The organism is Methylotenera versatilis 79 (assembly GCF_000384375.1).
GTDB classification, from domain to species: domain Bacteria; phylum Pseudomonadota; class Gammaproteobacteria; order Burkholderiales; family Methylophilaceae; genus Methylotenera_A; species Methylotenera_A versatilis_B.
This window is the reverse complement of the sequence record NZ_ARVX01000001.1, coordinates 747,567-805,237: the sequence shown is the minus strand read 5'-3', so window position 1 is coordinate 805,237 and position 57,671 is coordinate 747,567. Positions and strand designations below refer to the sequence as shown.

At 42.1% G+C, this 57,671-nt stretch carries 52 protein-coding genes (2 of these 52 cut by a window edge); 31 read left to right on the top strand and 21 right to left on the bottom strand.

The annotated features are described in order from the left end of the window. The 4 genes in view from METVE_RS0104105 to METVE_RS0104090 are tightly spaced (at most 29 nt apart) and all read right to left on the bottom strand, a layout consistent with a single transcriptional unit that may run on beyond the window. Nucleotides 1–150, bottom strand: partial view of a vWA domain-containing protein gene (locus METVE_RS0104105; RefSeq protein ID WP_020167179.1) — the 5' portion only. The gene continues 816 nt to the left of window position 1, outside the view; 150 of the gene's 966 nt are visible here — the first part of the coding sequence; the start codon lies at nucleotides 148–150; its stop codon lies beyond the left edge, outside the window. Then, the gene (locus METVE_RS0104100; RefSeq protein ID WP_020167178.1) at nucleotides 151–1,122 is read right to left on the bottom strand and encodes a hypothetical protein; all 972 of its coding nucleotides are present in this window, start codon (nucleotides 1,120–1,122) and stop codon (nucleotides 151–153) included. Then, nucleotides 1,119–1,982 (bottom strand): DUF58 domain-containing protein, encoded by an 864-nt coding sequence (locus METVE_RS0104095; RefSeq protein ID WP_020167177.1) that lies wholly within the window; start codon nucleotides 1,980–1,982, stop codon nucleotides 1,119–1,121. Before METVE_RS0104095 ends, METVE_RS0104100 begins: the two co-directional genes overlap by 4 nt. Before the next feature lie 29 nt (nucleotides 1,983–2,011). After that, a complete protein-coding gene (locus tag METVE_RS0104090; RefSeq protein ID WP_020167176.1) occupies nucleotides 2,012–3,061 on the bottom strand; it encodes an AAA family ATPase in 1,050 nt (349 codons plus the stop codon). 178 nt (nucleotides 3,062–3,239) lie between these two features. On the opposite strand from METVE_RS0104090, the gene pdxR reads away from it, so the two are divergent. From pdxR to METVE_RS0104075, 3 genes are all read left to right on the top strand, one after another. Then, nucleotides 3,240–4,718: a MocR-like pyridoxine biosynthesis transcription factor PdxR gene (gene pdxR, locus METVE_RS0104085; protein WP_020167175.1), complete on the top strand. Its 1,479-nt coding sequence runs from the start codon at nucleotides 3,240–3,242 to the stop codon at nucleotides 4,716–4,718. Nucleotides 4,719–5,258: 540 nt separating this feature from the next. Next, on the top strand, nucleotides 5,259–6,950 hold the full coding sequence (locus METVE_RS0104080; RefSeq protein ID WP_020184184.1) for a diguanylate cyclase domain-containing protein: 1,692 nt from the start codon (nucleotides 5,259–5,261) through the stop codon (nucleotides 6,948–6,950). A 252-nt stretch (nucleotides 6,951–7,202) separates the two neighbouring features. Next, entirely contained in the window at nucleotides 7,203–8,435 is a 1,233-nt protein-coding gene (locus METVE_RS0104075) for a PQQ-dependent sugar dehydrogenase (RefSeq protein ID WP_020167173.1), read from the top strand. A gap of 150 nt (nucleotides 8,436–8,585) precedes the next feature. Here METVE_RS0104075 and METVE_RS0104070 read toward each other — a convergent pair whose 3' ends face one another. After that, nucleotides 8,586–9,053, bottom strand: a complete 468-nt coding sequence (locus tag METVE_RS0104070; RefSeq protein WP_020167172.1) for an Lrp/AsnC family transcriptional regulator — start codon at nucleotides 9,051–9,053, stop codon at nucleotides 8,586–8,588. 156 nt (nucleotides 9,054–9,209) lie between these two features. Between METVE_RS0104070 and leuA the strand changes: the two genes are divergently transcribed. Further along, nucleotides 9,210–10,877 carry a 2-isopropylmalate synthase gene (gene leuA, locus METVE_RS0104065; protein ID WP_020167171.1) on the top strand — a complete coding sequence of 556 codons (1,668 nt, stop codon included), beginning with the start codon at nucleotides 9,210–9,212 and terminating at the stop codon, nucleotides 10,875–10,877. Between the two features lie 72 nt (nucleotides 10,878–10,949). After that, the gene (locus METVE_RS0104060; protein ID WP_020167170.1) at nucleotides 10,950–11,288 is read left to right on the top strand and encodes a tRNA-binding protein; all 339 of its coding nucleotides are present in this window, start codon (nucleotides 10,950–10,952) and stop codon (nucleotides 11,286–11,288) included. Nucleotides 11,289–11,436: 148 nt separating this feature from the next. Here METVE_RS0104060 and METVE_RS0104055 read toward each other — a convergent pair whose 3' ends face one another. Beyond that, nucleotides 11,437–12,543, bottom strand: a complete 1,107-nt coding sequence (locus tag METVE_RS0104055; RefSeq protein WP_020167169.1) for an NADH:flavin oxidoreductase/NADH oxidase — start codon at nucleotides 12,541–12,543, stop codon at nucleotides 11,437–11,439. Nucleotides 12,544–12,658: 115 nt separating this feature from the next. On the opposite strand from METVE_RS0104055, the gene METVE_RS0104050 reads away from it, so the two are divergent. The 4 genes from METVE_RS0104050 to METVE_RS0104035 all read left to right on the top strand — a co-directional run bounded on the left by METVE_RS0104050 (nucleotide 12,659) and on the right by METVE_RS0104035 (nucleotide 15,547). Next, nucleotides 12,659–12,970 carry an ArsR/SmtB family transcription factor gene (locus METVE_RS0104050; protein WP_020167168.1) on the top strand — a complete coding sequence of 104 codons (312 nt, stop codon included), beginning with the start codon at nucleotides 12,659–12,661 and terminating at the stop codon, nucleotides 12,968–12,970. Nucleotides 12,971–13,299: 329 nt separating this feature from the next. Then, complete coding sequence (locus METVE_RS0104045) at nucleotides 13,300–13,800, top strand: GlcG/HbpS family heme-binding protein (protein WP_232415378.1); 501 nt, start codon at nucleotides 13,300–13,302, stop codon at nucleotides 13,798–13,800. A 100-nt stretch (nucleotides 13,801–13,900) separates the two neighbouring features. Beyond that, nucleotides 13,901–14,488: a TetR/AcrR family transcriptional regulator gene (locus METVE_RS0104040; RefSeq protein ID WP_020167166.1), complete on the top strand. Its 588-nt coding sequence runs from the start codon at nucleotides 13,901–13,903 to the stop codon at nucleotides 14,486–14,488. A gap of 9 nt (nucleotides 14,489–14,497) precedes the next feature. Further along, complete coding sequence (locus METVE_RS0104035; protein ID WP_020167165.1) at nucleotides 14,498–15,547, top strand: aldo/keto reductase; 1,050 nt, start codon at nucleotides 14,498–14,500, stop codon at nucleotides 15,545–15,547. Between the two features lie 99 nt (nucleotides 15,548–15,646). Here METVE_RS0104035 and chrA read toward each other — a convergent pair whose 3' ends face one another. Further along, nucleotides 15,647–17,011, bottom strand: coding sequence for a chromate efflux transporter (gene chrA, locus METVE_RS0104030; RefSeq protein ID WP_020167164.1), 1,365 nt, complete (start codon nucleotides 17,009–17,011; stop codon nucleotides 15,647–15,649). A 57-nt stretch (nucleotides 17,012–17,068) separates the two neighbouring features. Continuing rightward, nucleotides 17,069–18,079 carry an LLM class flavin-dependent oxidoreductase gene (locus tag METVE_RS0104025; RefSeq protein ID WP_020167163.1) on the bottom strand — a complete coding sequence of 337 codons (1,011 nt, stop codon included), beginning with the start codon at nucleotides 18,077–18,079 and terminating at the stop codon, nucleotides 17,069–17,071. Between the two features lie 317 nt (nucleotides 18,080–18,396). On the opposite strand from METVE_RS0104025, the gene METVE_RS0104020 reads away from it, so the two are divergent. The 4 genes from METVE_RS0104020 to METVE_RS0104005 all read left to right on the top strand — a co-directional run bounded on the left by METVE_RS0104020 (nucleotide 18,397) and on the right by METVE_RS0104005 (nucleotide 27,510). After that, a complete protein-coding gene (locus METVE_RS0104020) occupies nucleotides 18,397–20,694 on the top strand; it encodes a putative bifunctional diguanylate cyclase/phosphodiesterase (protein WP_020167162.1) in 2,298 nt (765 codons plus the stop codon). Nucleotides 20,695–20,844: 150 nt separating this feature from the next. Continuing rightward, on the top strand, nucleotides 20,845–22,788 hold the full coding sequence (locus METVE_RS0104015; RefSeq protein WP_020167161.1) for a putative bifunctional diguanylate cyclase/phosphodiesterase: 1,944 nt from the start codon (nucleotides 20,845–20,847) through the stop codon (nucleotides 22,786–22,788). 308 nt (nucleotides 22,789–23,096) lie between these two features. Further along, entirely contained in the window at nucleotides 23,097–26,318 is a 3,222-nt protein-coding gene (locus METVE_RS0104010) for an efflux RND transporter permease subunit (protein ID WP_020167160.1), read from the top strand. Continuing rightward, nucleotides 26,308–27,510: an efflux RND transporter periplasmic adaptor subunit gene (locus tag METVE_RS0104005; protein ID WP_020167159.1), complete on the top strand. Its 1,203-nt coding sequence runs from the start codon at nucleotides 26,308–26,310 to the stop codon at nucleotides 27,508–27,510. Before METVE_RS0104010 ends, METVE_RS0104005 begins: the two co-directional genes overlap by 11 nt. 127 nt (nucleotides 27,511–27,637) lie before the next feature. Here the strand turns inward: METVE_RS0104005 and METVE_RS0104000 are convergent, their stop codons facing one another. Both METVE_RS0104000 and METVE_RS0103990 read right to left on the bottom strand, forming a co-directional pair. Further along, a complete protein-coding gene (locus METVE_RS0104000) occupies nucleotides 27,638–28,930 on the bottom strand; it encodes a D-amino acid dehydrogenase (protein WP_020167158.1) in 1,293 nt (430 codons plus the stop codon). Nucleotides 28,931–29,396: 466 nt separating this feature from the next. Next, complete coding sequence (locus tag METVE_RS0103990) at nucleotides 29,397–29,633, bottom strand: hypothetical protein (protein ID WP_020167156.1); 237 nt, start codon at nucleotides 29,631–29,633, stop codon at nucleotides 29,397–29,399. A 322-nt stretch (nucleotides 29,634–29,955) separates the two neighbouring features. On the opposite strand from METVE_RS0103990, the gene METVE_RS0103985 reads away from it, so the two are divergent. Further along, nucleotides 29,956–30,198 carry a VF530 family DNA-binding protein gene (locus METVE_RS0103985; protein ID WP_020167155.1) on the top strand — a complete coding sequence of 81 codons (243 nt, stop codon included), beginning with the start codon at nucleotides 29,956–29,958 and terminating at the stop codon, nucleotides 30,196–30,198. A gap of 135 nt (nucleotides 30,199–30,333) precedes the next feature. On the opposite strand, the gene METVE_RS0103980 is transcribed toward METVE_RS0103985, so the two are convergent. Further along, on the bottom strand, nucleotides 30,334–31,107 hold the full coding sequence (locus METVE_RS0103980) for a GreA/GreB family elongation factor (RefSeq protein ID WP_232415377.1): 774 nt from the start codon (nucleotides 31,105–31,107) through the stop codon (nucleotides 30,334–30,336). Nucleotides 31,108–31,284: 177 nt separating this feature from the next. Here METVE_RS0103980 and METVE_RS0103975 point away from each other — a divergent pair, with 177 nt between their 5' ends. Beyond that, the gene (locus METVE_RS0103975) at nucleotides 31,285–32,190 is read left to right on the top strand and encodes a LysR family transcriptional regulator (RefSeq protein ID WP_020167153.1); all 906 of its coding nucleotides are present in this window, start codon (nucleotides 31,285–31,287) and stop codon (nucleotides 32,188–32,190) included. Between the two features lie 63 nt (nucleotides 32,191–32,253). Here the strand turns inward: METVE_RS0103975 and METVE_RS0103970 are convergent, their stop codons facing one another. Together METVE_RS0103970 and METVE_RS0103965 are read right to left on the bottom strand one after the other, a co-directional pair. Further along, nucleotides 32,254–35,970: a DUF748 domain-containing protein gene (locus METVE_RS0103970; protein ID WP_020167152.1), complete on the bottom strand. Its 3,717-nt coding sequence runs from the start codon at nucleotides 35,968–35,970 to the stop codon at nucleotides 32,254–32,256. Between the two features lie 183 nt (nucleotides 35,971–36,153). Beyond that, on the bottom strand, nucleotides 36,154–36,735 hold the full coding sequence (locus METVE_RS0103965; protein WP_020167151.1) for a hypothetical protein: 582 nt from the start codon (nucleotides 36,733–36,735) through the stop codon (nucleotides 36,154–36,156). Between the two features lie 207 nt (nucleotides 36,736–36,942). Here METVE_RS0103965 and METVE_RS0103960 point away from each other — a divergent pair, with 207 nt between their 5' ends. After that, nucleotides 36,943–38,100, top strand: a complete 1,158-nt coding sequence (locus METVE_RS0103960) for a hypothetical protein (protein WP_026361999.1) — start codon at nucleotides 36,943–36,945, stop codon at nucleotides 38,098–38,100. A 112-nt stretch (nucleotides 38,101–38,212) separates the two neighbouring features. On the opposite strand, the gene METVE_RS0103955 is transcribed toward METVE_RS0103960, so the two are convergent. Then, on the bottom strand, nucleotides 38,213–38,683 hold the full coding sequence (locus METVE_RS0103955; protein WP_020167149.1) for a surface-adhesin E family protein: 471 nt from the start codon (nucleotides 38,681–38,683) through the stop codon (nucleotides 38,213–38,215). 264 nt (nucleotides 38,684–38,947) lie between these two features. On the opposite strand from METVE_RS0103955, the gene fmdA reads away from it, so the two are divergent. From fmdA to METVE_RS0103880, 15 genes are all read left to right on the top strand, one after another. Then, nucleotides 38,948–40,171, top strand: a complete 1,224-nt coding sequence (gene fmdA, locus METVE_RS0103950) for a formamidase (RefSeq protein WP_020167148.1) — start codon at nucleotides 38,948–38,950, stop codon at nucleotides 40,169–40,171. An 11-nt stretch (nucleotides 40,172–40,182) separates the two neighbouring features. Continuing rightward, nucleotides 40,183–40,521: an FmdB family zinc ribbon protein gene (locus tag METVE_RS0103945; protein WP_020167147.1), complete on the top strand. Its 339-nt coding sequence runs from the start codon at nucleotides 40,183–40,185 to the stop codon at nucleotides 40,519–40,521. 160 nt (nucleotides 40,522–40,681) lie between these two features. Beyond that, nucleotides 40,682–41,926: an urea ABC transporter substrate-binding protein gene (gene urtA, locus METVE_RS0103940; protein WP_020167146.1), complete on the top strand. Its 1,245-nt coding sequence runs from the start codon at nucleotides 40,682–40,684 to the stop codon at nucleotides 41,924–41,926. 112 nt (nucleotides 41,927–42,038) lie between these two features. Further along, nucleotides 42,039–42,956: an urea ABC transporter permease subunit UrtB gene (gene urtB, locus METVE_RS0103935; RefSeq protein ID WP_020167145.1), complete on the top strand. Its 918-nt coding sequence runs from the start codon at nucleotides 42,039–42,041 to the stop codon at nucleotides 42,954–42,956. A 15-nt stretch (nucleotides 42,957–42,971) separates the two neighbouring features. Further along, nucleotides 42,972–44,147, top strand: coding sequence for an urea ABC transporter permease subunit UrtC (urtC, locus tag METVE_RS0103930; protein ID WP_020167144.1), 1,176 nt, complete (start codon nucleotides 42,972–42,974; stop codon nucleotides 44,145–44,147). After that, a complete protein-coding gene (urtD, locus tag METVE_RS0103925; protein ID WP_020167143.1) occupies nucleotides 44,144–44,887 on the top strand; it encodes an urea ABC transporter ATP-binding protein UrtD in 744 nt (247 codons plus the stop codon). Before urtC ends, urtD begins: the two co-directional genes overlap by 4 nt. 49 nt (nucleotides 44,888–44,936) lie before the next feature. Beyond that, nucleotides 44,937–45,626: an urea ABC transporter ATP-binding subunit UrtE gene (urtE, locus tag METVE_RS0103920; RefSeq protein WP_020167142.1), complete on the top strand. Its 690-nt coding sequence runs from the start codon at nucleotides 44,937–44,939 to the stop codon at nucleotides 45,624–45,626. A 22-nt stretch (nucleotides 45,627–45,648) separates the two neighbouring features. After that, nucleotides 45,649–46,572 carry an urease accessory protein UreD gene (locus METVE_RS0103915; RefSeq protein ID WP_020167141.1) on the top strand — a complete coding sequence of 308 codons (924 nt, stop codon included), beginning with the start codon at nucleotides 45,649–45,651 and terminating at the stop codon, nucleotides 46,570–46,572. A gap of 50 nt (nucleotides 46,573–46,622) precedes the next feature. Further along, the gene (ureA, locus tag METVE_RS0103910) at nucleotides 46,623–46,925 is read left to right on the top strand and encodes an urease subunit gamma (protein ID WP_020167140.1); all 303 of its coding nucleotides are present in this window, start codon (nucleotides 46,623–46,625) and stop codon (nucleotides 46,923–46,925) included. Nucleotides 46,926–46,934: 9 nt separating this feature from the next. Then, on the top strand, nucleotides 46,935–47,243 hold the full coding sequence (locus METVE_RS0103905) for an urease subunit beta (protein ID WP_020167139.1): 309 nt from the start codon (nucleotides 46,935–46,937) through the stop codon (nucleotides 47,241–47,243). Next, entirely contained in the window at nucleotides 47,240–48,943 is a 1,704-nt protein-coding gene (gene ureC / locus METVE_RS0103900; RefSeq protein ID WP_020167138.1) for an urease subunit alpha, read from the top strand. The genes METVE_RS0103905 and ureC (METVE_RS0103900) overlap by 4 nt, the downstream gene beginning before the upstream one ends. 7 nt (nucleotides 48,944–48,950) lie before the next feature. Then, the gene (gene ureE / locus METVE_RS0103895; protein WP_020167137.1) at nucleotides 48,951–49,451 is read left to right on the top strand and encodes an urease accessory protein UreE; all 501 of its coding nucleotides are present in this window, start codon (nucleotides 48,951–48,953) and stop codon (nucleotides 49,449–49,451) included. A gap of 6 nt (nucleotides 49,452–49,457) precedes the next feature. Then, nucleotides 49,458–50,171, top strand: a complete 714-nt coding sequence (locus METVE_RS0103890) for an urease accessory protein UreF (protein ID WP_020167136.1) — start codon at nucleotides 49,458–49,460, stop codon at nucleotides 50,169–50,171. Between the two features lie 4 nt (nucleotides 50,172–50,175). After that, nucleotides 50,176–50,838, top strand: a complete 663-nt coding sequence (gene ureG / locus METVE_RS0103885; protein WP_020167135.1) for an urease accessory protein UreG — start codon at nucleotides 50,176–50,178, stop codon at nucleotides 50,836–50,838. Nucleotides 50,839–50,847: 9 nt separating this feature from the next. Beyond that, nucleotides 50,848–51,414, top strand: coding sequence for a HupE/UreJ family protein (locus METVE_RS0103880; protein ID WP_020167134.1), 567 nt, complete (start codon nucleotides 50,848–50,850; stop codon nucleotides 51,412–51,414). Nucleotides 51,415–51,467: 53 nt separating this feature from the next. Here METVE_RS0103880 and METVE_RS0103875 read toward each other — a convergent pair whose 3' ends face one another. The 7 genes from METVE_RS0103875 to METVE_RS0103845 form a co-directional block, all read right to left on the bottom strand. Continuing rightward, on the bottom strand, nucleotides 51,468–52,307 hold the full coding sequence (locus METVE_RS0103875) for an urease accessory protein UreD (protein WP_232415375.1): 840 nt from the start codon (nucleotides 52,305–52,307) through the stop codon (nucleotides 51,468–51,470). A gap of 81 nt (nucleotides 52,308–52,388) precedes the next feature. Further along, nucleotides 52,389–53,039, bottom strand: coding sequence for an urease accessory protein UreG (ureG, locus tag METVE_RS0103870; RefSeq protein ID WP_020167132.1), 651 nt, complete (start codon nucleotides 53,037–53,039; stop codon nucleotides 52,389–52,391). Between the two features lie 4 nt (nucleotides 53,040–53,043). Continuing rightward, nucleotides 53,044–54,756 (bottom strand): urease subunit alpha, encoded by a 1,713-nt coding sequence (ureC, locus tag METVE_RS0103865; RefSeq protein WP_020167131.1) that lies wholly within the window; start codon nucleotides 54,754–54,756, stop codon nucleotides 53,044–53,046. Then, the gene (gene ureB / locus METVE_RS0103860; RefSeq protein ID WP_020184181.1) at nucleotides 54,756–55,454 is read right to left on the bottom strand and encodes an urease subunit beta; all 699 of its coding nucleotides are present in this window, start codon (nucleotides 55,452–55,454) and stop codon (nucleotides 54,756–54,758) included. Before ureB ends, ureC (METVE_RS0103865) begins: the two co-directional genes overlap by 1 nt. Before the next feature lie 21 nt (nucleotides 55,455–55,475). After that, nucleotides 55,476–56,192, bottom strand: coding sequence for an urease accessory protein UreF (locus tag METVE_RS0103855; protein ID WP_020167130.1), 717 nt, complete (start codon nucleotides 56,190–56,192; stop codon nucleotides 55,476–55,478). Next, nucleotides 56,179–56,643, bottom strand: coding sequence for an urease accessory protein UreE (locus METVE_RS0103850; protein ID WP_020167129.1), 465 nt, complete (start codon nucleotides 56,641–56,643; stop codon nucleotides 56,179–56,181). The genes METVE_RS0103855 and METVE_RS0103850 overlap by 14 nt, the downstream gene beginning before the upstream one ends. Nucleotides 56,644–56,788: 145 nt before the next feature. Beyond that, nucleotides 56,789–57,671: the final stretch of a TonB-dependent receptor gene (locus tag METVE_RS0103845; RefSeq protein ID WP_020167128.1), read on the bottom strand. Its footprint extends 1,190 nt past the window's final position; only the last 883 of its 2,073 coding nucleotides appear in the window; its start codon lies beyond the right edge, outside the window; it ends in the stop codon at nucleotides 56,789–56,791.

Below are 57,671 nucleotides of genomic sequence, written 5' to 3'. Positions count from 1 at the left end.
GATTTTGATGGCCAGATTAAGCCTTTCCGAAAGTTCATCTTGTGGCAATAAATCAAGCCAGGTATACATCTTGCCTTGATGGCCTTTCAGCCAAAACGGGATACCGATGATCGGCAACAAAGCGAATGCCCAAGGATTTAAAATCTCCATTTAAATACCTCGTTCGCAATGGCGAAGCTGTTTACTTAACGTTAATAAACCCTCAATTACTTTGGCACTATCATTGGTTTCTATGGCGTACAAGGAATGGTTAGAGTCATCAAAAAACTGTTCTATATCGACCTTCATTTTTTTGAAGGTCGGTCGTAACTGAATGAAATGGTCAATATCACGCGCGAATATGTTTGCACCGTAATGTTGATTAAAAGCTTCATGCAAGTAGACCAAGGCCTGTTTTTCATCTTTTGCAGTTTTCGTCACTGATTTTTTTGATAGACGCTTAATCTGTCTATGCGCCCTGGAAAAAGCGCCTCTTGTGAATGGCAGCCATTGACCATCTGCGTTGATGTATACAAAGATTAATACACTTCCTACCAATAAAACTGCAAACAGGATAAGTAATATTTGATCTTTCCTGTTTTCAACTAAAGGCGGCTTCACGTCTGGCTGCATATTTTTTTCTGCAGTATCTATTCCTCCGATAACGATGGGGGAAAACCAGAAATTCCAAGCTGGCAATTCTATATTTTGAGGAGTGTTACCTGATTTTTTGACATGGGTGATACGGAAATTCTCAACCGGTAAACTCATCACTACAGGTGTAGTGCTGGAATTGAATGGCTGATAATGTAAATTTAAAGTATAAAAGGTGTGTGTCTTTTGAACATCTGTTTTGACATCAATGCCGGTTAACTCAATACCCTTATCTTTTTTGCCTTTTTTGGGCAAATCATTAGCGGCTAACTCAAAAGACAAAGGTGCTTTTATGATGACTTTTCTGACTAACGCATCGCCTATTTGAATTCCATAACTGGAGTTTGGATTACTAACGGAAACTATTAGCGCTTTGTTTGAAACTGAATCTACAGCATCTTTTGCTGATGCATTCATACACAATACTGCCGCCATTAAAAAGGTCATGCCAATAAGTATTGATGATAATTTGGGAGTAATTTTTTTCATAGATTCATATTTTGTTCAAAATAATTTGTCATGATTTCTGGCTTGTAATCGCCATGAATAAATAAAGCTGGGCAATCAAATTTCAAAAATAAGGCTTCGAGGGAAAGCCTGCGTTGATGGAATTTTTTAATGAACTCTGCCCTTACTTCATTTCTTAAAAAAAGCGTTTTATTGAAGCCTGTTTCAGGATCGATAAAAGTCTCAAATCCAAATTTAGGTAGTTTCTTGTACTCCTGGTCATCCCAAATCGCCACTGGGATGACTTTATGCAATGACATAGCAGTAAGTGTTTGTTCAATAATACTTAACGGCATATGGAAATCTGAAATCCAGAAAACTAAACCTCTGTTTTGCCCTAAATAGTTAGGCACATCCAAAATGCCTTCAGAACCTATGCGCATTAATTGATAATGTTGTAATTCTGCAATCACTTCAGATGCCTGATGGAGGTTGCGGCTCAATGGCAATGTGAATTCCTCTAGCACTTTGGTGTTGTAGCCAATAAAACTAAATAAATCACCAATTTGATAAGCGGAATTCGCTATTGCTGTGGATATTTCAATGGCTTTATCTAACTTTTTCTGGACACCTTTGAATTGCATGGAACTAGATAAGTCACAAACCGCATAAATGGGGGTTGTGCTTTCCTGGTTGAATTGCCTCACCTGTACTTGTTCGAATGGATCACGAATTGTCTGGCGGATATCCATACGGCGCGCATCCGGGTGGTCTACTAAATTGACATTTCCGCGATACTCTAAACCTATGCCACGCTGCGTCCCCCGGTGGTCGCCTAGTTGCACGCTAGACGATTTCCAGGGAATCACATATTCAAAAGCTTTTGCATATGAAGCACTCATTGGAGTTCCAAATAATTGGGAAGGGTGGCCTAAGCGGCTTTGCTAAAAACTTGACTTGGAACTGCAACAGTACTCATGATATTTGCAGTTAACTCTCTTGCTAAAGCCGTTCTGCGATTCTCATACATGGAATTAAAGACCAATCTGTGCGAAATAATTTCATGGAATATAGCGTGGATATCTTCTGGGAACATGCTATTACGACCATTCAGCCAGGCGTTCACTCTAGCTGCTTTCAGCAGCATACCCATGCCGCGAGGACTAGCGCCCGTTTGAATCAGCCGTGTGATGTCAACACTTTCCATCTTGACGCCAAATTTTTCAGGGTGTTGAGTGGCATCCCACAAGTCCATTGCATACTCTTCTAATACGTCGCTTGATTGAATATGATTTTGTAGCTGACTGGAAAAAGCATTCAACTGATCAAACTGCAAAATGTTACTTTCTACCTGCTGAGTCAGTTTTTCTGCATCTTGAAATTTTGTATTAAACACCAAGGATTTTTTTAGTTCACGATCGGAAGGTATTTCAATCGGTATTTCCATCATGAAGCGGTCACGAGCAGCTGTGGGAATTTCAAATGTTTCGTTTTTTTCAACTTGGTTTCGATCCGCAAATACAATCATATGCGGCATGCGATATTCTTTTTTAAATGCACTCAAATGGCGCTCGGCCATTACTCTCAGCATTAATGCATGCACTTGAGGTCGGGCTCTATTGATTTCATTAAAAAAGAAGACCGATAAATTTTCACCAGCGCGCAATAATGGGCCTTCATCAATTTGTGGCCGACCATCCGGACCCAGAAATGTGTGGTAGATCAAGTCATTCGGCATCAAATCGACCGTTCCTTCAATACGCTCATACGCACCACCGATTCCGCGTGCTATCGCTTGCAGTAACGTTGTTTTACCCACGCCTACACCACCGTCAAGCAAGACATGCCCGCGTGCGAAAATTGCGGTATTCATCAAGCGGATCGCATGTTTTTGCCCCACAATGACACTGTTAACCTCTTTTTCGAGCTTTAATGCATGGGTACGCCAATCTGATAATTGCGAATCAATGGTGAGTGACATAGATATCCTTAGTTAAATTAAAAATTACTATTGGTGACAAATACATTTGCTACAAATCGTTTCTGCAATGTAACAGAATGTAATTTCGCTCAATACATCCAGTTTCATTAATTCTACTGGTCCAGTAAAATTTAATGAGGTGCTATTATTGAGTAATCCAGAAAATTGAAGGGCGAATATGTTGAGGTCTTGGGATTTGAAATTACAGGTAAGAAAATCATCAGGTGTAGTTGTGTACTTGCAAATCGCACAACAAATTTCAGATGAAATTCAAAGAGGTCGATTAGCACCTTCGACTGCGATGCCAGGTACTCGAGAACTAGCAACAAAATTAAATATCAACAGAAAAACAGTCATTCTGGCTTATGAGGAGTTGATTGCCCAAGGATGGCTTACAACAGAAAGTCGACGCGGGACATTTGTGTCAGCCAAACTTCCGCATTTTTCTAGTTCAAAAAATTCAATAACGGTGTTGGCGCAGCAGCAGTTAGAACCCTTGGAACCTTTATATGAGAAATATTTTTCATCGAACGAAAAACACGATATAACTCAAATCATTGATTTTAATGATGGTATCCCTGACTCCCGATTGATACCTTTTGAAACATTGTCAAAGGCTTTCCGACATGCATTAATCGAACCTGTAAGAGCGAATAAACTTGGTTATGGAGATCCAAAAGGTAATCTAAGGTTACGTGAAGCCCTTTCAGATATGCTAAATTTGGAAAGAGGATTGAATTCAGAAGTAGATAACATTTGTATCACTCGCGGAAGTCAGATGGGTATATTTTTGGCAGCACGCGTGCTGGTTAGCCACAATGATTATGTCGTTTTCGAAGAATTAAGTTATCCGCCCGCAAGAGAAGCTTTTAGATCGTGTGGTGCAAAGATATTGTCTGTTGGAATAGACAGAGATGGGCTCGATGTTGAAGAGCTGGAAGCCTTGTGCAAACTACATAAAATTCGAGCGATCTACGTCACGCCACATCATCAATTCCCCACTACTGTGATGATGACAGCGGAACGAAGAATGAAACTAGTAATGCTTGCTGAAAAATACGATTTTGTCATTGTCGAAGATGACTATGACCATGAGTTCCACTTTCATAACCGCCCGGTTTTTCCGTTAGCAAGCACCTGTCATGCAGACAGGATCATATACGTGGGTTCGCTTTCAAAAGTGTTAGCGCCTGGATTACGCGTTGGATATTTAGTCGCCACAAAAGAAGTCATCAATGCTTGTTCATCACAAGTAATGTTAATCGACAGGCAAGGCAACTCGATTACCGAGCTAGCAGTTGCAGCATTAATGGAGTCGGGAGAGATCAAAAGACACATCCGCAGAACCTTAAAAACTTATAACGAAAGAAGGAATTTTTTAATGGAGTTGCTTCAAAAAGAGCTTGGAGATTTTATCAACTTTAATTCTCCTAATGGAGGATTGGCTATTTGGCTGAAGTTGAATGAAACGATTGATATAGAAAACTTTACACATAAAGCATTGGAAGAGAAAGTCAAAATTTTGCCAGCCTCATTATTTTCTCATACTAACAAATCTATTAATGGCATTAGGCTAGGGTTTGGAAGCCTTAATTTGAAAGAGCTTGAGTTGGGTACTCTTCGGTTAAAACATGCTTTCACAAATAAAAACAACTAAACAAATATCAATAAATCTTGTTTTCAACGTCTGCTTTGGACCGCTTATGTTTATTACTGAATCGTTGTAATTCGGCCCAAAGCAGACATTTAGATATCTTATGTGAATTGTCTACAACGAAATCAAATCCTAATAATAATTAACTTACTGAGCTTTATAATAGTCATTGTATATACCATTTGCAGGTTGATTAGTATGAATATTAGAAAAGCTACAAAGAACGACTTTGACCAAATATGACCAATCCTCCATGAGGTAGTCTCGATAGGTGAGACTTATGCTTAGGTACTTTGGAATCAGGGATATTTGGATTGATTCGTCAGCAGGTACGAGCCAATAGTTAATATTTTTGTGAAAATTAAGTAGGATTATCTAGAAAATTGAGACAAATTTACATCATTGTCTTTTTAATATACAGTTAACTCGTTGTTCTTAAATAAACGAAATTTAGTCTTTTAAGAGAACCTACAAGATTTGTGGATTACAAGCTAGTATTACTGGGTTATTGTAAAAATATTTGAGTTTTAGGGAGACAAGCCCTTGCCGATTAGCTGGAACGGTAATCTTATAGCCTTATCTGTGTTGATAGCCATGTTTGGCTCCTTCACAGCACTTTCTCATGCTGAGCGTATGCGGGAAAGTACTGGATATCAAGCTATGGCGTGGATGATGGCCGGTGGTTTGACTCTGGGCATGGCAATCTGGTCGATGCATTTTATCGGTATGCTTGCTTTTCATTTAACTATCCCTGTTGCTTATGACAGTCGTCTGACTTTTATCTCAGTATTACCTGCTATCGCTGCCGCCCTTCTCGGTTTCTATTTGCTGCGAAGCCCAAAACTGCAGTTGAAAAAAATTGTAATCGGCGGTTTCTTTATGGGATTAGGCATCACCGCGATGCATTACACGGGCATGGCAGCGCTCAAAATGCAACCCGCGATCAGCTACAATCCAACGATATTCGTTCTTTCCGTTGTCATTGCCATTACGGCCGCTATTGGCGCGCTTCTTATTGTATATGCTGGTGAAAAAACTGGATTGCATCCACTCATTCAGCACTTGTTAGGCGCGGTGATTATGGGCTTTGCAATTGCAGGTATGCACTACACTGCAATGGCGGGGGCTATTTTTGCGCCTGGCAGTATCTGCTCAATTGGTGGTTTGCAAATCGAACCCCATTTATTGGCTTTAATTGTCACCTCTGGTTGCTTTCTTCTTTTCAGCGGGGGCGGCTTTGCTAATTCACTTGACCGGCATATGGCGCTGGACAACGTACGATTAGCTCATGCTCAATTAGAAGCACAGCAGAAGGAGTTGCAAATTGCTGCCAGTGCTTTTGAAGTGCAGGAAGGCGTGATGGTCACTGATGCTAATAACGTGATTTTACGCGTTAACAAGTCTTTCACTCAATTGACTGGCTATAGTACGGAAGAAGTTTTAGGCAAGACAACTACAATGCTTATTTCCGAGCGCCATGATGAACAGTTTTACCAAGATATTTTAAAAGCATTACGGGATGATAAATGTTGGGTAGGTGAAGTTTGGAGCAAGCGTAAGGATGGTGTAATTAATCCCTATCGGCTTACGATAACGGCAGTTTCCAACTCTGATGGTCAGGTCACGAATTTCGTCGCTGCAATTTCTGACATCCGCGAGTTTAAAGAGGCTCAGGAGAATATTTTGCTTCTTGCCTTTCATGATCCACTTACTCAACTACCCAATCGACGCCTGTTACAAGATAGATTACAGCAGGCAATTGTCGGTAGTGTGAGAAGTCACCGCTATGGTGCAGTTATGTTCATCGACCTCGACCATTTCAAAACACTTAATGACACTTTAGGGCATAATTTTGGCGATATGCTATTGATGGAAGTGGCATATCGCTTACAGGACAGTGTACGCGAGGGTGATACCGTCACACGGTTAGGTGGTGACGAATTTGTGGTGATGTTGGAAGGCCTCAGCGAGGATATAAAAGGAGCAACTATCGAAGCTAATATCGTTGGGAAAAAGATTGGTGCAATGATTAACCAGCCCTATTTTTTACAAGATAATGAGTACTGTATTAGCGGCAGTATTGGAGTATGTCTATTTTGCGGCAATACGTACAGTGTGGATGACTTACTTAAACAGGCTGATTTAGCCATGTATAAAGCGAAGAATTCCGGACGTAACGCATTGCGATTCTTTAACTCCTCCATGAAAAAAAACCTAGAAGTAAGCACTCCTTAAATTTAAACTGGCGATGCTTGTGTAAGACGCAGAAATATAATTAACCATTAATTGAGCCACCGTTAGGTGGCTTTTTTTGTTAACATTTAGTTGTAAATCGAAACACTTTGATGAAAATTTAATCAAAACTAAACGAAAATCTTTATAAATGTAATTTTAGTGCAGTGATATAAGCTGTATCACTATGATTAAATTACTCATCATTATTCCAAATATTTTCTAATCAAAATGTAAAAAACATCAGGGGTATTAATGCAGAAAATTGTTCTGTTTGTAGTGGTATTTTTTCTCGCTTTTCAAAGCTGTATCGCAACATCTGGCATAACAAGTAATGATATTGATTCAAACTTGCCTACTTTATTAATGACTGATGCACCTAAAATCGAAAAAGAGCCTGTTCGAATTCAGTCAGTTTTCGGTACTTCAAACCTCAAAGAATTTTCTTTGCCATTTGAAGACGGTTACCCAATGGGTCCTTTTGAGAAACTTGATGAAGCACAGTATCTTTTTATAAGTAAGTGTGGCGATATCCATTTTGCGAAATTGGATAGCGAAATAGTGTTAACTAAAACGGGAAAGAAATTATCCAAGTTCATCCCTGGAAATGAGAAATCTACAGTAGAAAGTGATGCTAAGAATGTGGTTTATTGTAGAGACCTATCAGGTGTTAAGGATTCATTACTGATCAATAATTCACTTTTCGTCGCCTATACCGTTTGGGACGATCAATTTAATGGAGTGAGGTTAGCGGTATCCGAATTTGAATTGGATAAAGAAGCTCACGAGCTTATCTTTAAAAGAGAAATATATTTAAGTCGACCCGCCATCAAGGAGCCTATATTAGGTCATCAAGTGGGTGGAAAGTTAGCTGTGGGGGAAAATGATCACATTTTATATTTGAGTATAGGAGATTTTTCTAAACCGGAACGTGTGCAAGACAACACCACTTCTATCGGCAAAGTTATTCGTATCGATTTAAAACGACTGAATGCCGAAGTCTTTGCGTCAGGACTTAGATCACCGTCAGGCGGACTTATGTATGATCGAGAGTCGAATGAGCTTTGGCTAACTGAGCACGGTCCTAGAGGGGGAGATGAGATTAATCTCATCAAGCGAAATAAAAATTATGGTTGGCCAATTGTGAGTTATGGAACCATTTATGAAAGAGATGGAATGGGCAATTATTATGGCAATCAATTTAATAGCCATGAGGGTTATGAAAAGCCTGTCATGACATTTCTACCATCGATAGGAATCGGACCCATTGCTAAATATGCCAGCACTGGCAAAAATGACTATTGGGATAATAATTATTTTTTTGCCGGTATGGCTTCTAAAACCCTATATCGGGCTAAGAAGGAGGGCGCGAATTTCGTTTACGCAGAGCCCGTATTAACGGGATATAGGATTAGAGCGCTGAAAATAGATCCTCAAGGGGTCTTTTACATTAGAACAGATGACAACCAGTTCCTCATATCAGAATAAAGCTGTTGGATAGAAAATTTAGTAACTGCGAATATCTTAAAACATGGTGATTGAGGATATAAAGTAGAAACTAAGATTTTATATCTCTTTAACAATGCCATATTGAAAGCGGAAACAATATGCGTCCGCAGGATTAAATTTTTATGTAATTTATATAGGTAATGGCAATGCAGTTTTATTGATTATTTTGCGCAGTACAAAGCTAGATCGCACACCCGTCACGCCAGTGATTCTTGTTATTTGATTAAGTAGTAAGTCCTGATATGCATCCATATCTTTTACTACTACCTTAAGTTGATAGTCAGCATCTTGTCCTGTTATTAATAGACACTCCAGCACCTCTGCCATTTGGTTTATGTTTTCTTCGAAATTGGTAAAACGCTCAGGCGTATGTTGATCCATAGAAATGTGAATAAGTGCCATCAACGATAGACCTAGTTTTTTTGCATCAATAAATGCGTGGTAACCAGTTATTAGTCCTGATTCTTCTAGAATTTTGACTCGGCGGAGGCAGGGAGAAGCCGAAAGCTTGATGCGATCAGCTAAGTCTTGATTACTGATACGACCATCTTCCTGAAGCACCTGCAGTATATGCAAATCATAACGATCTAATTGCATAGTATTCCTCTAGTTAATTATTCTAATAATATATTATATTATGAAATATTGTTGCTAATAGATAGTTATTATTGCCATATAACGCAAGCACATGCCAACGCAATTCACTTAAAATTTCACTCCTAGATTTTACAGAATTAACTAGGAGCAGTTTCAATGTTGCAGAATCCAACTAATAAATACAGAGCATTTCCGCCAGTAAACTTGACCGATCGTCAGTGGCCGAACCGAACCATCACCAAAACGCCAATCTGGTTGAGTACAGACTTGCGTGATGGCAATCAATCGCTTTTTGAACCCATGAATGCAGAACGAAAAATGCGCATGTTTCGTATGCTATGTGATATTGGTTTCAAAGAAATTGAAGTGGCATTTCCTTCAGCCTCAAAAACAGATTTCGGCTTTGTGCGAACGCTTATTGAAGGCAATCATATTCCTGGTGATGTTACTATTGAGGTGTTAACTCCAGCACGCGAGCATTTGATTATTAGCACGATGGAATCGTTAAGAGGTGCGCGCCGTGCGATTGTGCATTTATATAACGCCACCTCAAAGCCTTTCCGTGAAATCGTCTTTGGTATGACTAAGGATGAGGTTGTTAGTATGGTGGTGGCATCCGTGCAATTAATCAAACAATTAGCATCTGAGCAACCAGAAACGGAATGGATACTTGAATATAGCCCTGAAACATTCACTGCGACTGAGCTTGATTTCGCATTAGAGGTTTGTAATGCAGTGACTGAAGTATGGGGTGCGACACCAGAGAACAAGGTAATTATCAATTTACCGACGACAGTTGAAGTGTCTACGCCTAATATTTATGCCGACCAGATTGAATGGATGCATCGCCATCTTGCAAGGCGTGATAGCATTATTTTAAGTCTTCATACACATAATGATAGAGGCACTGCAGTTGCAGCAGCAGAACTTGCGTTAATGGCAGGCGCTGACCGTGTAGAAGGCTGCCTTTTTGGTAATGGTGAACGAACTGGTAACGTTGATATAGTGACAATGGCTTTAAATATGTATACACAAGGCGTTTCACCGGGCCTTGATTTCTCCGACATTAACGAGATTGCTCGCACCGTCGAAGATTGTAACCAGTTACCGATACATCCACGTCATCCTTATGTGGGTGATTTAGTTTTTACCGCCTTTTCCGGGTCACATCAGGATGCGATTAAAAAAGGTTTGGCTGTACAAAAGCCAGATGAACTTTGGAATGTGCCTTACCTTCCGATAGATCCTAAAGATGTCGGGCGTAACTATGACTCGGTGATACGCGTAAATAGTCAATCTGGTAAAGGTGGCATTGCATATTTGTTAGAGAGTGAATATGGCATTGTGATGCCGCGTAGATTGCAAGTTGAATTTGCTGGTGTAGTGCAGAAACATACGGATGGCCATGGAGGGGAAATGGTTGCTGCAGATATCTGGAAACTTTTTTCAGCTACCTATTTTGAAGACAATAAAACGATTAAGTATCGGGAACATCATCTTTTTGAGCATGGTGATACTCAAGGAATTCGTTTACATGTCGAAATTGATGGTAATCCACATGACCTTACAGGTGAAGGTAATGGGCCTATCGATGCTGCTGTTAATGCATTTAAAAGTGCAGGATTAAATATTAATGTTCGCAGTTACGAGCAACGTTCAATGAATCCAGGGGCTGAGGGAGCCGATGCAAGCTCTTGTGCTTTTATAGAGATTTCACCAGAGACCAGAGGTAATTTTAAGGACTGTTATGGTGTAGGAATAGACGCTAACATTGTGACAGCTTCGATTAAAGCCTTGGTAAGCGGTATTCATCGGATGGGGTGAATGTTGATAAAATATCCACTTTGAGACGTAATCGAAGGTTTAAAATGGTGTTTAACCGTGTTGGGAGAGTTAATGCAAACAATTACTTGGGATGATTTCACTAAAGTGGAGCTACGTGTTGGCCGTGTCGTCAATGCTGCGGTGTTCCAAGAAGCTAAGAAGCCGGCCTACGTCCTGCATGTAGATTTCGGGGAAGAACTCGGGATAAAAAAGTCCAGTGCACAGATTACGGCTATCTATCGTCCAGAAGATCTTATCGGCAAGCTGGTAGTAGCGGTTGTCAATTTCCCGAAGAAGCAAATTGGCCCGCTGATGTCCGAGTGTTTGGTCACTGGCTTTCACAATGAGCGTGGCGAGGTCGTGCTATGCGTGCCCGATCAATCAGTTCCTCTTGGGACCAAACTTCTGTGATTGTGGCTAATAACTCATTCAAGCAGGGCGCGTTAAAACACCCCTTTTGGGGCTGAATTATCTTAGTTCAGAAAAGACAATATGCGACCACAGACGCTTGAATGGGTTGTGATATAACAAGATGTCTAACCCAAATTAGTTTACTCGCTTACTCCGCTGTCGGGCTTCTATATCGAGATAACCAATGCGCATAAGGCGGCGGTAGAATCCAAGCGGGACTTTCTCTACCTAATTCTTTGGCCGCTTGATAGGGCCAATGAGGATTCTCCAAATGAGCGCGTCCTATCATCACTAAGTCTAACTGCTCGTTACGCACGGCTTGATCAGCCAATTTAGGTGCACCAAATCCCCATGCCGACGAAACAGGTATCTTAGCCTCATTACGTACACGCTGGGCAATAGGAGCCATGAATGCTGGACCCCATGGAATATTGGTTTCTGGTATGGTGAATCCCACGCTGACACTCAGCATATCTAATCCTAATTCCCGCCAGTCATTCACTAATTGAATAGATTCAGTCAGTGTTTCTTCATCTTTGCCATCAAATTCCAGCACACCAAATCGAGCGGTTAAGGGCAAACTATCTGGCCAAACTTTTCTGACGGCAGAAATCGTTTCCCGACTGAATCTGGCTCTGTTTTCATAGTTGCCGCCATATTCATCTGTTCTATGATTTGAATGAGGGGAGAAAAAGCTCTGACCGAGATATCCGTGCGCCATATGTAGTTCTAGCCATTCAAATCCTGCGTCAAGCGCACGTTGGGTTGCGGCAACAAAATCATTTTGTACCCGCTTGATATCAGCAATTGTCATCTCTGTCGGCACGCGTGGCAGATCACCGCCGAATGCTATTGCAGAAGGCGCGATAGCTTGCCATGCACGTGCATCTGTTGCGGGTATATGGTCATCGCCTTCCCACGGAATATTGGCACTGGCTTTACGCCCAGCATGTGCGATCTGAATACCTGGAACAGCACCTGCGGCTTTGATTGCTGATGCGATTTCACGCAGTTGATCCGCTTGGTCATCATTCCAAAGTCCTAAACAATTTGGCGTAATGCGTCCTTCTGGCGCCACGGCTGTTGCTTCAACGATAACCAATCCGCTACCGCCGCGCGCCAAGCTTGCATAATGCACTTTGTGCCAGTCATTTACTAATCCATCTACCGCCATGTATTGGCACATGGGCGGGATAGCGATTCTATTTTTTAACGTGACATCCTTTAGTTGATAGGAAGAAAATAAATCGGTCATGGTAATCCTTTGTTGATATTAGAGATGATTAATTAAAACTTTAAATGTTATTGTATCATTGTTCGAATATAATAGAACTATAGAATATTATCAAGAGATGTGATAAATTAAATGGATGAGACAAATCAAACATCCCACCATAGATCAAGTTGAATTGACGGACATTATGTATGCGCTTGCTGACCCCACTCGTTTAGAGATTGTTGCGCTGCTTGCGAAAGCTGGTAGAAAATTGACCTGTGGAGAAATTGACTTAAATCGTCCGAAATCCAGTATGTCGCATCATTTCAAGATTTTGAGAAGTGCAGGCCTTGTTGAAACAGTAATTGAAGGCACAGAGCATATGAACTCTTTGAGACTTGAAGAAATTGAGCAGAAGTACCCAGGCGTTTTAAATTCCGTGTTAAAAGCGACTGTAAAAATTTAAATTCATTTAGCCACTGTATTAATTAAATCAATATGAGTGTCAAAAATACTTTGGCGACACAAAGCAATCATTCAAAATTTATTAAAAGCTCATCCACGCAGTTCCTTAATTAAATTCCTCACTTAGATAAATAGTGATTAATTGTTTAATTAATCCTTTTAATCTAGCCATTTTCAGCTTGAAAAAACGCCATGTTTTATGGGGTTAACTAATTTGGATTATATTCATAATATATAATTGACTTCTTTTAAGTGCATCTGTACTATTAGATTATGGTCATAATATTTATGGCATTTCATATTGTTCAAACTAACTTAAAGGATAAAGAAATGAATTTAAAACATTTAATCATGGGCTTAGCATTAGTAACATCAGCTGCAAGCTTTCAAGCCAATGCATTTGATAGCGCGCCTGTATTAAACCTTGAAACAGCGCAAAAAATTGCTGCAGGCTGCCAAGCTAAAGCGGTGAAAGAAGGCTGGAAAATGAGTGTGACAGTTGTAGATGCAGGCGCAAATCCAATTTATTTTGAACGAATGAATGGCGCTTATATTGCATCAGCAGAGCTATCAAGATTAAAAGCAGTCAATTCAGCAGGCATGCAATTGCCTACAAGCCTTTTAGAGGAGTTCTCATTTGGCAAAGATAAAAAAGGTGGTCCAGCACCTGGTTTGGCAAACTTACCTGGCTTTGTAACATTAGCGGGCGGCATTCCATTTAGCGCAGGCAAAGACTTTTTAGGTGCGGTTGGTGTTAGTGGCGGTATGCCTGAACAAGATGCGGCCTGTGCACAAGCGGGTATTGATGCCGTAAAATCTCTTTTAAAATAATGAGCATCAAAAGGATAAATTAAGTGATTTTAATGATTACTTAATCCTTAGCTTAATATGTTTTTATAGCTAAATATAGAGTTGATTATGAGGGAATGCGATGAGAGTAAGTAGAGCCAAATCAGTCGAGAACAAAGAGTTAGTACTAGATACTGCTGCCAAGTTGTTTAGGGAACATGGTTTTGATGGTATTGGAGTAGCCGATTTGATGAAAAATGCTGGGTTAACTGTCGGCGGATTCTACAAAAGCTTTGAATCAAAAGAAGATTTAGTGGCTCAAGCCTGTCAGCGTGCATGCGATAAAACACTTAAGCGTTGGGAAGAGCATATTTCCAATCCAGATATTAAAGATCCGTTGAGTCGAATCGCAAACTCTTATCTTTCAACTCAAAATAGGGATGAACTAGCAACAACTTGTGTGTTATCTACATTAGCGAATGAAGTCCCACGTCACGATGATGCTGTGAAAAAAGTATTTGAAGAGGGCGTCGAATCAACCATTGCGCTCTTATCAAAAATCATCCCTGGAGAAACTGTTGAAGAACAGCGTGCAAATGCAATCACCACGTTTTCTCAATGGCTTGGTGCACTGATATTAGCTAGAGCTGCGGGTACTGGTGAACTATCTGAAGAGATACTTGAGGTTTCAAAAAATGCGCAAATACAGAGAAATAATCCACAGCATTAAGGAATCAATATGAAATATAGAGTATTTGGTAGAAATTCTGGTTTAAGAGTTTCTGAGCTTGCACTTGGTACTGGCAATTTTGGAACAGGTTGGGGCCATGGTGCTGAACCTGAAGAGGCTAAAAAGATTTTTGATGGCTACGTGAATGCTGGTGGAAATTTTTTTGATACGGCGAATGTGTACCAACGTGGTGAATCTGAAACCTTATTAGGTGACTTTATTGCTGCCGATAGAGATCAGTTCGTTGTAGCAACAAAGTACACAAATGCGACTCAATTAGGAGATGGTTTATCTAAAACAGGTAACAGTCGGAAGAACATGGTGCGCGCAGTAGAAGAAAGCTTGAAGCGTTTAAAAACTGATTATATTGATCTTTATTGGGCACATATCAGTGATGGTGTTACCCCAATGGAAGAAATAATGCGTGGGTTTGATGATTTGGTACGCTCAGGAAAAATTCTATATGCAGGATTATCTAATTTTCCAGCTTGGCGCATCGCGCGCGCCGATTTAATGGCAGATCTACGTGGATGGTCGCCTATCGTCGCTATCCAAATTGAATACAGTTTGGCAGAACGTACACCAGACCGAGAGTTAATTCCGATGGCTGAATCGCTAGGATTAGCCATCACAACATGGTCGCCATTAGGCGGCGGGTTTCTAACAGGCAAGTATCGAGAAACTACCGATAATTCTCGGTTAACTAAATTGGGGATGTTGGTTCACACAGAAAAAACCCAAAAAGAAACGCTATTATTGGATACGATTCTTGCTGTCGCAAACGAGTTGAATACAACCGCAACGCATATTGCAATTGCATGGTTAATGCACAAAGCTGATAGATCGACTACAAGCATTATTCCAATACTAGGTTCAAGAACGGCTGCTCAATTAGATGCAACTTTAGGTGCTTTGAGCGTGGTGTTAAATCATGACCAAGTTGAAAGGCTGAATGTTACCAGTGCAATATCTCTTGGTGTGCCTCATGAACAAATCAACTCATCATTTAAGAGTGTTTCTGGCGGGCATGATTTACTAATACCTATCAAACCAGCTTGAAAAGGTTTAATTTAGAATGCTGATAATAAGTAATTTGTATGGATAACAATTAACGAAGCTCAATAAGCGAATCCAAGCAGTCAATTTAGCGCTTTTGATTTAGGTGAGCAGTTTAAACAACATACCAAGAATCCCACTCACAACGATGACTGGGATGACATTCACTTTAAAGCGAAGTAACGCTATTGTTGCGACAGCAGTCAGTGCGATGGAGAACAAGTCTACTTGGCCTGTTAAACCTAACGGCCAAAACACATGATAGGCAAAGAACAAGGCGAGATTGAAGATCACGCCCACCACGGCGGCGGTAATAGCACTCAATGGTGCGGTAAATTTAAGATTGCCATGTGTGGACTCAATGAAAGGTGCGCCAATAAAAATGAATACAAAACTGGGTAAGAAAGTAAAAAACGTCACAATTGATGCTGCTACGAAAGCTGAAGCGAATACGGCATTTGGGCCAAATATTTGATTAATCCAGCCACCCACAAAACCGACAAAAGTCACCACCATGATTAACGGGCCAGGTGTCGTTTCGCCAAGTGCTAAACAATCCATCATTTGAGCGGGATTTAACCAGTGATAATGCTCAACTGCACCTTGATAGACATAAGGTAAAACCGCATAAGCGCCGCCAAAAGTCATTAAGGCAGCTTTGGTAAAAAACCAACCCATTTGCGTAAAGGCAGCATTCCATCCATAAGTGAATATCAGGAAAAGCATGGCTATCGACCAGATGACCAATCCGATGAGGGCAATCACTGCCATTTTCTTCCAGCTAAAATAAGCATGTACAGGCGTTGGCGTATCATCATCAATCAATGCGCGCCCGAAGTTTTTATTGCCGCCGCCATGACCACCGCCGACCTTGAAATATTGCGGTGTAATTCGCCCGCCTAAATGTCCAATTAAGCCTGCTGCTAATACAATCATAGGAAATGGTAGTTTGAGGGCGAATATGGCAATAAAAGCTAAGGTAGCAATTGACCAAAGTACATAATTGTTTAATGCTCTAGAGCCAATACGATAAGCAGCAAATAATACGATTGCCACAACAGCAGGTTTAATGCCATATAAAGTACCAGCTACGGCTGGAACAGATCCGTAAGCCATATATACCCATGCTAGTCCAGTTAAAATGAAGAACGAAGGCAGCACGAATAGCACACCTGCAATAATACCGCCCCAAGTACGATGCATGAGCCAGCCAATGTAGGTAGCTAATTGTTGTGCCTCTGGACCTGGTAAGATCATGCAGTAATTCAGTGCATGTAAAAAACGTTTCTCTGAGATCCAACGTTTTTTCTCTACCAAATCATGATGCATGATAGAAATTTGACCTGCTGGGCCACCAAAACTGATGAAGCCTAGTTTGAGCCAATATAAAAAAGCTTGTGCCAAAGAAATAGGTTGAGGAGTTAAGTCAGAAATTGAAGCTGAATTTTCTTTATGTTTTGCGTGCATAAGTTTTCTTCTTGCCGACTTTAATACTCGAATGTCTTTTTATAACATGTTTAAAACCTATAATCTATCGTAAACACCCGCGGTAATTTCATACGATTTAAGACGTGCAGCATGATCGAAAATCTGCGAGGTAATCATTAACTCATCTGCTTCAGTCTTAGCAATAAAAGCCTTTATTTCATCTAATATTTTCTGTTCAGAACCTATTGCTGAGCATGATAATACTTGGTTAAGCATTGCACGCTCAGCTCCACCAATGTGGTTCAAAAACCCAGCTATTGGCGGCGGCAGTTTTGTGGGTCGTCCGCTACGCAAGTTGATAAATGCCTGTTGCATGGAAGAAGCAATTAAGTGCGCTTCTTCATCTGTATCTGCGGCAAAAACATTGAAACCAAGCATCACATGCGGTTTAGCAAGTTGTTGTGATGGACGGAAGGTATTGCGATAAATTTCAATCGCTTGCAGCATTTGTGCTGGCGCAAAGTGCGATGCAAATGCATAGGGCAATCCCAGCGCAGCAGCCAATTGCGCGCCAAAAAGGCTGGAACCTAGAATCCAGATTGGCACGTTAAGGCCAGTTCCAGGCACTGCTTGAACATGACCTTGCGGTTCGGCAGAAAAGTAATCGATTAATTCCATCACATCTTGCGGAAAAGCATCTGAATCGGATGCCAGGTTTCGACGCAAAGCATGCGCCGTAATCTGATCTGAGCCTGGCGCACGTCCTAGCCCAAGATCAATACGCCCTGGAAACAAGGACTCCAAAGTGCCAAACTGTTCAGCAATAACTAGGGGTGAATGATTGGGCAACATGATGCCACCTGCACCAACGCGGATAGTTGATGTGCCTGCTGCAACATGCCCAACAAGAACGGATGTGGCAGCGCTGGCAATACCTGGCATGCCATGATGTTCTGCCAGCCAATATCGCTTGTAGCCCAAGCGCTCAACGTGTTGAGCCAGATTTAAAGTGTTCTTAAAAGATTGTGTTGCATCACTACCTTCTGTAATAGGAGAAAGATCAAGAACAGAGAAGCGTGGCATTGGATTGTCTTTATTGTGAATCATCAAAATAGTATTACTCCAAAAGTATCTAATTGATATATGGAGCCAGTATGCTTAATTTGATAGTAGAAAACTGTTTTTATTTTAATTCAAGATGTTAAATTAAAAGATCAATAATGATTATTTAGTCGGTCGGTTGATAACGGCGAAAGGCTAAACTTAACACTAAAAATCAAGCAAAAATGTATGTTGCCCAAAATGGAAGATTTATATTTCTGTAGCTTATTGAGCCAATAAAACACTTAAGGCATAATCCATTAGACTTGTCCATAAGTAGGAAAAACTCTTTTGTCATCTGAGCATTGCATGTATGAACAATAATGAATAAGAATATCAGCGCCATTGATAAAGAATCCATAGTTCAATCAAAACTCACAAAACAGCTCTTTTATGCAGGCAGAGCTTCTTTGATGGCGAGTATATTATTGGCTTGTGTGCTTGCCTATGTGCTGCGCGAAGTCATTAGCTCTACCATTATTTACCCATGGCTTGCGCTGGTTCTTTTTTTCTCATTTGCCAGAGCGGTGCTTATTTTTGCTTATGCTCGTTCTGATACAAACGAATCTACTACAAATAGCGGCTGGCTAAAAAAATATCGTTTTTTGATTTTTATTGTTGGTGCTATCTGGGGCTCGGCTGGCATCTTACTTTTCCCCGCTGATTATCCACAACATCAATTATTTTTAATCTTTATGCTGGCAGGCTTAACTGCGGGCGGTATTATCGCGTTTTCTGCAGATTTGGTTTGCGCAATTACCTTTGCATGTTTAATTATTGTGCCAGTTATGCTTCGATTATTTGTTATCGGAGACGGCATATTGATTTCAATGGGTGTGGCAATCTTATTGTATTTTGGCTTTATGCTTGCAAGCACGTGGCATATTAACCGTAACATACGCGAAAATATCACGTTACATGTTGAAGCGGCCGCGCGTGAAGAGGCAGTAAGGTCTAGTGAAGAACGATATAGATTGCTACTTAACCATTCGCCAGTGGGTATTTTTCATTACGATACGCAATATATCATCACATTTTGTAATAAGCGCTTCGCTGACCTTCTGGAAAACTCAGTAGAAAATATTGCAGGCGTGAATTTAAAATCACTTAAGGATCAACTCGCTTTTCCCGCATTAGAAAGAGCATTGTTAGGCGAAATTGGACATTACGAGGGTCGTTATAATGCAACTTACAGCGATGCGAACATTTGGATATCGTTGATTTGCGCACCTTCTCTAGACACGTTTGAAAATGTGGTGGGCGGTATTGCTATCGTTCAAGATATTAGCGAACGCAAAAAAGCAGAATATATCATTGAGAATTTAGCTTTCTACGACTCTCTCACGCAGTTACCCAATAGACAGCTTTTACTGGATCGACTCAAGCTGGCACTAGCAACCAGCGCCCGTAGTGGCAAAGATGGCGCACTGTTATTTCTCGATTTAGACAACTTTAAGATACTAAATGATTCACATGGACATGATGCTGGCGACTCGCTATTACGCCAAGTTGCAGCACGCCTAACCACTTGCCTACATGGAGATGACACTGTTGCACGTTTGGGTGGTGATGAATTCGTGGTATTAATCGAGGATTTAAGCAACCAAGACACCACTGCGGCGACCCAAGCAGAGATTGTTGGTGAAAGGATTTTAGCATCACTCAAACAACCTTACCAACTTGGTGAAAAAGAATACCAAAGCACCGCAAGTATTGGCGTAGTGATTTTTAAAGGCCATGATCAATCTTTGGAAGAGTTATTGAAACATGCGGACATTGCCATGTATCAAGCCAAAAAAGCAGGACGCAACACACTACGCTTTTTTGATCCGCAGATGCAAGAGGCTGTAAACAGCCGTGTTGACATAGAGCACGAATTGAGAAAAGCGCTTGAAAATCAGCAATTTCAGCTGTTCTATCAAATTCAAGTGGATCGTCACAATCGCATATTAGGTGCTGAAACGCTTATTCGCTGGTTACATCCTGAGCGTGGATTTATGTCGCCAGCGGAGTTTATTCCGCTTGCTGAAGAAACGGGCTTAATTTTACCTATCGGACAATGGGTCATAGAAACGGCTTGTGAACAGCTAAAAACTTGGCAAAAAAATGCAAAAACGCGTGATTTAACACTTTCTGTCAATGTCAGTGCTAAGCAATTTCATCAAGCGGCTTTTGTAACCCAGCTGACCGAAACAATTAAACGTCATGCTATTAATCCACTACAGCTCAAACTGGAACTCACGGAAAGTTTTTTGCTTGAAAACATTGAAGAAACGATTGCCACCATGAGTGCATTAAATGACGTTGGTATTCAGTTTTCTTTGGATGATTTTGGCACGGGTTATTCGTGCTTACAGTATCTTAAAAGACTACCTTTGGTACAGTTGAAAATCGACCAATCGTTTGTGCGCGACCTAGTTGTCGATAGCAGTGATAGAGCGATTGTACGGACCATTATTGCGATGGCAAAAAGCTTAGAATTAAATGTGATTGCTGAAGGTGTTGAAACAAAAGAGCAGCTAGAGTTATTGTTAAATAAAGGCTGCGAGCACTTTCAGGGTTACTTATTTAGTCCACCAATATCCATTTCAGAACTGAATGAATTGTTAGAAGTGGATTAATCATTCAATGATTAATCCCCGCCCAACCATCTCTTCATTTACACATTAGTTTTAAACTATTTTAGAATAAACGTACTGAATACAATTGAGTTTAAAATTAATGATATACAGCCAATATAGTGCGTTAAACATTAGTCAAGGATTAATAGTGTGAAAAGTTTTTGGCAAAAAACTTCATCTACACCGCACTTAATTGCTTTACGCATATTTGTTATCTATTTTTTGTTTGGTCTTTTTTGGATATTTTTTAGCGATAAAATCCTTTTTGCGCTAGTCTCTTCGCAAGAACAATACACTCAATACAGTATTTATAAAGGCTGGGCATATATTACGCTTACAGCTTTTCTGCTTTATTTCTTGGTAAGAAAAACAATACAAGAATATGTCGATATTGAAGCTTCTTTGCATGTTAGCGAAGATAGGTGGAAATTCGCGTTAGAAGGTGCTGGGGATGGTGTTTGGGATTGGAATCTGGTCACGGACGAAGTGTTCCGCTCAGTTAGATGGAAAAAAATCTACGGCTATACTGATAATGAGCTTGAGGAAACTGCCACTGCAGGGCGCAGGCTTGTGCATGAGGATGACGCCGCGCATCAATTAGCAGACACGCAGGCTTATCTAAAAGGCGAACGAGATATCTATGTGTCTGAATTTCGCCTTAAATGCAAAGATGGCAGCTGGAAATGGACACTAAGCCGTGGCATGGTAATCAGCTATGCCGCAGATGGTAAGCCTTTACGCATGATTGGTACCCATACGGATATCACTGAGAGAAAAAAAGCGGAAGCGCAAGTGATTCGCCTGGCACATTATGATCAAGTGACTAATCTGCCAAACCGCACTTTATTTCTAGACCGTTTTCAACATGAGATTAAAAAGATTCAGCGCAACAACCAATTCGTCACTTTGATGTATTTGGATTTAGACCGCTTCAAAGAAATCAACGATACGCTCGGGCATGATATGGGTGATTTGTTGCTGAAAGAAGTGGCGGAACGTCTAGTCAATTGCGTGAGAGAAGACGACACTGTTGCGCGTATGGGTGGCGATGAATTCACCGTGATATTGAATAATCTCAATAATCAAATTAGCACGGAACGAATTGCGCAAAATATCTTAGATAAATTTACTGAGCCGTTTCACTTGGGCGGCGAAGTTGTGTATATCACTACCAGTATCGGCATCAGCGTTTATCCAGTGGATGGTACTGAGGTAGATGTACTGCTTAAAAATGCAGATCAAGCAATGTATGCAGCCAAAGAGCAAGGTAGAAATCGCTATCACTATTTCACCTCATCCATGCAAGATGCTGCATTGATCCGTATGCATTTAAGCAACGATTTGCGCGGCGCAGTGGCTGCAGAGCAGTTTAGATTATATTACCAGCCTATTGTCAATCTCGCGTCCGGCGAAATTCATAAAGCTGAAGCGTTAATCCGTTGGCAACATCCGCTGCGTGGTTTGGTTAGCCCAGTTGAGTTTATTCCCATTGCAGAAGATACAGGCATGATCATTGAAATTGGTGATTGGGTATTTGCCGAGGCTGTGCAACAAGTCATTAAATGGCGCGCGCATCAGCCAGATTTTCAAATTAGCGTTAATCGTTCGCCGGTGCAGTTTCGGGCTAATCTCAAATATCATCTGAATTGGGTCAAACATCTACAAGCATTAGGATTGCCTGGTAATAGTATTTGTATTGAGATTACCGAAGGCCTATTGCTGGATGCGCGTGATGCGGTAATCACTCAGTTAGAAAGTTACAGTAAAGTCGGCATTCAGGTATCAATCGATGATTTTGGTACGGGCTATTCCTCACTGGCTTATTTAAGAAAATTCGATATTGATTATGTAAAAATAGATAGGTCATTCACTTCTAATATCCATCCAGGTTCTAGCGATATGGTGTTATGTGAGGCGATTATCGTCATGGCACATAAGCTAGGCAAAAAAGTAATCGCTGAAGGCATTGAAACGCAACAGCAAAAAGATTTATTGATAGCAGCAGGCTGTGATTTTGGCCAAGGTTACTTATTTTCTAAACCTATTCCTGCCGATGAGTTCGAGAAACTTAATTTTGGTAAAAACAAAATTTAAAAATTGAGACAAATTTACATCGTTGTCTGTTTACGATACAGTTAACGGATGAATGAGAGCTAAATTTTTTTTTGCGAATTTTTTACGAACTTCGTGTCGAGTTTTGTGTCACTTAACAGCTTAACTTTAAGATAATTCCCGAAATATATAGTTGAATAATTCAAGTTAAATCATACTTATACGTGTGACTTGAAGATCAAAAAACTTGTGTTATTAAATGGCTGTGGATATTTAGCCTGTCATTTAATTAACCTATATTTTTAATCGATATTCTCAGTTTGCCTAAACCATATTTTTAAAAGGTTGATATGTTCAACGTAGTTAGTATCGCTTTAAAGCGCCCGTACACCTTTGTGGTCATGGCATTATTGATGCTCATCGCAGGCACTTTGGCGGCGCTACGTAGTCCTGTCGATATTTTTCCTGAGATTCGTATTCCAGTCATTGCGGTCGCTTGGCAATACGCTGGTTTGCCAGCCGACGATATGGCTGGGCGCATTACCACACTGTATCAACGTGTACTCACCACTACGGTGAATGATATTGAGCACATTGAAGCCAATTCATACACCGGTTTCGGTATTGTTAAAATCTTCTTTCAGCCAGGTGTTAATATTGCCACTGCAAATGCGCAGGTAACGGCTATTTCACAAGTCGTTACGCGTCAAATGCCCACTGGTACGACACCGCCATTGATTCTGAACTACAGCGCTTCTACGGTGCCAATTTTGCAAATCGCCTTATCAGGTAAAGGTTTGTCTGAACAAAATCTGGCGGATTTAGGCCTCAACGCAGTGCGTGTGCGTTTGGTGACTGTGCCTGGCGCAGGCGTGCCATTCCCGTTTGGTGGTAAAAGTCGTCAGGTACAAATAGACTTGAATCCAGATGCCATTCAAGCGCGCGGGCTTTCTGCGCAAGATGTGGCCAACGCGCTGGCCGCACAAAATTTAATATTGCCTGTTGGTACACAAAAAATAGGCAGTTTTGAATACACACTAAACCTGAATAACTCAGCCTCTGCAATTGAAGATTTAGGAAATCTGCCTGTTAAAGTGGTTAATGGCGCAACGGTTTATATCCGTGATGTCGCGCAGGTGCGTGATGGCAATCCACCACAGACCAATATCGTGCACGTGGATGGCAATCGTTCCGTATTGATGTCTGTGCTTAAAAATGGCGCCATCTCTACGCTGGATATCGTTTCTGGTATCAAAGAAAAGCTGATAGAAATCAAACCTAGCCTGCCGGAAAACTTGGTCGCCACGCCAATCAACGATCAATCGCTATTTGTCCGTGCCGCAATCAGTGGCGTGGCTTACGAAGGCATTCTAGCTGCCGCTCTGACCAGTTTAATGATATTGCTATTCTTAGGTAGCTGGCGTTCCACCATCATCATTGCTACTTCGATTCCGCTGTCTATTTTAGGTGCAATCATTGGCCTTTCTGTAATTGGCGAAACGCTCAATATTATGACTTTGGGTGGCTTGGCGCTTGCAGTAGGTATATTGGTCGATGATGCCACAGTGACGATTGAGAATATCAACTGGCATTTAGAACAAGGCAAAGAAGTTGAAGAATCTATCTTAGATGGCGCAGCGCAAATCGTCACGCCAGCTTTTGTGTCGCTGTTGTGTATTTGTATCGTATTCGTACCCATGTTCTTTTTAGAAGGTGTATCACGCTTCTTATTCGTGCCGATGGCGGAAGCAGTGATGTTCGCCATGGTGAGTTCATTTATTTTGTCACGTACGCTAGTGCCAACAATGGCGAATTATTTACTGCAAAAGCACGCGCCGCATACTGACGAGCACGGCACAGTAATGACGCCGACAAAAAATCCGCTTGTGCATTTTCAGCGCGGTTTTGAAGCACGGTTTGAACGCTTTCGTGCAGGTTATAAAAATATACTAGAGCTAGCCGTTGCACATCGCCGCATCTTTGTCATCGGCTTTTTAGCGGTGGTCATGTTGTCATTCTTACTGATTCCATTTTTGGGCCGTAATTTTTTCCCGGTCGTCGATAGCGGGCAGATATTAATGCATGCGCGTGTGCCTGTTGGCACTCGTGTGGAAGATACTGCTGCACGTTTTGCACTGATTCAAGAAGCGATTAAAAAGGTCATTCCGCCTAAAGAGATTGTGACGATTGTCGATAATATCGGCATACCGATCAGTAGTATTAATATGACTTATAACAATACTGGCTTGATTGGTGCGCAAGATGGCGACATACAGATTGCACTTACACATGATCACGCACCAACGGCGGATTATGTGCGTAAATTACGCGAAGTGTTGCCTAAGCAATTCCCGGGCACGGTATTTTCGTTCCCGCCTGCGGATATTGTCAGCCAGATATTGAATTTCGGATCGCCAGCGCCTATTGATCTGCAAATACGCGGCGGCAAACTAGACGATAATTTTGATTACGCGAATAAATTGCTGACTAAGATTCGCTTAGTTCCTGGCGTGGCCGATGTGCGTATTCAGCAATCGCGCACAAGCCCTGTATTTGATATCAATGTTGATCGCACGCGCTCACAAGCGGTAGGTATTAGTGCTAGAGATGTCACCAACAGCTTGGTTGTCAATCTGGCAGGTAGTTCGCAGGTTGCGCCTACTTTTTGGCTGAATCCAGTCAATAATGTGTCTTATCCTATCGTGTTACAAACACCGCAATATCTGCTGGATAGTTTAAATTCGTTAGCCAATTTACCCATTAGCAGTGCAGGCGGCGCACCACAAACATTAGGTGCGTTGGCAACATTTAAGCGTAGCACGGGCAACGCGGTGGTCAGCCAATATGATATTCAATCAATGGTGCAAATCAATGCAACCACGCAAGATCGCGATTTAGGCGCTGTGGCAAAAGATATTCGTCAGATTATTGCAGATACCGCCGACCAAGTACCAAAAGGTTCAACGGTTGCGTTGTTAGGTCAAGTAAAAACCATGGATAACGCTTTCTCTGGTTTGTTGTACGGCTTGCTGGGCGCAATCGTATTAATTTACCTATTAATTGTGGTTAACTTCCAATCATGGAGCGATCCATTTGTGATTATTTCAGCATTGCCAGCGGCATTGGCAGGTATCGTATGGATGCTGTTCGCCACCTACACGCCGTTATCAGTACCAGCGCTAACCGGTGCGATTATGTGCATGGGCGTTGCAACTGCAAATAGCGTATTAGTGATTAGTTTTGCGCGTGAACGACTAGAGCAATTGGGCGATGCCACTGCTGCAGCGATTGATGCTGGATTTGTACGCTTCCGCCCAGTATTAATGACGGCACTAGCCATGATTATTGGTATGGCGCCTATGGCATTAGGTTTAGGTGAAGGCGGAGAACAAAATGCGCCTTTAGGCCGCGCGGTGATTGGTGGTTTGATTTTTGCCACTATTGCCACACTGCTTTTCGTTCCTGTCGTATTCAGCATCGTACATAGACGCTATAACGGTCCATCTGGTCACACAAAATCTGACCACAGTCAATCTAACCCCGATTCAACTGGAGAATTTCATGCAGTCTAATAACAAAACCTCTGGTAACCAAACCACTAATAATCAGGCCACTGGCTTATCAAACAAAACCTTGCGCATCAGCGGTATTGTGCTGGTAATCATTGCCATCATTGCCATCATTGTCGTTGCATTAGGCGTGACTACACGCGCCCATAATGATACCAATCTTAAAGAGTGGACAGATAAACAAGCGTTGCCGACAGTGAGTGTAGGGTTGCCAACTGGCGCAGGTGAAGGTGCAACGCTTGATTTGCCCGGCCGTTTTGAAGCTTACGCACGCGCACCAATATATGCGCGCGTAAGTGGGTACTTAAAAAGCTGGAAGGTCGATATCGGTACGCAAGTAAAAGCGGGGCAGTTATTAGGCGAGATTGAAACGCCGGATCTAGACCAGCAATTACTTCAGGCAAAAGCTGATTTAGCCAGTGCTCAAGCGAATGTTGGCTTGGCTGAAACCACTGCCAAACGCTGGCAAGAAATGCTATTAACGCAATCTATTTCCAAACAGGAAGTAGATGAAAAAACAGGTGATTACACAAGTAAACAAGGCATGCTAAACGCCGCGCAAGCCAATGTTAACCGCATTCTTGCATTAAAAAGTTTTACGCGAATTGTTGCGCCGTTCGCTGGCTCAGTTACCGCGCGTAATACCGATACTGGTGCACTGATTAATGCCGGCGGCAGCGCTACCGATCTGCCATTATTTGAAATTTCGGATACACGCAAATTACGCCTATACGTCAACGTGCCACAAAACTATGTTGGCACGATTAAACAAGGCACCAAAGCAAAAATCACAGTGCCAGAACATCAAGATAAAAGCTATATTGCAACGGTAGCATCCACCTCGGGTTCGATTAACGCTACATCTGGCACAACTTTAATGCAGTTAGCAGTAGATAACGCAGCTGGCGAATTATTGCCAGGCGGTTATGCCAATGTTAGCCTAGATTTGCCGAATAATAAGACCGCACTTAGCGTACCTGCCAGTGCGTTAATATTCGACCAAACAGGTTTACGTGTTGCTGTTGTAGATGCAGATAACAAAGTGACCGTTAAAACAATTACTATCGCGCATGATTTCGGTAAAACCATCGAACTGTATTCCGGTATAGCGGCAACTGATCGTGTAATAGAAAATCCGCCCGATGGAATTAAAAACGGCGACCATGTGAATGTTGCTGAGAAACAGCAAGAGTGATTAATAAATATTCGTATTAAAAGTTAACCTAATAAAAGTGTTAACTTTTTGTGTGAAGCCAACAATATTGCTAATAATTTAGAGTAATTTCATCATGGATCGTGGTCTGTCTATTACTGCTATTCCCTCAGGCAGCATGACCATGCTTATACCGATTGAGCGCAAAATCGTCACTTTGAATCGCGGTCTGCTGGTTAGCCAACAAATCTGCCAATAATTGCCCAGAGCCGCAAGCCATTGTCCAACCTAAGGTACCGTGGCCAGTGTTCAGCCATAGATTATCATGCTGGGGTAGATTGGAAGCGCGACCAATAATAGGCGTGCCATCTGGCGTCATTGGGCGCAAACCTGTCCAAAAACTGGCTTTTGATGTATCGCCAGCATTGGGAAATAAGCCGTTTAACACCATCTCTAAAGTTTCACGGCGACGTGGATTCAAACTCAGATCAAAGCCTGCTAATTCCGCCATGCCGCCGACTCGAATGCGGTTATCAAATCGCGTAATCGCGACTTTATAGGTTTCATCCATGACAGTAGAAACTGGCGCTAATGCATCGTTAATAATTGGTACGGTGAGTGAATAACCTTTAACGGGGTACACGGGTATTTGTAACCCTAAACCCAGCAATAACTGACGGGAGTAGCTACCGAGTGCAACTACATATTGATCAGCTTGCAACGTTTCTTGTCCACTTTCAGTGCTGATTTCTACGCCGCTTAATTTATTGTTAATAGTGATTAACTGATTAATCGTTACGTTTTGAATAAACTTAACACCAAGCGCCTGCGCTTTAATGGCTAGCTGCGTCGTAAAAAGTTGGCAGTCGCCTGTTTCATCATTAGGTAAACGCAGACCCCCTAATAACTTATCTTTAACTGCAGCCAATCCAGGCTCAACCAGCACACAACCCTCTGGGTCAAGGTGCTCGAACGGCACCCCTAGTCGGCTTAATACCACTATATCTTTTGCTTCCGCCTCTAACTGTTTAATGGTGCGAAATACTTGCAGCGTGCCTTGTGTTCGGGCTTCGTAATTGATGCCAATCTCACCACGCAAGGTATCTAAACAATCGCGGCTATATTCTGCTAAACGCACCATGCGCTCTTTATTCAGGTCATAACGTTGTGCCGTGCAGTTTTGCAAAAGCTTAAATATCCATTGCAGTTGCCAGAGCGTGCCATCTGATTTTACTGCAAGAGGTGAGTGGCGCTGAAACAACCATTTTGCCGCTTTGGCTGGTACCCCTGGTGCGGCCCAAGGGGCTGAATAACCAGGCGAGATTTGCCCCGCATTGGCAAAACTGGTTTCCAAGCCTACGCTAGGCTGACGATCGATTACCGTGACATCAAAGCCTTTTTTTGCCAGATAATACGCACTGGTAACCCCCACAACACCTGACCCTAATATAAGCACTCGCATAAAAGTATCTTTGTATCTTTAGAAAATATAGTACTAGTTTATTTTTTTGTAACTAGGGAACAGATCACTATTATTTTTCTGCAGTCGTGACCTGCTCCTTTATGGTTACGCAGCAATTATTCTTATCACGGATACTGGCATCGAGTATCACAATGCTCTAGATAGACGTAGCCCTTATTGTGCATACACTGCCCCCAGTAATCTCTTAACCGCAAATATCCTTTGATGTCATTAGGATCTTCCGATTGTTTGGCGGTGTTAATTTTCTCATCAGAGAATAGTACGTATTCAGTTCTACCACTTCCGCATGCTAGCGTGTCGTCCAACCGACTCTCCTTAGTCATTCCTTCCTTGATCCAGTGAGCACCATAAGGTTTGATATTACGATCAACCGGGGCTATGCATTCGAGCGTACAACAGGCTGATAGTAGAGTAGTTAATATTAGCCAGGTTAAGTGCGATTGTTTCAATTTTCACCCTTTAATAAAGTTGCCACAGGTGCTAAACCTTTAATGTGCTCACCAAAATCACGCGCGTTAGGCTTCAACTCTTGCTGCTGTCGTAGTAAACGTTGACGTTCTTGCTGTCGGATTTGCTCTTGTATATTGGTGTCTATCTGATTGATATCAGCAGCAATAGTAAGTACGGGAAAAATTAAGAAAGAAAGTGCAAGGCAAAGCACAAGCCTGTTGATTGTTTTCATTTGTATTATTCTTATTAGGTTAGATGGCTTTTAAATTTCAGCCAACTTTTAGATTCTAAGCATAGTACAACAGTATTTTTGATAATTGAAATTTACAATTGCGCAGCATAAGTCGAAAACAATTTAAACTCTATGGTTAGCCAACTATCTATCTCACATCACGAAGTATTTGCAAAGTTGATGGCGTTAATACCTTAGAAACAATATTTACAGGGTCTTGGCTGGCTAATTGATTTATATCTACCCTAGAAGAGTCTGACATGCAGGCTTGATTGATATTTCTGTAATTTGAAATAGCACAACGAAATACAGACAGAAATGAATGACTATACATACTAAACAACACAATAATCCCTTACACGGCATAACTTTAGAAGTGCTAGTGACGGCATTGTTTGAGCATTATGGATGGGATGGATTGGCTGAACGAATACCAGTTAATTGCTTTAATAACGACCCAAGTATTCAATCAAGTCTTAAGTTTTTACGCAAAACGCCTTGGGCGCGTGAAAAAGTGGAACAGTTGTATTTGTCGATGAAACGCTTAGAAAACAATGATAATTAATAAAGCATATAAAACATGAATGACTACTTTAGGTCATCTTGCCAATAGAGAAAAGTCGTCATTCATTTGTATTCAGTTATTGGAAAATACCAAAAAACTATATTTGTTTAATATTGCTGAATCTACTTAACATCACTAAGTGGTTGATTTATCCAACGCTGAAACAATCGGGCATGCCGCGCCAACGACAATTGCCAGCAAGTGATAGATGGTTGGAACTACAGGAATGGTGCTGAGCTTTGGTATCAATTCAAATGCAAATACGACCATTGGCAACAACACAAGCCATCTTTCACCGATGATTGCGCCTCTCACAAAGCATATCCATAAAAGAATCAGCATCGCGCTTAAGTGTAAGAAAAATGGAAAGTTATATACGCTAGCGCCTGCAACATCTAGACCTTGTAGAAAAGGCGATTGTGCACCTAATTGTGCTAGATAATAGGTGAGCATCATAAAAAAAACATAAGAACCGACAAATACTTTGGTGCTACTTAACGCTTTGCTCATCATAAAATTCTCCCAATAACTCATTTTTGTTACACGCATAATTGTTAATCGTTTTAAAGGGTCATTGGAGGTTGGCCAATCAAAGGTTTGCCTCTCTTTAAGCCCTAATAACGCTGCGCCAAGTGGCGAAAGTACAGAAATTTTTCCAGTGTTCAAATCTACGTCTTCTGGAAAAACCAGTTTTATGTCTCGTTTTATTCCCGTACTTTCATCTAAATAAACAACACGTGAATTCATTCTGATGACGTTTCGCGGTACTTTATTTGCTGGAACGACAATCGCGCGACCAAATTCATAACCCAACAATCCATTATTGTTAAGCTTAGATAGCTGAACATAGTCGGTATCTGAAATGATTAGATTTTCAAGTTCCGTTGTTATATCTATCGGTATATTCATCACTGTATCCATTGCTCATAAGTAATAAGTCCTAAAAAATAAGTCACATTCATTAGGCAAGTTGAATAGTAATACCAATCTGTTGATTAAATTAGTCCGTTCAAATGAACATAATTGTTTCCTATAGCGCTACAATAAGATGCTAATTACACTTAAATAACGCCTACAATTAAGCCTATGTATGATTTGAATTTAATGATTATTTTTGCAGATGTCGTAAATGAACAAAGCTTTTCTGCGGCAGCTAGAAAGCTTGGCGTTTCCCGATCATCTGTCAGTAAAGCAGTGGCGAAATTAGAACAAGCGCTAGGTGCCAGCTTGCTTAATCGTAGTACGCGTCATCTCAGTTTGACTGAGGTTGGCAAAGCGTTTTTTGATTACTGCATGCGCATTAGTTATGAGGCAGATGAAGCGCAAGAAATGATTGATAGCCTAAATGCGCAGCCGCGCGGCGTGCTAAAAGTCGCGGTTTCAGTTGCATTCGGTACGCTACATATCGCGCCAGCGATCGGTGAATTTATGCGCCGTTATCCTGAGTTGAATATCGATATGACGATTACCGACCGAGTCGTTGATCTGGCGGAAGAAGGTTATGACGTTGTCATCACCGTTACGCATGATTTACCACAAGCATTAATCGCCAGAAAATTAGCGCCCATTCGCCGCAAACTATGCGCAACACCCGATTATTTTGAGGAGTTTGGTACGCCACTGGTTCCGCAAGATTTAGTCAGCCACAATTGTTTAGATTACATCCATTCTGGCGACAAAGGCCTATGGAGATTCAATGGGCCAGGCGGCGAAGTCTCCGTGCCTGTTTCCGGCAGATTGCGCATCAATGATGATGAAGCGTTATCGCAAGTGGTGTTAGGTGGATTTGGTTTGGCCCTATTACCCACGTTTATTATTGGTAAAGATATTCAGGCTAAACGCTTAAAATCCGTATTGTCAGAATATATTCCTGTCTATCAACATGTGTATGCGTTGTATTTGCCTAAGCGCAATTTGCCATTGAAAATTCGCGTGTTGATTGATTTTTTGATAGAGCGTTTTGGCGCAGAACCATATTGGGATATTGAATAAATTAGAGCAAAAAAAGTGTTAAGTCTGTGTTAATCAATCATCTTATGCAATTAGTGCATGAGTTTATTCAACTTTTTCGGTGGATGATGGAGTGGTAGCTGGCGTAACTGGTTCAGCATGATTGTTTTTAGCGGCAACATCCAATGTTAGTTTAGTATTAATCGCTTTTGCATCTGCTGTAACTTTAGTCGGCGCATCAATATGCAGCCGTTCAGCTGGAATACCTGCATCTAATAAACCTTTTTGTATCGCATCACCACGCGATTTTGCCAGCGCTTGGAGCTCGGACTCGGTAATCACTATGCTGGCAGTCAGCTTTTCTAAAGCCTCTTCATAATGTCCTTCTTCAGGCTTTTCTAATTTAGCGGCTAGTTTTTTCAACAAGCTCTTTTTAGTCAAAGTATCGTACAACGCGTCCACCGCTTTTTGCGTTTTAGGATTCGTTAAATCAATTGGACCAGGTTTTTGACCATCGTCCAACTTTAAGCCCATTTCCTGTGCAACTTTGCGACGAAGCAACGTTTCTTGCAGTGCGCGTGAATCCCCGGCACTGTCATAGCTTGGGATAATGCCAAGCGCGAGTCCTTGGCGCTTACTTAAAGCCTGTTGAATGGTTTTTAATTTTTCCTGCTCTGGTGGTGCCAGTGTTGCGCTACCTGCATCAAATGAAATGGCCTCTAGTTTGTCTGCATCTGCGCCAAACAGTTTACCCAGCGCGCGGAAAGGCGATGTGATTATTTTGGTCAACACGTTTTTAATCGCTTTCCACACAATTTTGCCATAGCTAAATTGTGGGTCATCCAAGCTGCCAGAAATTGGCAGATCCAAATCAATGATTCCGTCGCTATCTTCCAAAATAGCGATGGCTAAATCTAGCGGTAAATTGGCAGCTTCTGCGCTGTCTACTTTTTCACCTAGCTTTAATTTATTCAGGATAAATTTATTTTCTCCCGCTAGTTGGCGTTGCTTGATTTTGTATTCTAAATCTACAGACAACTTGCCAGAATCAATACGCCTGCCAGCAAATTTACCAGAATAGGGTGTTAGACGATTCATTTCTAGATTCTTAAAGCTTAATTTAAGGTCAGTAAAGTTAGTCGCCTGAAAAGGTTGTAACGAACCACGAATACGCGCAGATCCATAATCATCTACCTTTCCATCCAACTCCGCTTGTGCAATGGCAGTCGGGCTGGTCGATACACCGTTAATCACGCCAGAGAGTGAATTAATATGTGCGCCAAATTGCGGTATCAGAGAAAGATCGGCAAATTCCAACTCGGCATTTTCAATGCGCACGGTATCAATACTGACTGGAAAAGCGTCTGTTGAACTGGCATTTTTCGTGGATGATACTGGCGATGTTTCAGGCGTTTTCTCCACAATCGCAACTTGCACTGCAGGCTTGGCAATATCTGTATTATTTAACACTGTTGAAGCGTTAGTTTCACTGGCTTGATTAGTTAAATTTTGCTTGGCTGAATCGTTTGTAACCGATACAGCAGAGGCGGGCTGATTGCGTAAAATACGCGTGATATTCATGCTTTTGTCTTCATGAATAATAAATTTACTCACTAGGTTTTTCACCTGCAACTCAGTCAAATGGACACGGTCGGGCGCTAGCGAAACGCTTAAACTATCGCTGCTGACGCGCTCCCAGCCCAAGAATGGCGCAGAGGTGGCTTCTTCAAGTAAAGAAAATTTGTTTACACTAAAGCCACCATCAAACGAAACAGCCAAGTTTTTAGCTTGTTTTACCGCTAATTTACCTGAAATATTTGCATTACCATCATTCAGTTTAAGTAAGGCCAGCTGGCTAATATATGGCGCAAAAGGCTTAAGTGCAAACTGGGTTAATTTAATATTTAAATCTGCTTTTAATGGTGCCGGCGTGAATTTGCCTTGCGCTGTAAATTGGCCGCCTTGTTTCACGTGAAACGCAGCTTTTATTGGCAAACTGCGCGATTGATCCAGTGAAGCATCGCGCAACTCAATAGCCACTTTTTCAACATCCAGTATCACTGGCGTTTTTAAACTATGGTCTTCAAAATGCAAGTTGGCATTATCCAAAGCCAGTTTTTTTAGCGATAAATCCCAGTCAGGTTTTTTATCTTGTTTACTTGCGGATTTATTGTTTGAAACCGTTTGGGTTTTAGCAGATTTATTTGGCACAGTTTCTAAAATTGATTGCCAATTAAGCGGTTTATTCGCTTCTTTAAGCACTTGTGTTTTTAACCCAGATAACTGAATTGATTCCACATCCACTTTTTGGTTTGCTAAGCTAATATCTGCTTGGTTAAGATCCAATTTATCCAGCGTCACAATCGGTGTTTTATATAAAGCAGATTTTGCTGACAAGCCATTGATGTTACTTTGTAGCTGATGGATTGCTATATTGCCTTCTGGCATTGCGAACGCAAATCCAAGATTGATATCTGCGATATCAACGTTAAGTGGATGTACAAAACCATGGTCTTCATACGTGGCAAGCCAGTGTTGAAGCTGAAAATCCGCAATATTTACGCTGAACGGTTTTTCTACTGAATCTGCGTTTTTATCCTCTTGAATAGCCGGGTTTTGTTGGACGCTCACATCATTGTTTACAAACGCCTGTTGCCAATTAACGACGCCAGCTTGGTTTCTGTTCGCACTGATTGCGCCGCGTGCTAACAAAATCTGCGCAACGTTTACGTTTCTTGCAGCCAAATCAAAATCTACCTGATTAATATCTATTTGCGGCAGCGTTAACAAGGCGACTTTACTATTCGCCTGATTATTTTCTTGGCCTTGTTTTAGACTTAAGTCGGTAAATTTAATATTCAAATTTTTAAAGTTAAGTTGTGGCTTATCTTGTGGATTAGCTGGCATAGCAAAATCTAAAAGTGGCAACTTGGCGCTGGCCTGTTTTAGCGACAACTCAACAGCAGGCATCACTTTTCCCGCTAAATCATTCAGTGTTAGCGCGATGTTTTGCAAGGTTATTTTGGGTTTGTCATTGGGCAGTGAAAAATCATAAGAAAAACTGGCCTGAATATCGCCATCAGATGGCCTAAATGGCAAATCGACATTTTTGACAATATTCACTAGGTTAACTAGTTGAAGATGGTCAAAAGCGATAAAGCCTTTGGAAGCAACAGGATTGACGCCGATATCACCTTTCCACTTAAGCGAACCGCCTTGCGCAGGTAATTTTGCCGCAATCAAATAATCGCCGCGGTCTTTTGGCAGCGTAGAAAAACGTTCTAATTCAAAGCTCAGCGGTGCTAGTTCCGCTTTAAAAGGCGTGTCACGATTCGCATCGATATACTGAACATTTGACTGCTTAACAGATAAAAGCCCAATCACGACACGCGGAATAGTCTTGCTTGGCGGCGATTTATCTTCATTCAACTTTGCGATTAAATCGGCCCAATTAAGCTTTCCTTTGGGTGAAATCGCAATATTTGCCTGCGGTGCAGTTATGCTGATTTCTTTAAATTTCCATGCCCAATCCAACAAACCGCTTACTTCAAAATCCACCACCAACTTTTCAAAACCGAATAACGGCGCACCATTATTTTCTGTCAGCTTAAATTGTTCTATGGTGGTTTTTAAACGAAATGGATCAAAAGCTACCTTTTGCACACTGGCGTGGCTGACTAATTTGTTCTCAGCAAACCAAGGTACGATACGCTTGGCAAGCGGATTAATCGCAAAGTAACTGAATAAAATATAAAAAATAAACAGACCAGCAATGATTTTTGTTGGCGTGTTAATAAAGATTTTTTTAATTTTATTCAGCATCAGACAAGCTTAACAAAATTTTGTGCAGAGGTGTTATGTGGCGAGCAGAGTCGAGCTTGAGGTTAGATACAAGCGCTGCAGAAAATGACTTTTACGCGATTAATTTTTCTGATTAATTATCAGTGTTAACTCCGTTAATTTAAATGCGTTAAAAATCGTGGAGTATTTATTTGGCATCCAATTTTAATGCAATTTTTTCAGCGCTTTCCAGCCTTTTTCATTCATGCAACTGATAAAGCCAACCGTGACCGTTTGGGTTTTGCCTATCGGTTTATGCGCTTCACCTAATTTTTCAACACAACTATCGCTGTCAACTTGAAACGCATCTGGTTTTACGCCCGATTTCCACCAAGAACTGACTACATAGGTATCTAATGGATTAGACGGTGCGACTTTTGTTTTGGGTTTTGCATTTGTTTTAGTAGATGTTTGTTGTTTATCTACAACAACTGCTTGAGGCGCACCAATTTTTTGCGCATTTTCAATGGTTAACTCGCTGGTATTTTCAGCTGCTACAACTTCATTTTGTTCATCGATTTTTGGTTCTGCTTCGGTGAATATTTCAAAAGAATCTAATTGCTGAATCGTCCAGCCGTTGTCTTCCATACATTTTTCAATCGCTTCAGCGCTACCTTTTGCTTGGCACGATTGTCTGGTGTTTTCAAGCTGGGCAACGTTTGCGCCGCGTTTATATGAGAATTCACCACAAGCAGTCAGCACGATTGTGATGGCCATCAGCCATAACATTTTTCTGATAGTTAACATCTTAATACACCCAATTTTCTACGTAAAAACGTCAATTTAAAGTGACTACAATATACGACTAATCTCCCTAGAATTGACTACGCAATATGACGTATTTAACTCGCCCTTTGCTATCGCTAATCTAGCCACATGACAAATGCATCTGAAATGCTGGATGCGCTAGCTATTAAGTATTTACAACTGTTATCAATCTATAGGGGCATAGAAATGAATTTAATTTTGAAAAAAAGTCTACTCACATCAGCAGTATTAGCAACATTGAGTATTTCAGCGATTCAAGCACAAGCGGCTGGAACCATTACATTTGGTGAAGATAAATACATCAGTGTTGGTTTCGGGGCAATTGGTAGTTATAGCAGTGTAGAAGATGGCGCTGCAAATGGTAGTGATCGCTCAAACGATTTCTCTTTGGACAGTGCGCGTATCTACATTTCTGGTTCAATGAACAAATATATTAAAGGTATGTTAAATACTGAAAAATCAGGTGGTGGCGCGGGCGGTAACATTGAAATAATTGATGCCAATGTACAGTTTCAATTAACAGATGATATCGCCATTTGGGCAGGTCGCTTCTTATCCCCGAGTGATCGTGCCAATATGGCGGGTCCTTATTACTCAATGGGCGGTGGTTATTGGTCTAATATCGCCTCTCGCTACGGCTGGAACGGCGGTATTATTGGCCGTGATGAAGGTGTTGCGCTTGTTGGTAGCGCGTTTGATAGCAAATTAGCCTACTCATTCGGTGCGTTTGAAGGCGATAATATTTTTAGATTTAGCCCGGGCATTACTGCGTTATCAGAAACACAAGGTACTAAAGACAAGTTAATGTATGCAGGCCGATTGCAATATGACTTTTGGGATGCTGAACCGGGTTATTACGGCACGGGTAACTACTTCGGTGCGAAAGATATTTTAGCCATAGGTATTGCAGGCCGCAGCAAAAAAGATGGCGTGGTTGCAGTGCCAGGTATTGCAGGTGATTACACTTCTTACAGCGTAGACTTTTTGCTAGAGAAGAAAAATGTAGGACCAGGTACATTCTCAGCAGAAGCGGCTTATTATGATTACGACACAGACGACATTTTCTTAAGTGAACAAGGTAAGGCCTACTCAGCTGGCGTAGCATATTTGTTTAATGCAAAAGCTGGTTGGGGTCAATTTATGCCATTTGCGCGCTATCAAAAGTTTGATTCAGATGCGACTACCACAGCATTTGTAAATGGCGAAACAAAGAAATATGAGATTGGTACTAACTATATTATTGAGCCGTACAACGCTTTGATCACAGCAGCTATTTCAAAAACAAAAGTGTCGGATGCTGATTCTATCAACGCAATCAATGTCGCATTGCAATTCCAGTTCTAATTCTTAGCGTAAGTCAGTTTTAACCACAGCTAAAGCCCAAATTAACGTTTGGGCTTTAGTGTTTGTACTACTTAAAAAGTTAACCCATTTAATTGGTTAACTTTTTAAGTAGTTAATTTCCGCCAACCATTTTATGCACTTGGCAAACAAGGCTTTCAAGTGAAGCATCTTTTGAGCCTGCGGTAATTGGTTTAAAAGAATCGTCGCCTTTTTCGCTGCCTACCAATTTTTTATTCGCATCAAAAAACTGCGTAGCGTTAGTTTTAAACGTGTGCAGCGCGCAATTAAATTGGGTGGTGGAATGGCTTTCTTTGTAACTAAATTTAAGCGCATTTTTGCGGTAGTTTTGCGGCTTTACAAATAGCGTTTTTGTGCTGATATAAGGAATACCTGCAGACTCATTATAAGAGTCCATATCCACCAGAACTTCATCTTGTTTTGTCTTACTGATTGACGTCCAGTCAGCTGCTGTCGCTTCAAAAATTGAGCAGCATGAAATAAATGCAAGTAAATAAATACGGGCGTTTTTAGGCCTTTTTGAAAGTTTTAGCGTGGTTTTTGCTGGGCTATTTTCTAGATGCATTTTGCTACCTTATGAATAAATATTTATGCTGAAATTAACACAGTTCAAGCATTAAATCGCAACAATCAACTACGCACTTTGACGTATTTCAATCATCCCTCTGCATCACTAATCTAAGCATATAGAAAAACTCATTGAATTATTAACCACGAGTCTTCTTTGAAATACTTTAAAGACCTTAAACACAGCGGTTTTTAAAGAGTGAGGAAACTTACTGTTGATTGTAATTTTTGAATGTCACTGAATTTAAGTTGGAGGAAACAAATGAAAACATTAGTTAAGTTAGATTTAGACAAAAAACCTTGGGAACAAGACGGCCAGATTCATAACCGTTGGCACCCAGATTTACCCATGATTGCCATGGTAAAACCGGGCGACGAATTCCGCGTGGAATGTATGGATTGGACTGGCGGCCAGATTGGCAATAACGACAGCGCCAACGATGTACGTGATGTCGATTTAACGCAAGTGCATTATCTAAGCGGCCCGATTGGTGTTGAAGGTGCGGAGCCAGGCGATTTAATGGTGGTTGAGATTTTAGATGTTGGCACATTTGAAGAGAGCCAATGGGGTTTTAACGGTATTTTCGCTAAAGAAAATGGCGGCGGTTTCTTAGTTGACCAATATCCTGAAGCGCGTAAATCGATTTGGGATTTTCACGGTATTTATACCACTTCACGTCATGTGCCAAATGTTAAATTCGCCGGCATTATGCATCCAGGTTTAATTGGCTGCTTGCCTTCAAAAGAGCTATTAGACACATGGAATAAACGTGAAGGTGATTTGATTGCAACCGAGCCAGATCGCGTGCCAGGTTTAGCATTGCCACCAAATCCAAAATCAGCTGTGATGGGCAAAATGTCTGGCGATGCTGCTGCAAAAGCGGCGCTTGAAGGTGCGCGTACTGTGCCGCCACGTGAGCATGGTGGTAATTGCGATATCAAAAATCTAACCAAAGGTTCAAAGGTTTATTTCCCTGTGTATGTAAAAGACGGTGGCCTTTCAATGGGCGACCTGCACTTTTCACAAGGCGATGGCGAAATTACGTTCTGCGGCGCGATTGAGATGGCCGGTTATTTAGATATCAAAGTCAGCTTAATTAAAGATGGCGTGAAGAAATATGGCGTTAAAAATCCAATTTTCGAACCTAGCGTGCTCACACCAACTTATAAAGACTACATCATTTTTGAAGGCATTTCAGTTAACGAACAAGGCAAGCAGCTTTACTTAGATGTAAATGAAGCTTATCGCCAAGCTTGTTTAAACGCCATTGAGTATATGAAGAAATTTGGCTACACCGGCGCGCAAGCTCTGTCGATTTTAGGCACAGCACCAATCGAAGGCCATATCAGCGGCATTGTCGATATTCCGAATGCATGTGCGACTTTATGGTTACCGACAGAGATATTTGACTTTGATATGAAGCCAAATGCGGACGGACCTAAAGTGATGGTCAAGCAAGGCATTGATACTGCTAAAACTAGCTAAGGAGTGATGGCATGCCAGTTTATGAATATGAATGTGATACCTGCGGTGTTTTTACTGCGCTTAGAAAAATGAGTGAATCGAGTGAGCCAGCATGTTGTGATGAATGTGGTTGCGAAAGCCCACGCATTATGTCTGCGCCTCGCTTAGCGGTAATGGATAAAACACAGCGTGTGGCACATGAGCGAAATGAAAAATCTGCGCATGATCCAAAAGTAGCGAAACGTTCAAGTTGCGGTTGTGCTGGATCACATACGTGCAAAACAAGCACAAAAGTGAACCAGGAAACAGGTAAGGCGGCTTTGCAAATGCAAACCAAAAAGACAGCAAGACCTTGGATGTTATCGCATTAGATATTGAGCAATGAAATATTAAGGAGTTAACCAGTTAATTTGAGCAATTAAACGTAGGAATTAAATGGGTGAAAAGTAAGTTTTTAAAGTGTTTAGCAGGTTAAGTAGTTAGGTTTTATTTTGTCATAAATGGTGGTTTTTTTAATATTAGGAGATCGTAATGAGTACTTTGAACAGACGTGGCTTTATGAAAGTGGGTGGCGCGCTAGTCGGCGCATTACTAGCCGCTGGCTTAATTACAACTAACGCATTTGCTGCAGATTATCCAACAGCAAAAGTAAATACGACAGGTTTAGCTGTAACGGATACGGTGGTAAAAGTCGGTATCTTGCACTCAGCGACTGGCACGATGGCCATCAGTGAAACAGGTTCGATTCAAGCTGAAAAATTAGCCATTGACCAAATCAACTCTTTGGGCGGTATCTTAGGCCGCAAGATTGAAGTGATCCAAGAAGATGGCGCTTCTGATTGGCCAACATTTGCTGAAAAAGCCAAGAAATTATTGGCATCAGACAAGGTCGCTTCTGTTATGGGTTGCTGGACATCAGCTTCACGTAAAGCGGCGCTGCCAGTGTTTGAAAAAGAAAACGGCTTGTTATTTTACCCAACGTTCTACGAAGGCTTAGAGCAATCTAAAAACGTGTTCTACACAGGCCAAGAAGCGACTCAACAAATTATTGCCGGGTTGGATTGGATTACAAAAGAGAAAAAAGCCAAAACTTTTTACTTGATTGGTTCTGATTACATCTGGCCGCGTACTTCAATGAAAATCGCGCGTAAACATATTGAGAAAAACCTAAAAGGCTCAGTCGTCGGTGAAGAATACATTGCGTTGGGTGATACACAATTCGGTTCTGTGATTAACAAAATCAAACTGAAAAAACCTGACGTGATTTACGCAGCGGTAGTGGGCGGTAGTAATGTGGCTTGGTTTAAACAATTGAATGCAGCGGGTTTAAATTCTGCTAAACAAACCATGTTAACTATTTCAGTGACTGAAGATGAAGTGTTAGGCATTGGTGGTGAGAACTTAGCTGGCTTCTATTCTGCAATGAAATACTTCCAATCGATTGATACACCGATCAACAAGAAATTTGTTGCGGAATTCAAAAAGAAATGGGGTGATAAATCTGTGATTGGTGATGTAACACAAGCCGCATATTTAGGCCCATGGTTATACAAAGCTGCTGTTGAGCGTGCTGGTAGTTTTGATGTAGATAAAGTGCAAGCTGCATTACCTGGTTATGTACTTAAAGATGCGCCAGAAGGCCCTGTGACTGTGGAAGCAAATCACCACTTAACAACCAAATTGCGTATCGGTCAGTGGCAAAAAGATGGTCAAGCTAAGATTGTTTACACATCTGGCTACATCAAACCAGATCCGTTCCCAAAAGGTTATCAATAGTCTATTAAGTTAGTTTAAAGACGCGGCAGCTTAGATATAGGCTGTCGCAGTCTGCAAGTGAATAAGCGTAGCAGCAACATTATTTTTTAGTAGTAATTAAGTAGGAGGCCATATGTTTGGTTATTCAATGGGTGATATAGGCAATATTATGATCATGCAGGGGTTTTCTGGCCTGAGCATGTTTACAGTGCTGCTACTCATGGCATTAGGTCTTGCCATTATTTTCGGCCAAATGGGCGTGATTAACATGGCGCATGGTGAGTTTATGACCATAGGCGCGTACACAACAGTGATGCTGTCAAAAGTGGCAGCCACTTATGGTTTTGTCAATTATTACTTTCTCATTGCCATCGTGTTGGCGTTTATCTTAGCCTTTGCGCTGGGATATTTTGTCGAATTCATCATGATTCGGCATCTCTATAAGCGACCTTTAGATACCTTATTGGCAACATGGGGTTTGAGTTTGGTGATGCAACAGGCATTTCGTTCCAGTTTTGGCGCGAAAGAGATGAGCGCTGAACTTCCAGAATGGATGTTAGGCTCATTTAAGCCAACGCCCGATATTGATATTCCGATTAACGGCGTTTTTGTGATGGTTCTGGCATTGTTAGTGACTGCAGGTGTTTATATCTTTATGTATCGCTCACGCTGGGGTTTAAGAGTGCGTGCGACTGTGCAGAATCGTGTGATGGCAGGTGCAGTTGGTATCAATACCAAAAAAGTAGATCGCGTGACGTTTGCTTTAGGTTGCGGCATTGCAGGTGTCGCTGGTGCAGCGTTTACCACCATTGCTTCTACAGGCCCAACCACAGGTACGCTTTATATTGTAGATAGCTTTATGGTCGTGGTGTTCGGTGGCGCAGCTAGCTTAATGGGTACGATTGCATCCGCTTTCGGTATCGCACAAGCACAATCAATCCTTCAATTCTTTATGACCAGTTCAATGGGCAAGGTGACTACTTTGCTAGTGATTGTCGGCATATTGATGATGAAGCCAGAAGGCTTGTTCGCATCTAAATTGCGCAAATAAAACGGGAGAATTAACGTGAATGCATCCTTAAGTAAATTAGTTGGCGGTAAGCAGGGCGCAATCGGACTCGCATTGTTAGCCGCCTTGATATTCGTCGTACTGCCGCTAGGCGTCGATATTTTCAGATTGAATCTGGTGGGAAAATACTTAACCTACGCTTTTGTGGCGGTGAGTTTAGTGTTGTTGTGGGGTAATGGCGGTATTTTAAGTTTAGGCCAAGGTATCTTCTTCGGCTTAGGCGGCTACGGCATGGCGATGTTCATGAAGCTAGAAGCCTCAGATCCGATTACGACCAAAATCCAAACCACGCCAGGTATTCCAGATTTTATGGATTGGAACCAAATCACCGAGCTACCTTGGTTTTGGCATCCTTTCCAAAGTCTGCCTTTGACCATCTTGGCGATATTAGTGATACCGGCTTTGTTTGCTTATTTCATTGGTTTTGCCATGTTTAAGCGTCGCGTGGGCGGTGTATATTTTGCGATTATTACCCAAGCGATTGCGTTGATTCTAAGTATCTTAATCGTTGGTCAACAAGGCCTAACAGGCGGAGTTAACGGTATTACAGACCTTAAAACTGTGCTGGGCTGGGATACGCGCACCGATAGCGCTAAATACATTCTTTATTACCTCAACGGTATTTTGTTAATTGGCTCAATCTTGCTGTCGAAATACATCTTGAATAGTAAGTTCGGTATGTTGCTGTTAGCCATGCGCGATAAAGAAGAGCGCGTACGTTTTTCTGGCTACGACGTATCGAATTTCAAGATATTCATCTTCTGTGTAGCAGCCATGATTTCAGCAGTCGGTGGTGCGATGTTCACTTTGCAAGTTGGCTTTATGTCACCGTCATTTGTCGGCATCGTGCCATCCATTGAAATGGTGATCTTTTGCGCGGTTGGCGGCCGTATGTCCTTGATTGGCGCGGTTTACGGCACGTTGTTGGTTAACTACGGCAAAACCGTGTTCTCAGAAACCTATCCTGAATTATGGTTATTCTTAATGGGCGGCTTGTTTATCGCTGTGGTGATGTTTTTCCCCAATGGTTTAGCTGGAATCTATGAAAAGTACGCGAAGAAATCTAAATTTTTACGCAAACTATCTGACACAGAACCTTTAGCTTTAGCGCCTGTAAAAACAGCGGAAGTAATACCTGCAAACGAGATTAAAGAGATGGGAGCAAAAGCATGAGCAACACAGACTTTGTCCTAGCGATTGAAGATTTAACGGTATCGTTTGATGGTTTTAAAGCGGTTGATAACCTGACCATGTATATCGATAAAAACGAGTTACGTGTAGTGATTGGCCCAAACGGTGCAGGTAAAACCACCGTGCTGGATTTGATTTGCGGTAAAACAAAATCCACCTCAGGCTCTATCAAGTTCAGGAATACTGAGCTGACTAAATTATCAGAGCACGAAATCGTACGTGCTGGTGTAGGGCGTAAGTTCCAAACGCCTTCTATCTACGAAAATCTGTCGGTATATCAAAACCTGGAAGTTTCTTATCCAAAAGGTCGTGGTGTTTGGGGCAGCTTGTTTTTCAAACGTTCAGAAGAAGTGGTTTCGCAGGTTAAAAAAATTGCCGATGAAATCATGTTAACGGATTTTCTGGACATGGAAGCGGCGTTGCTCAGTCATGGGCAGAAACAATGGCTGGAAATCGGCATGCTGCTGATGCAAGACCCAGAGTTGTTGATGCTGGATGAACCAGTCGCTGGCATGAGTGCGAAAGAGCGCGACCAAACGGCGGATTTATTGAATAAGATCTGCAAAAACCGTTCTGTGATCGTGATTGAGCATGATATGGAATTTGTGAAAAAAATCGCACATAAAGTCACTGTATTGCACCAAGGCAAGATTCTGGCAGAAGGTGCGATGGACAAAGTGCAAGCAGATGAAAAAGTCATTGAAGTGTACCTAGGCCATTAGAACCAAGGTCATTAACACATCGATATTGGTTAGATTGAAGGGATTAAATATGATTGAAATTGAAAATCTACAAGTCAGTTATGGCCAAAGCCAAGTGATTCATGGCTTGAATTTTAAGGCAGAAAAAAATGAAACATTAGCGATTATGGGTCGCAACGGCATGGGCAAAACCACGTTGTTTAAATCATTAATGGGTATCTTGCCAAGCAAAAGCAGCAGGGCAACCGTGGATGGTGAAAATCTGCAGGGTGCGGATAGTTATGAGCGCGTGGCAAAAGGTTTGGCCTATGTGCCACAAGGCCGCATGATTTTTCCTAGCATGACGGTGCAAGAGAATATCGAAACTGGATTAGAGAAATCGAAAACGCGTGAGATTCCGGAAGACATTTTTGCGCTGTTCCCGGTGCTGTATGACATGCGCCATCGCAAAGGCGGCAATCTTTCTGGCGGTCAGCAACAGCAATTAGCCATTGCGCGTGCGCTGGTGACGAATCCTAAAGTGCTGTTATTAGATGAGCCGACTGAAGGTATTCAACCGTCGATTATTAAAGATATCGCAAAAGTGTTAAACGAGATTCGAAAAATGCGTGAAATCACCATTATTGTGTCTGAACAAGTGTTAAGTTTTACCATGGAAGTTGCCGACCGTATTATTGTGATTGATAAAGGCAAGTTCATTCATGAAGACAAGCGTGGCGAAGTGGATGCCGCCAAAATTAAAGGATATTTGTCGGTTTAATTGATGCAGTTATTCAAGTATTTTGTGGCATCATAAAGGCATGGATGATGATTATTTAAGTGTTGCCACAAATGCGCAAAAACCTTTAGGCGCTGACGCTGTTAGTGCAAAACCTGTGCATTGGTTGGCGAACTTAACACTAGATTTCAGTGAAAAAAATGGCCGCAGCTATCTAGCAAAAAGGCAGCATAATGGCCCATTAGTGATACAGAAAACGCTGTATCCAGAAGGTGATACGCTGTGCCACGGCATTATCATTCACCCGCCAGGCGGTGTTGCGGGCGGTGATGAATTAATACTGAATGTGAATGTGCAAACCAATGCCTGCGTCTTGCTGACAACGCCAGGTGCAGGTAAATGGTACAAAGCGAACGGCGCAGCGGCCAGCCAGCATTTGCAGTTCGATTTGGCTGAAAAATCCAGTTTAGAGTGGTTGCCGCAAGAAAATATTTTATTTGATGGCTCAATAGTTAACTTTTCAGCTGACATTAACTTAGGTCGAGAGGCTTGTTACGCTGGCTGGGAGATTTTATGTTTTGGCAGGCTGGCAAAAGGTGAAAGTTGGCTGACAGGCAAATTGAATCAAAAATTAATGATTAAACGCGCTGATAAAATCATTTGGCAAGAAAGCGCACATTTACACGCCAATGACCGATTTTTTCATTCAGCAATTGGTTTGGGCGGTAATGTTGTCAGTGCCAGTTTTGTGATCGCGGCGGGTGCTGTGCCAACAGAGTTGTTCGCGAAATGCCAACAATTAGAAATAGATAACGCATCAGATAGCAAAGCTAAGTTTGGTGTAAGCGCGCTGCCCGAAATTTTTTCAGCGCGCTACATCGGCATGTCTGCGCAGTCGGCAAGGCATTATTTTGAGGGGCTTTGGCAGATATTACGACCGTGGTACGCAAGCCGTTCAGCCGCAAGACCACGTATTTGGAATACTTAAAAACTTAACAATAATCAAACGAAGAAAAGTACTAGCGAAAGCATTAAACGATGGAATTAACCCCCAGAGAAAAAGATAAATTATTGATTTTTACTGCTGGCCTGCTGGCAGAAAGACGCAAAGCGCGTGGTCTGAAATTGAATTATCCTGAAGCGATCGCTTATATTTCTGCCGCTATTATGGAAGGTGCGCGTGATGGTCAAACCGTGGCGTATTTGATGGGTTATGGCGCCACTTTGTTGACGCGCGAGGATGTGATGGAAGGTATCGCGGAAATGATTCCAGATATTCAAATAGAAGCGACGTTCCCAGATGGAACGAAATTAGTTACCGTTCATCATCCAATACCCTAAAGGCAAATCATGATTCCAGGCGAAATGCTTATAGAAGCGGGCGAAATCAGTCTTAACGTAGGTCGTGAATCGATTACGATAGATGTGGCGAATACGGGCGACAGGCCGATACAGGTCGGCTCACATTTTCATTTTTTTGAGACAAATGAAGCGTTAACTTTTGAGCGAAAACGTGCCTATGGATTTAGGTTGGATATTGCTGCTGGCACAGCTGTACGTTTTGAGCCAGGACAAACGCGCACTGTGCAATTAGTGGCTTTAAGCGGTGAGCGCAAAGTGTATGGTTTCTCTGGCAAAGTGATGGGTGCGTTGAAATGAGTTTAAAAATCGACAAACGTGCTTATGCGGAAATGTTCGGGCCAACCATGGGCGACAGAATGCGCTTGGCAGATACCGATTTATGGATTGAAGTAGAACGCGATTACACAATCTACGGCGAAGAAGTGAAATTTGGCGGCGGAAAAGTGATTCGTGATGGCATGGGCCAAAGTCAATTGTGCGCAAAAGATGTGGCAGATACAGTCATTACCAATGCATTGATTATTGACCATTGGGGCATCGTTAAAGCAGATATCGGGCTCAAAAATGGACGCATCTCTGCCATCGGTAAAGCAGGCAATCCTGATATTCAGCCAGCAGTGACGATACCAATTGGTGCTGGTACCGAAATCATTGCCGGTGAAGGCATGATTGTGACAGCGGGCGGTATCGATTCGCATATCCACTTTATCTGCCCGCAACAAATCGAAGAGGCGCTGATGTCTGGCGTGACTACTATGCTGGGCGGCGGCACAGGCCCGGCGACTGGGACTTTTGCTACCACTTGCACGCCAGGCCCATGGCATATTCATCGTATGTTACAAGCTGCCGATGCCTTTCCTATGAATCTAGGTTTTTTAGGCAAAGGCAACGTCAGTTTGCCAGAACCGTTGCGTGAACAGGTTGAAGCTGGTGTGATTGGTCTTAAATTGCATGAGGATTGGGGCACAACGCCAGCGGCCATTGATAATTGTCTGAATGTGGCAGAAGAAATGGACGTGCAAGTGGCGATTCATTCAGATACGTTGAATGAATCCGGCTTTGTGGAAACCACGATTGCCGCATTTAAAGATCGCACAATTCATACCTTTCATACGGAAGGTGCTGGCGGCGGGCATGCGCCAGATATTATCAAAGCCGCTGGGTATGCCAATGTTTTGCCATCTTCAACCAATCCCACTCGCCCGTTTACCGTCAATACCATCGATGAACATTTAGATATGCTGATGGTTTGCCATCATTTAGACCCCGCAATCGCAGAAGATATCGCTTTTGCTGAAAGCCGCATCCGCCGCGAAACCATTGCCGCTGAGGATATTTTGCATGATTTGGGCGCATTTTCGATGATGTCGTCTGACTCACAAGCGATGGGTCGTGTTGGTGAAGTGGTGATTCGCACTTGGCAAACAGCGCACAAGATGAAAGTACAACGCGGTGCACTGGCAGAAGATTCTGCGCGTAATGACAATTTTCGCGTGAAGCGTTATATCGCTAAATATACGATTAACCCTGCTTTAACACATGGTATCGCCGATACAGTCGGCTCTATCGAAGTGGGTAAATTAGCCGATTTAGTGCTGTGGCGACCTGCATTTTTTGGTGTTAAGCCATCCATTATTTTAAAAGGCGGCATGATTGCGGCAGCAGCAATGGGCGACCCAAATGCGTCTATTCCAACGCCACAGCCTGTGCATTATCGTCCTATGTTTGGCGCTTATGGCGGTGGGCTAAAAACTTCCGTCACTTTCGTATCGCAGGCAGGTTTAAAAAATCCAGCGGTACAAGCGCTTGGTTTAAATAAAACATTAGTACCAGTCAGTGGCACTCGAACGGTAAGAAAAGCCGATATGATTCATAATGGCTGGATGCCTAAAATCGATGTGGATCCAGAAACCTATATTGTGCGGGCGGATGGCATTTTATTGGCCTGTGAGCCTGCTAGTATTCTGCCGATGGCTCAACGTTATTTCTTGTTTTAAATTGCTCATGCTCAATATTACCCAACGTTTACCAGCAAGTAATACCTCTCATCCAGTCGATGATTACTTGATATTGCCATTCGATTTACGGCAAAAAAGCCGTTTGCGTGTGACTTTGAAATCTGGCATTGAAGCAGCGTTAATGCTAGACCGTGGCACGATATTGCGTGGTGGCGATTTGCTTAAAGCGGAAAATGGCAAAGTAGTGCAAATCGTCGCGGCTGAACAACCCGTGACAGATGTCAGGGCTGAAACGCAGCAAGCGTTAATGTGTGCGGCATACCATTTGGGTAATCGACATGTGCCTTTGCAAGTGGGCGATGACTGGTTGCGTTTGGAGCAAGACCATGTGCTGAAAGAAATGTTAATCGGCCTCGGCATGACAACGACTGACCGACATGCGCCATTTGAGCCAGAGGCGGGCGCTTATGGTGGCGGACATCAGCATCACGATGACGATGATAATTTATCGAGATTACCTTCCGCACGATTACGGCGACATGGTTAATTAAATATGCATACACAAAACACTAAGTCACAAAATATTGCCTCAAATATTGCGTTAAGTCGCTTACTGCAATTGGCCAGCCCAATGTTGCCTGTAGGTGCATATAGTTATTCGCAAGGGCTTGAATGGGCGATTGAATGCGGTGAGGTGAGCGATTTAGCCAGCGCCAAAACTTGGATCAGTGATGCGCTGGTTATTTATCAAGGCAGATATGAACTGCCTGTACTTTATCGGCAATATCAAGCGTGGCAATTAGATGATATGGCGGCGGTTAAAGATTGGGATGCGTATTTTCAAGCAGGGCGCGATACCAGCGAAGCATTGGCAGAAACACGGCAAATGGGTTATTCGCTGTGCCGCTTGCTGAATGATTTAGGCAGTTTGCCAGCAGATTTTATGCTCAAAATTAATAGTTTAGTTAACCCTGCATTTCCAAGCGTTTACGCTGGTATCACGCATTTATGGGCAATTTCCGCGCCAGATATGTTGCAGGCGTATGCTTGGTCTTGGGTAGAAAATCAAGTCAGCGCCGCCATGAAAACAGTGCCGCTTGGGCAAGTAGCAGGGCAGAAAATATTACTGGAATTGGGTGCATTATTGCCTGAAATCGTTGCAGATGCGATGCGCTTGGATGATGCTGAAATCAGTAACTTTACACCTGGGCTTACCATTGCTGGGTGCCGCCACGAAACACAATATAGCCGCTTATTTAGGTCATAAACAGATGAATAAACCCGCAGAAATATTACAAGACAGTTTAAAACAGTCGCCCATTCAATCAAACGTAGAACCGTTACGTGTCGGTATCGGCGGCCCAGTTGGCTCAGGCAAAACAGCACTAACGCTGTCACTTTGCAAACGTTTGCGTGAAGAGCTGAATATCGCCGTGGTGACCAATGATATTTACACCAAAGAAGACGCAGAATTTTTAACGCGTAATGAAGCATTAGCACCAGAACGTATCATTGGCGTAGAAACTGGCGGTTGTCCGCATACCGCAATCCGTGAAGACGCATCGATGAATCTCGAAGCGGTTGCGCAACTTTGTAAACGTTTTCCTGGCTTGGATATCGTTTTCGTAGAAAGTGGTGGTGATAATCTAGCCGCAACTTTCAGCCCCGAATTATCCGATTTGACCATTTATGTGATCGATGTGGCAGCTGGCGAAAAAATCCCACGCAAAGGCGGGCCAGGCATCACAAAATCGGATTTGCTGATTATCAATAAAATAGATTTAGCGCCAATGGTGGGCGCATCGTTAGAGGTGATGGACAGAGATGCCAAACGCATGCGCGGTGAACGCCCATTTATTTTTACTAATCTAAAAATCGGGCAAGGTTTGGAAGAGATTGTTAAGTTTATTGAAAAACAAGGTTTATTTCTTTAGGAGAGTAATGTGAAAAAATATCTATCGTTAAGTACTGCTTTATTGTTGGGCTTTTCAAGTCTGGCTTTTGCTCATCCAGGACATGGTTTGGAGAGCGCATACGCAGGTTTTATGCACCCTTTGACGGGTTGGGATCATCTACTTGTGATGGTTGCCGTGGGAATATGGGCAGTTAAAACTGATGAAAAAGCATGCTGGAAGTTGCCGCTAGCTTTTAGTTTATCCATGATTTTAGGCTTTATTTTAAGCTTTACAGGATACCGATTCTCTGGTGTTGAAACGAGTGTTGCTGCAAGTGTGATGGCAATGGGGTTATTATTGATGGTTAATTTACCCATCAATGCTTCGATTCGTTTAGGCCTTGTTTCTCTATTCGCCATATTTCATGGCATGGCACATGGAGTGGAACTTAATATGCAGTCTGGATTAAATGTAATGACTGGAATGTTAATAGCAACGGCTCTATTGCATGGTGTTGGTATTCTAATTGGCACTTTACACACTAAAGTTTTTCAATATATACAAAATGTTTTGGCACTTTGCATGATATTGCTAGGTGGCTATGCTTTGCTTTAACTAGGATTGTTGAGGTGATGTTTTGAAGCTGAAGCACTCACCTCATTATATAGTCAAGATTTGTCGATGCCTTTAAGGTAGGTATTTCTAAGTTTATTAGCTATTTCATTGTTTAGTTTTTGTATAGATTGACCGCTGCGTGTCATCAGGCGTACAAATACACCACATTGGTTGGGTAAAATACCTGAACCGAAATAAGCCTCTTTTTTGCTGAGTTCAGCATTCGTTATTGATTCGTTAATGATTTTTAGCAAGACTGCGTTTTCCTCAGTTGTGCAGTTTGGTGTAAGTAAATAAAGGCTGGCGTGAGTATCAAACTTTTTGTCAACCGCTTGCAACTGACTAGCTAATTGTACGCCGCTGAGTAAGAAACGATCTTTGACGAGTAATTGATGATGATGGTTATACACGTTAATCGTTGTATCTAATTGTTCAAAATAGTTAGCTTGTTGTTCAGGGTCGTGGACTAAGTAAGCATCAGAGATTAGCGTTATTGCATTAGGGTGAAGCTCAACATCAATCTGGTTAACTAGATTGCTTTTAGGAAACAAAATGTTTAGGTTGCCTGTGTACTCAAGGTAAGATCCAACTTCCGCAACAATGTTCAGGCGTGATATTGCTTGACCTTGTTGCATGCTGTGAACAACAGTGGCTGCTGCATGTTTTACAGAAGCTACTGCTTTTGTTTTTGCTGTGATTTTTAGACCTATGCGATCGTGCTCAAATAATCCTCCAGATGTAGATTGTAAAAACAGCATGGCCATCTCTTCGGGAGTACTTGAATTTTTGAGTAGCCTACCTACGTGAAAGGGATATTTGGCAAGTTGTAATGATAAGTAGCTTATTCCTTTTGGGCTTAAGCTGAATTGTAAATTAACTTGAGGTGTAGCCATTTCCTTTCGTTGCTGTTCTATAATTAGGCCTATAGAAGTAGCGTTAATAGGTGGGGATTTTGCTTCAGCTAGTGGCATAAGTTAGTTTTTTTGGAACAGTACACTAGCAATAATACTTTCAGCAACTTCGCTAACGCCTTCTCCTGTTGCGCAGTTAGTTAATACTACTGGTTTGCCATTTCTGACTTCGTTGGCCTCTTTTACCATACGGGTCAGGTCAACATTCACATAAGGCGCTAAATCAAATTTATTAATGACAAGTAAATCGCAAGTTACAACGCCTAAGCCACGCTTACGGGGTATATCATCACCAGCCGCTACATCAATGACAAAAATCCAATAGTCGACTAAGTCTAATGAAAATGAAGATGCTAAGTTATCACCTCCAGACTCAATGAGAACTAGTTCTAGGCCAGCAAATTTTTTATCTAATTCATCTGCTGCTTGCATGTTAAGCGTTGGGTCTTCTCGAATGGCGGTGTGCGGGCAGGCGCCTGTTTCCACAGCCAGTACCCGAGCCGTATCAATAAGACCGCTACGTTTGATGCGTTCTGCATCCTCACGCGTGACTAAGTCATTAGTAATAATGGCAAAATTAACGCCTCTATTTTGTAAAATGGGGATGAGCTGTTCCAATAATCTGGTTTTACCAGAACCTACTGGGCCGCCAATGCCCACGCGCGCAGAACCTAAGCTTGTGACACTGAAAGGAGGGGTAGCTAAATTATTCATAGTATTACCTAAACATATAGCGACGACTTAAGGGTACTTCGTGCGCAGGCTCGCAATAAATGATTTTCCCATCAACCATCACATCAAATGTTTGTGGATTGACCGTTATATTGGGACAAGCACTATTGTGCAACATGTCTTGTTTTTTTAGATTTCGTGTTCCGTGTGCCGCTACCAGCTGTCGTGTTAGCCCTAATTTTTTGCGCAAATCGGAATCAATGGCGAGTTGGTTTACAAAATTAACGGATAAGGAAGCAGGTGCTTTTCCGAAAGCACCCCACTGAGGACGCATTGCAATGGGTTCACACGTCATGAGAGATGCTGCAGAATCGCCCATAGCACCCCAAGCAATAAAACCACCTTTTACGATGACTTCAGGTTTTACCCCAAAAAAAGCAGGGCGCCACAATACGATGTCGGCCAATTTTCCTGACTCTAATGAACCTATGGTGTCGGCAATGCCAAAAGTACGGGCAGCGTTGATTGTATACTTTGCGATGTAGCGTTTAATGCGTTCGTTATCTCCAATTGCACTGGCTTCTTCAGGTAGTCGACCACGCTGATCTTTCATTTTAGAAGCCAACTGCCAAGTCCGACTAATCACTTCATTAATCCGTCCCATGCCTTGACTATCAGACCCCAACATAGAGATTGCACCCATGTCATGTAAGATATCTTCTGCCGCAATGGTTTGTGCACGTATGCGAGATTCCGCAAAGGCCACATCCTCTGCTACTGCAGGGTTTAAATGGTGACAAACCATAATCATGTCTAAATGCTCATCAAAAGTATTGATGGTGTACGGATTAGTTGGGTTGGTGGAAGAGGGTAAACAGTTTTCTTTGCCTGCTACAGCAATAATGTCTGGCGCATGCCCCCCGCCCGCACCTTCAGTGTGATACATGTGTATGGTGCGGTCTTTGATTGCAGCTAAAGTATCTTCAAGAAATCCAGATTCATTTAAAGTGTCTGAGTGTAATTGCACTTGGAAGTCGTATTGGTCAGCCACTGTTAAGCAAGTGTCAATCACGGCAGGCATCGCTCCCCAGTCCTCATGAATTTTTAGGCCAAGGCATCCACCATGGAGTTGATCAATTAAAGATAGCGGTTTACTAGAGTTGCCGCGACCAAGAAAACCAAAATTTAGCGGCCATTGCTCAGATGCTTCGTGCATCCGCGCAACATTCCACTCGCCTCCGCAATCAATGCCAACTGTAATGGGGCCTAATGAACCGCCAATGAGCGTTGTCAGGCCTGAAGATAATGCATGCTCACAAAGCTGTGCTGAATCAAAATGCACATGCACGTCAATGCCACCAGGCGTGGCAATCATACCTTCGGCATCACGTACTGTTGTGGCGGCCCCACAAATCAAATCTGGATGAACACCTTCCATCGTTTGTGGGTTACCGGCCTTGCCTATAGCAACTATTTTTCCAGCTTTAATGCCTATATCACCTTTTATGATGCCTAACACAGGGTCAATCACAAGGGCGTTACAAATAAGCATATCCAGTGAGCCTTGCGCACTGTCTAAGCCTCCCATCATCCCCATGCCATCGCGTAGCGTTTTACCACCACCATGCAGACACTCATCACCTGCAACGGTAAAATCATGTTCAACTTCTGCTAATAATGAAGTATCTCCTAGTCGCACAGCATCGCCTTTCGTCGGGCCAAACATCGCTGCATAATCTTTCCGTGACATTTTTGCCATCATGCACCCCTAAAGCCATTATTGCGTGCGTTTTCTAAGGCTTTTTCACGCTGACCACTTTGATCTAGCGGGCCATCGACTAAGCTGTTTAATCCAAAAATCTCACGTGTTCCACCGAAAGCCACTAGTTCAACAGTTTTTTCATCTCCAGGCTCAAAACGCACCGCAGTACCAGCCGGGATATCTAAATGCATGCCGTATGCCAAATTTCTTTCAAATTGCAATGCACGATTAACTTCAAAAAAATGAAAATGACTGCCGATTTGTATCGGGCGATCTCCCATATTCATTGCTTTAACGGTGGCACGTAAGCGCCCAACATTTAATTCTATATCACCTTCTGCGGTAATGATTTCACCTGGAATGCGGTAGTTCTCAATTGGTTTTTGTAACCCTGGCCGTAAAGGTTCATGTACTGTGATGAGTTTGGTCCCGTCGGGAAAAGAACCTTCTACTTGTAGCATCGGTAACATATTTGCAATGCCAGACAAGACATCATCTTGATTGAGAATGGTTGATCCATATCCAATCAGTTCAGCCACTGACTTGCCTTCTCTGGCACCTTCTAATAGCTCATCTGAAATGATAGCAACAGCTTCTGGATAATTAAGTTTTAACCCTTTGGCAAGTCGTTTGCGCGCAAGCTCAGCTGCACCAAATAAAGTGAGGCGTTCGTATTCAGTTGGGGTTAATAACATAACAACTTTCGAGATTTAAAATTAATTGGCGAACATTCTTGCATCAAGCGCTTCGTGACGTAAGTTACCGATATCAACAGCTAATGTACTTGATGAAATATTCGATAATGCTGGTGCAGGCAAATCAAGCGCCTTAACAATCTGTGTATGCATGTGCATAAGAATGCGCTGTGCATCAATATGGCCTATTAAGCCCAGCCTAAGTGCTGCACTTGTCGCACTGGTACAAAGGGTATGCGCTGAAATGGCACGGGACTCTAGCTCACTCACTCCTAATTTAGCCCATAGATAGCCTTGGGTGACTGCAAGATGTGGGTAGTGCGTGTTAGCGTTTGCAACAATATGCGCATGTAACTTAATAGCACTTGGAGTGCCTAATTTTACGTGTACAGTCATCAATGTTTGACCGAGTCTGCGCGACCCTGTTCTGACTGATTCTGATAAAGTCATTGCCTCTGCAAATGCATCAATTTCAAAAATCTTCATCAAGTTTGAATTAGAACGATGCTCAATAGTTTGAGATGCATACCATGCAGCACTAATAATGGCTTGGTCAAAACTTACCCAGCGATGCAATAATTGTGTTTCTATATAATGCGATACAGATTTTGTATCGCTAATAATTTTGTCGCGATTAAGGGATTCTAGTCCCCATGAAAATGCAGTTGCACCACTTGGGAAAAATGAATCGCTGTGTTGTAAGCTCAGCATTAATCCAAGGTGGTTATTGAGCATCATCAAGTGCCAATGTAATACGACCGTCGATGCATAAATGTTTCAATCTTTCTTGGTAATCTTGAAGTTTGCCTTTTAGTGCTATTTCTAGAATATTTTTGTCGAAGCGCACAGACCAATGCATATTGCCAGCAAAATAGCCTAGCTCTAATGCGGCGGCATTATCTATGGGCGTACAGCGTAACCATTTTGCATCTGCACAACGCACGACAAGTGCGTAATCAGCAGCTAAACTTAGGATGGCGCCGTCGTAAAGCTTTTGTTCGCGCGGTAATGCAATACCACATTCTTTGCCCTTATATGAAACGACTTTTAATCTTTTTCGTTGAATATTGTCGCTCGATAAACTAATGAAATCTAACTTATCTGCATGATCAAGATCATGAAGTTTGTCTGAGTAAGCCTCTTGAGCGCTACTGCCTATGATGTTGGTATAAGTAATCAAATTAATCACCCTAGTTTTACTTGAGTTAAGTATAGTAAAAGCTTGAAGGCATAATCTATACGTCATATTACGTACAATTTTTCTGATCAACTTTATTTATGCTGCATTGTGCGGAATGATGTTGGTTGGTGGCTATTTGCTGATGGCTGGTTAATCAATAGTCAAGTGACAAGCTAAGCCTTGCCATTCTTGGTTCGACGGGATGTGTATGAATATCCTTTACGCCATCAGCCGCTTCGCCTTTTAAGCGCGAGGTATACAGATAATCAATATCAGATACTTTGCGGTTAAACAGATTAAATATATCCAACGACAGATTGATTTTAGAACTAATTTGGTAGCCAATGCGCGCGTTGGTCAGTAACGAGCTATTCGATCTCACACTGTTATCTTCTATCAACGCGCGCGGCCCAAAATAGCGCAAACGCGTAGAGGCAGACCAACCGCTTGGATGATTGATGGCAATGCCAATAGAGGCCGTTTTGGCGATTGAGCCAGGAATATAGTCACCCACTTCATCTGAATCTTTAAAACGCGCACGGGCGATGGCAAAGTCAGCATCAATATAACTCCAACTATTGATAGGAATGTAATTCGTCCACTCTACGCCCACTCTGCGGCTAGGTCGGCTGGCTTCGGTTGCACCGGCATCGCCTATAAACAATAATTCCGAGTCAATATCCAACTGAAATAAAGCCAATGTAGTTTGCCAATTTCCAATAGGATTAGCGCGCCAGCCCAATTCTTTACTAATAGCTTTTACGAGAGGATTCACTTTCTCAGCTGCATCGCCAGAAACTGGGTCAACACGAATAGTTGAGCCTCGAGCATCGTTGCTGTGAAAGCCACGTCCCCAATTGACATAAAACTCGTGCTGTTTGGATGCCTGCCAAGCTAAACCCAGCTTTGGACTGAAAATATTACTGTGCGCTTTACCCGAGTTTTCAGCGATATTGCTATCAATATCAAATTTATAAATATCTTCACGCAAGCCCGTGCTGGCGCGTAGATTTGGCAAAATCTGCCAGTTGCCTTGC

Bases quoted from the DNA above. Each gene is read 5' to 3' on its own strand.
- METVE_RS0104100 (WP_020167178.1), bottom strand. From the start codon at position 1,122: ATGAAAAAAATTACTCCCAAATTATCATCAATACTTATTGGCATGACC.
- METVE_RS0104095 (WP_020167177.1), bottom strand. From the start codon at position 1,982: ATGAGTGCTTCATATGCAAAAGCTTTTGAATATGTGATTCCCTGGAAA.
- METVE_RS0104090 (WP_020167176.1), bottom strand. From the start codon at position 3,061: ATGTCACTCACCATTGATTCGCAATTATCAGATTGGCGTACCCATGCA.
- pdxR (WP_020167175.1), top strand. From the start codon at position 3,240: ATGTTGAGGTCTTGGGATTTGAAATTACAGGTAAGAAAATCATCAGGT.
- METVE_RS0104075 (WP_020167173.1), top strand. From the start codon at position 7,203: ATGCAGAAAATTGTTCTGTTTGTAGTGGTATTTTTTCTCGCTTTTCAA.
- METVE_RS0104070 (WP_020167172.1), bottom strand. From the start codon at position 9,053: ATGCAATTAGATCGTTATGATTTGCATATACTGCAGGTGCTTCAGGAA.
- leuA (WP_020167171.1), top strand. From the start codon at position 9,210: ATGTTGCAGAATCCAACTAATAAATACAGAGCATTTCCGCCAGTAAAC.
- METVE_RS0104060 (WP_020167170.1), top strand. From the start codon at position 10,950: ATGCAAACAATTACTTGGGATGATTTCACTAAAGTGGAGCTACGTGTT.
- METVE_RS0104055 (WP_020167169.1), bottom strand. From the start codon at position 12,543: ATGACCGATTTATTTTCTTCCTATCAACTAAAGGATGTCACGTTAAAA.
- METVE_RS0104050 (WP_020167168.1), top strand. From the start codon at position 12,659: ATGAGACAAATCAAACATCCCACCATAGATCAAGTTGAATTGACGGAC.
- METVE_RS0104045 (WP_232415378.1), top strand. From the start codon at position 13,300: ATGAATTTAAAACATTTAATCATGGGCTTAGCATTAGTAACATCAGCT.
- METVE_RS0104040 (WP_020167166.1), top strand. From the start codon at position 13,901: ATGAGAGTAAGTAGAGCCAAATCAGTCGAGAACAAAGAGTTAGTACTA.
- METVE_RS0104035 (WP_020167165.1), top strand. From the start codon at position 14,498: ATGAAATATAGAGTATTTGGTAGAAATTCTGGTTTAAGAGTTTCTGAG.
- chrA (WP_020167164.1), bottom strand. From the start codon at position 17,011: ATGCACGCAAAACATAAAGAAAATTCAGCTTCAATTTCTGACTTAACT.
- METVE_RS0104025 (WP_020167163.1), bottom strand. From the start codon at position 18,079: ATGATTCACAATAAAGACAATCCAATGCCACGCTTCTCTGTTCTTGAT.
- METVE_RS0104020 (WP_020167162.1), top strand. From the start codon at position 18,397: ATGAATAAGAATATCAGCGCCATTGATAAAGAATCCATAGTTCAATCA.
- METVE_RS0104010 (WP_020167160.1), top strand. From the start codon at position 23,097: ATGTTCAACGTAGTTAGTATCGCTTTAAAGCGCCCGTACACCTTTGTG.
- METVE_RS0104005 (WP_020167159.1), top strand. From the start codon at position 26,308: ATGCAGTCTAATAACAAAACCTCTGGTAACCAAACCACTAATAATCAG.
- METVE_RS0104000 (WP_020167158.1), bottom strand. From the start codon at position 28,930: ATGCGAGTGCTTATATTAGGGTCAGGTGTTGTGGGGGTTACCAGTGCG.
- METVE_RS0103990 (WP_020167156.1), bottom strand. From the start codon at position 29,633: ATGAAAACAATCAACAGGCTTGTGCTTTGCCTTGCACTTTCTTTCTTA.
- METVE_RS0103985 (WP_020167155.1), top strand. From the start codon at position 29,956: ATGACTATACATACTAAACAACACAATAATCCCTTACACGGCATAACT.
- METVE_RS0103980 (WP_232415377.1), bottom strand. From the start codon at position 31,107: ATGAATATACCGATAGATATAACAACGGAACTTGAAAATCTAATCATT.
- METVE_RS0103975 (WP_020167153.1), top strand. From the start codon at position 31,285: ATGTATGATTTGAATTTAATGATTATTTTTGCAGATGTCGTAAATGAA.
- METVE_RS0103970 (WP_020167152.1), bottom strand. From the start codon at position 35,970: ATGCTGAATAAAATTAAAAAAATCTTTATTAACACGCCAACAAAAATC.
- METVE_RS0103965 (WP_020167151.1), bottom strand. From the start codon at position 36,735: ATGTTAACTATCAGAAAAATGTTATGGCTGATGGCCATCACAATCGTG.
- METVE_RS0103960 (WP_026361999.1), top strand. From the start codon at position 36,943: ATGAATTTAATTTTGAAAAAAAGTCTACTCACATCAGCAGTATTAGCA.
- METVE_RS0103955 (WP_020167149.1), bottom strand. From the start codon at position 38,683: ATGCATCTAGAAAATAGCCCAGCAAAAACCACGCTAAAACTTTCAAAA.
- fmdA (WP_020167148.1), top strand. From the start codon at position 38,948: ATGAAAACATTAGTTAAGTTAGATTTAGACAAAAAACCTTGGGAACAA.
- METVE_RS0103945 (WP_020167147.1), top strand. From the start codon at position 40,183: ATGCCAGTTTATGAATATGAATGTGATACCTGCGGTGTTTTTACTGCG.
- urtA (WP_020167146.1), top strand. From the start codon at position 40,682: ATGAGTACTTTGAACAGACGTGGCTTTATGAAAGTGGGTGGCGCGCTA.
- urtB (WP_020167145.1), top strand. From the start codon at position 42,039: ATGTTTGGTTATTCAATGGGTGATATAGGCAATATTATGATCATGCAG.
- urtD (WP_020167143.1), top strand. From the start codon at position 44,144: ATGAGCAACACAGACTTTGTCCTAGCGATTGAAGATTTAACGGTATCG.
- urtE (WP_020167142.1), top strand. From the start codon at position 44,937: ATGATTGAAATTGAAAATCTACAAGTCAGTTATGGCCAAAGCCAAGTG.
- ureA (WP_020167140.1), top strand. From the start codon at position 46,623: ATGGAATTAACCCCCAGAGAAAAAGATAAATTATTGATTTTTACTGCT.
- METVE_RS0103905 (WP_020167139.1), top strand. From the start codon at position 46,935: ATGATTCCAGGCGAAATGCTTATAGAAGCGGGCGAAATCAGTCTTAAC.
- ureC (WP_020167138.1), top strand. From the start codon at position 47,240: ATGAGTTTAAAAATCGACAAACGTGCTTATGCGGAAATGTTCGGGCCA.
- ureE (WP_020167137.1), top strand. From the start codon at position 48,951: ATGCTCAATATTACCCAACGTTTACCAGCAAGTAATACCTCTCATCCA.
- METVE_RS0103890 (WP_020167136.1), top strand. From the start codon at position 49,458: ATGCATACACAAAACACTAAGTCACAAAATATTGCCTCAAATATTGCG.
- ureG (WP_020167135.1), top strand. From the start codon at position 50,176: ATGAATAAACCCGCAGAAATATTACAAGACAGTTTAAAACAGTCGCCC.
- METVE_RS0103875 (WP_232415375.1), bottom strand. From the start codon at position 52,307: ATGGCTACACCTCAAGTTAATTTACAATTCAGCTTAAGCCCAAAAGGA.
- ureG (WP_020167132.1), bottom strand. From the start codon at position 53,039: ATGAATAATTTAGCTACCCCTCCTTTCAGTGTCACAAGCTTAGGTTCT.
- ureC (WP_020167131.1), bottom strand. From the start codon at position 54,756: ATGGCAAAAATGTCACGGAAAGATTATGCAGCGATGTTTGGCCCGACG.
- ureB (WP_020184181.1), bottom strand. From the start codon at position 55,454: ATGTTATTAACCCCAACTGAATACGAACGCCTCACTTTATTTGGTGCA.
- METVE_RS0103855 (WP_020167130.1), bottom strand. From the start codon at position 56,192: ATGATGCTCAATAACCACCTTGGATTAATGCTGAGCTTACAACACAGC.